Here is a 56650-nt window from a genome sequence, read left to right on the forward strand (position 1 = left end):
TCATAGATAAATGGAGCTGGTTGATTCTGTATTTCATTGTGAATAATCGCATTAAACTGAGTGATCGACAATATATTTTGCTCCTCTTGAATCTTATCCATCTCCTGCCCTATAGTACTTAACAGTGATAGAGGGGTAAGGTTTTTCAAGAAAGCAGTATAAAAAGCTCTACGAGAATACAAATCATATACCTGCGCTAACACCTTTAGAAAATCTGGTATAAAAGCTTCGATTAACTCCACATCTTTAGCAGTCTTCTTTATTTTAATATCATCAAATTCGTGATAACGCTTGGTTGTACCTACAGTATCTTGAATCACATTCTCTATATGCTTGACAAAATACTGTCCTGAGAACGAAGTTTTATCCATTCCTTTAGACTCTATTAAGTCCATTATACTCTGTCCCAGAACAATGCTCTCTGCTGTAATCTTTTTAATCTCTTCGCGAAGAAAATCTCTCACTTTTACAAAGTCTTGTAAAGTATGCTCAGAGAACAACGCTATTTCTTCTCTATTATTTTCATTTAATAGCAAAGCTCCTACTTCTTTCAGCTCTCTCGTGATATCCCAGCTCTTATCATTATCTGCTTTATCAATAGAAAAATCAATCAACAAATCTGTCAATTCACTATCCACACCAGCTTTTGCGATTACTGCGTCCACCGCCTCTTGTAGTAATTCATCTGAATCTAAAGACACCTCAAAAGTCATCGGCAATTCTAAATCAAAAGCAAAAGAGCGAATAACCTTATGCGTAAACTTATCTATCGTAGAGATATCAAAAGAAGCATAGTTGTGAATAATACTTCTGATAATACGTCCTGACTTAGCTCTTATAAATCCTTCCTCTAATTCTGTTTCTTCCTGTACTTGATTAAAGATACTTGCATACTTAGGATCTAGCTCTTCTTTAGAAAAAGCATTTAGACAAGATACAACACGAGTCTTCATTTCTGCTACAGCTTTATTCGTAAAAGTAATAGCAAGTATCTTTTTATAGGCGTCATCTTGCTTATCAAGGAGTAAAATCTTAAGATATTCCTTAACTAAAGTATGGGTTTTTCCAGACCCAGCAGACGCGTTATATATTGAGAATGAAGGCTTATCAAGCATGAAGTAGGTTCTATTTATTAACTTATATTAAACATTACAAACCTTCCATATTAGGCTTTATTTGTTTAAATTTGAAATAAAATTAATATTAATCTTTAAATAATACGAATTATGGCTTTCGAATTACCAAAATTACCATATGCATACGATGCATTGGAACCACATATTGATGCACGTACGATGGAAATCCACCATACAAAACATCATAATGCTTATACTACTAACTTAAACGCAGCTATCGCTGGAACAGCTTTAGAAGGAAAAACTATCGAAGATATCCTTGCTAACTTAGACATGTCTAATGGAGCTGTTCGTAACAACGGTGGTGGTTTCTATAACCACAACTTATTCTGGACAGTAATGACTCCTAATGGAGGTGGTCAGCCAACAGGTGAGTTAGCTGATGCAATCAATACTGCTTTCGGATCTTTCGAAAACTTTAAAGATGCTTTCGCTAAAGCTGGTGCTACACAATTCGGGTCTGGATGGGCTTGGTTATGTGTTAAAGATGGTAAATTAGAAGTATGTGGTACTCCTAACCAAGACAACCCATTAATGCCTGGTGTTGCTTGTGGAGGAACTCCAATCTTAGGAATGGATGTTTGGGAACACGCTTATTACTTAAACTACCAAAACCGTCGTCCTGATTACATTAATGCTTTCTTTAATGTTATCAACTGGGCGGAAGTAGCAAGAAGATACGCAGAGGCAAAATAATTAATTTTTGCACCTCATTACAAACTATTAAAAGCTCCAGCAATGGAGCTTTTTTTATACCCTTACCTCAGATTTCTCATTAATTATATGCTATGCCATACTGGATTAAACAAAAAAAGCTCAGAACCATGTCCTGAGCTTTCTATATTGTGGAAGTACGATAATTATTGTACCTCTGATATTCTTAGTGTATTCACCATACCTTTTTCGATAATTGGCATTGCTGCTAAATTGATAACCATATCACCTGGCTCAGCTAATCCTTTATCTTTTACCATAGCATTAATATCCTCAATAGTCTCATCAGTACTCACATATTTATCGTAATAGAAAGCCTGAACTCCCCATAACAAGTTTAATTGAGTAATAATACGACGATTAGAAGAGAATACTAATATATTACTATTTGGTCTCCAAGCCGAAATTTGGAACGCTGTATAACCACTATTTGTCAATGTACAGATAGCCTTAGCTTCGATATCATTCGCCATTAAAGCAGCGTGGTAACAAATATTTTTAGTGATATAACGGTTTGTCTTGATTGTAGGTGGACTTTGTGGTACTTTAATTAATGGAGAAGTCTCAACACTTTGAATAATCTGTGTCATCTTCTCGATTACTTGTACTGGGTATGCTCCTACAGAAGTTTCTCCTGATAACATTACAGCATCAGCACCGTCCATTACAGAGTTTGCAACGTCATTTACCTCAGCTCTAGTAGGAGTAAGGCTAGAGATCATCGTCTCCATCATCTGTGTAGCGATTATTACAGGGATTCTAGCATTCTTAGCTACGTGAACTAATTCTTTTTGGATCAATGGCACCTCTTGAGCAGGAATCTCAACACCTAGATCTCCACGAGCTACCATCAGACCATCACAGTAAGCTACTAACTTCTTAATATTCTTTACTGCCTCTGGTTTTTCGATTTTAGCAATGATTGGAATCTTGTGATCAGAATGTTCTTTAATCAAGTTCTGTAAGTCCATTAAATCTTCAGGTGTACGAACGAAAGATAATGCGATCCAGTCTACTTGTAACTCACAAGCAAAAATAGCATCTCTAATATCTTTTTCCGTTAACGCTGGTAATGATACTTTCGTCATTGGTAAGTTAACCCCTTTTTTAGATTTAAGTGGTCCACCTTGTACAACTACAGTTTTTACCTCATCTTCTCCATTAGTTTCTAATACATCAAAGATAAGTTTACCATCGTCTAATAAAATTCTCTCTCCTGCGTTAACGTCAGTTGGGAATTTTTTATAATTCATGTATACGCGTTCTGCGTCACCTTTAAACTCTTCTTTCGTAGAGAATGTAATCACATCACCAGGATTCACGATAACGTCTTCAGACATCACACCTACTCTTAATTTAGGACCTTGTAAGTCACCCAAAATAGAAGTAGTATATCCAAATTCTTTATTTAGATCACGGATTATATTTACTTTCTCTTGAACATCTTTATAATCAGCATGTGAAAAGTTGATTCTAAAAACATTTACACCAGCTTTAATCATATCATGTAATACCTCTCTCGTACTAGATGCTGGTCCTAACGTTGCTACGATTTTCGTCTTTTTTTGTGCTAACATATTTTTAAAAAATTAAGTTCGTTTTATTTTTTAATATCTCTTGCTTTATCTCATAAGCTGCAGATATAATTTTTACTGAATTCAACCGATCAATGATTGTACCAATTTCGAACTGACTATCAGTTTCTTCTATCTTAATCAAATAATCGACTGACTTTAATTCGGGCAATAAATACCCTTGCTTAGTTACTGGATGATTGGCTGAGACAAATAAGGGAGAGTCTAACCCTGACTCAGGTATTAGAAAAGCTTTATTCGCTACCACCTTCCAATACACATGATGATCAAAGTCATCATACTCATAGAATGAAAAAAAAGCGTGTCCCACATCTGTAAAGATGTCTACATCCCTCTTACTTCGTTCTAGATTAATTTCAAGTATTGAATTAATAAAATACACTACTTTATAATCTTCTTTTCTGGAAGTATGTATAGCGATCAAGCGATAATCCTCACTATCAAAGTCTTCAAGCTTATATTTTATTATACCCATATAAGAAATTAGTTACACAAATATACAACTTTTATCGAGCTATATTTGTATAACCTCACCATATTAGATTATATAAACGTTAAGGAATTAACAAAAATTATTGCTTTATCTGTTCTTGAAATGCGAAGTAAGCACGTTGTGATGCCTTTTCTTCTGCTTTCTTTTTAGATGTAGCTCTCGCTTTAGCTACGAGTTTATCGTCTATAAACAGACGTACACCGAAGTACTTTAATTCTTCTGCTGTATCCTCTTCGAAAGTATCGTATTTAAACGTATGCTTTCTCTTCTGACACCATTCGATTAGCAAGCTCTTATAACTAGTTATCTTCGTTTCTAACTCTTGGATATCAGATACCTTGCTCAACAGTTGTTCGTGGATAAACTTCTCACACGCAGGGTAACCTCTATCTAGATAAATAGCACCTATAATAGCTTCTAATAAATTACCATGTATATTCTCTCCGAACTGTTGATTACCCATCTTGCTTTCTACATGTGAGATTAATTTTAAATCCTTTCCTAATTGGTTCAAATTCTCACGACTCACAATTTTAGAACGCATCTTCGTCAAATAACCCTCATCACCACTCGGAACTTCTATAAATAAATAAGAAGCAATAACAGATCCTAACATTGCATCACCTAAGAACTCTAAGCGTTCATAATTAACGGGATGACCTTCTTCATCACATCTATTCATCGATCGATGCGTGAATGCAATTTTATAATAAGATAGTTCTACTGGTTTTACACCGACTATCTCAGTCACCTTTCGACAAAAATTCCCGTCTTCATTATTGAAGGAACGGGAATTATTGAATATTCTATTTAGTAACTTTTTCATCTTTATAGGATGATTTTACTTCTCTAATTTCTTAACCAACACACAAGCATTGTGTCCTCCAAAGCCGAATGTATTACTCATTCCAACTTTAACATCTCTCTTCTGTGCTTTATTGAATGTGAAGTTTAGCTTAGAATCTATCGCTTCATCATCTGTAAAATGGTTGATTGTTGGTGGAACAATACCGTGCTCTAATGATAAAATCACAGAGATAGCCTCGATAACACCAGCAGCTCCTAATAAGTGACCTGTCATCGACTTAGTCGAGTTCAAGTTCATCTCATAAGCATGCTCTCCGAATACGTTAAGAATAGCCTTAGACTCTGCGATATCTCCTAGTGGTGTAGAAGTACCGTGCATATTTAACACATCTACATCTTTAGCCTCTAATCCAGCATCTTTAAGACAGTTGATCATCACATTAGTAGCTCCTAATCCTTCTGGATGTGGCGCTGTTAAGTGGTGAGCATCAGCTGACATACCTCCTCCACCGATCTCACAGTAGATTCTAGCACCACGTGCTACAGCATGTTCATATTCTTCTAAGATAATTGCTCCAGCTCCTTCTCCTAATACGAATCCCTCTCTGTCTTTGTCCATTGGTCTAGACGCAGTCTTAGGATCATCATTTCTAGTAGATAGTGCATGCATTGCATTAAATCCACCGATACCTGCTATCGTTACAGCAGCCTCAGAACCTCCAGTTACGAAGATATCAGCCATACCTAAACGAATATAGTTAAATGCATCGATAATAGCATTAGTAGATGATGCACATGCAGATACTGTAGTGAAGTTAGGCCCTCTCAGACCGTATTTCATAGAAATATGTCCACCAGCAAGATCCGCTATCATTTTAGGGATAAAGAAAGGATTGAACTTTGGTATTCCATTTCCTTCTACGAAGTTTGTCACCTCGTTTTGGAATGTTTCTAATCCTCCAATACCTGAACCCCAAATAACTCCTGCTCTATCTAAATCAATAGTCTCTAAATTTAATCCTGAATCTTTGATCGCTTCGTCTGCACTAACCATAGCATACTGTGCATAACGGTCCATCTTACGTGCTTCTTTTCTCTCGATAAAATCCTCTACGTTAAAATTCTTTACTTCGCACGCAAACTGAGTTTTGAAATTGGTAGCGTCAAAATATGTAATGGGTGCAGCTCCGCTTACTCCATTAATTAGGTTGTTCCAATACTCTTGAATATTATTTCCAATTGGCGTAAGGGCACCTAAACCGGTTACAACAACTCGCTTTAATTTCATAAAATAACTTATATGGTTTGTACTATAAAAAAAAATCCCAATCTTCACTTTTGTAAAAAAAGGAAACATTGGGGTGTTTGTTTGATTGTATATGTTAGATTGTTGCCAATCTGTCCTTTTTTGTTTCTTCTAAAAATCAGTCATTTTCAAAAAAATAATAACACCCGCATGTTTATGGAATAAACACGCGGGATATAGTTATTACTTTTTAGCTTCTTCTATGTAAGAGATAGCTTGTCCAACTGTAGCAATGTTTTCAGCTTGGTCATCTGGAATTTGAATATCGAATTCTTTTTCGAACTCCATGATAAGCTCAACAGTGTCTAGTGAATCAGCTCCTAAATCATTAGTGAAGCTTGCTTCTGCTACAACTTCGTTCTCGTCAACACCTAATTTGTCAACGATAATCGCTTTTACTCTTGATGCAATGTCTGACATAATCTTTAATTTTAAATTTAATTTCGTAGGCAAAAATAAAAAACTTTATTTTAAATCCTGATTTTCCATGTTAATTGTCGGTGCGAAATTATAAAAATTATTAATACTTATCGCTATTTTTCTATTTATTGTCAGTTATTATTCTTTTTTTTGTACTTATTTATTGTACTTTCAACTTCATAACACAACTAACTACATGAAAAACATAGCTCTATTCGCCTCTGGTTCAGGGACTAATGTAGAAAACATCATCAACTACTTTGAAAGCAAGTCTATTTCTAATCAATACCTTATATTGGTTAACAACCAAAATGCTAAGGTAATAGAAAAAGCTGAAAAAAGAAATCTTCCAGTTCTGATTTTTGACAGAAATATGCTAAATGATGGCGCTGTATCTCAAAAATTAGAACAATTTCAACCTGATTTAATTGTATTAGCGGGTTTCTTATGGAAATTTCCCGATGACCTTGTTAAAAAATATCCGAATAAAGTAATTAATATACATCCAGCATTATTGCCTAAATATGGCGGTAAAGGAATGTATGGTCATCACGTACACACTGCAGTCGTAGAAAATAAAGAAAAAGAGTCTGGAATCACTATTCACTATGTAAACGAAAACTACGATGAAGGAGCTGTTATATTCCAAGCTTCTACTCCGATAGAGCCTTCCTATACGCCAGAAGAAGTAGGAGCAGCTGTACTTAAACTAGAACACCTACACTTCCCACAAGTAATCGAGAAACTACTATTTTAATATTATAAATGAATTTGCCACAAGTAATACTATATACCGATGGCTCCTCTAGAGGTAACCCTGGTCCTGGTGGATACGGACTGATACTAGAGTGGGCAGGTCATAATGTCTATAAAGAAGCATCCCAAGGATATCGCAAAACTACCAATAACCGCATGGAACTACTAGCGGTGATCGTAGGCTTAGAAATGCTAAAGAACGAAGGTACTAATGTCCTAGTCGTATCGGACTCTAAGTATGTGGTAGACGCTGTAGAAAAGAGATGGGTATTCGGATGGGAGAAAAAAGCCTTTAAAGACAAAAAGAATCCTGACTTATGGCAACGCTTCTTAAAAGTATACCGCAAACACAACGTCCAGTTTAAATGGGTAAAAGGACATAACAACCACCCCATGAACGAACGATGTGACGTCCTTGCAGTAAAAGCAGCAACAGGAACTAAATTATTAATAGACGAATATTACGAGTCTGAAGAAAATTAATAAAACGACAAAGAGCATCTTTTTAAGGGATGCTCTTTGTCGTTATACTACATAAGAGAAGGTCTCTCTATATCCGAAAAATCTAAGTCACTACTAAATAACCTATCGCATAACTCACTAGCTCCATATTCTGTGAAGTATGCTAATTCATTATCTGATATTGGCATTGTTTAATGTCATTCACCTCATTTTCTTCTTACCTCGTATATAATCACTGATTATACTTTCCTTGTAACACCATCTCTCTACTATAGCACATACACTGTACTTACAGCCTCTCTCTACGAATCTCTGTTACTACTAGAGTCTCCGCTAGATTATCGTGTAAAGTCTGCTTCTGATCTGACCAGAAAAACATAAAATAACCAATACAGAATATAAAACCAGATAATAATCTAGCAAAAAATCGCCCTGTAGCTTGACCAAAAGTTACTCGCTGCCCCTTACAGTCTAGCAACATGATCTTCATCGTTTTTTGCCCTATAGTCGCTTGTCCATCATTACTCTGCATTAATGAATAATAGAGCCACCCAGCTATAAATGGAAAAAAGAGGCTTGGTATTAAAAGAATCAAACCATCTAATAACCCTGCTACAAAACGCTCTCCAAAGTCAGCGTATCGATAGTGAATTCGTTCTGTAGGCGTAGTTACAATCACATATCGATTATCCCTAGTATAAGCCAAACTAACATTTTGATTATACCCATAATTTGGCGTACTATACATCGGTCTCTGAAGATACACTTCAAACTCTCGTAGAAATCTTGCCTCTGTCCAATCATGCAATTCACTATGCCAGATTAGCGTAGTCGGAGAAATTATAAACTGTCCTAACTCAGAGAACTGATATGGCCCCTGACTTTCGCCATTAATAGAGATAAAGTATTCTTTTTTCATTAATTGTATTTTTTTAACAAAAATAAACATATTAATGATTACAAAATAAACTACATACTCTTTTTATTCTTCATCATATACTCATAAAGAGTTACAGGCGTACACAGTTCCTTATTAAGATCAGGCTTATACTGCTCTGGAACATTAAATACCCATCTTAAAATAGCGATTACAATATTAAAAGGTAACAAAACCCCATTAACCATCATCATCACACACCCCTTTAAACTATATTCAAAACCTTCGGGATAAAAATAACGGTCAAATTCAAAATATTCAAAACTCACCTCAAACTCATCTTCTAGCGAAATAAGTAAATCATCTATATCAAGACCGTATCCAAAATTATAAGCAATATCACTGTTCTCAGTAATCACCTTTTCTTGTCGACTCGTATCAGTATTCAAAAAAGATATCACATTCTCTAAAGTCAATTCCCTCATAGTATTTATCTCTCTCCTGCAGCAGCATTCATTAATAATACGATAGGCTCTTTTATAATATGTGATCCCTGTGCTAACACTAAAGAAGGCACAAGAAAACAAAATATGAACCACACTATACTTATTCCTCTCATAACTCTTCTATAGTTTTATAAATTCATCCTTATAATGCTTACTCGGCTTTATCCACGCCCTAGTTCTATCTGCATTAATAATCCAATTAAAGCGTTTCATCATATCTGCTCCAAACAGACTAAAAGGTTGATTCTTTAATTCTCCTGAGAAGTACGCCACTCTCACCTGCTGTAGTTCAGCACTACCCAAACTTACTTTAGTCACCTCAGCAGTATTCGTAATCACACTTTTGCCTGCTGAGTTCTTTAATTCTTTATGATCTATAGTAACAAGTTTATCTTTTAACCTATTCTCCTCCGCAAACTTGTCATCGTATAGTATCCCTCCCGAATAACCAGACTGAAGATAAAAAGGATGTACATACTCCTGCCCAGCTATCTCACTCAGTATATCGATAAACATCGCACCGTTTCGATAATGAATAGAAACAGGCTGATACCCTTCTACACTAGGCATACTCGTATAAGAGACTAACTCTCCCTTATCATAATTTATCTCTAATATGCTATCTTTAAACAACGCCATACCGATCTTACCATCTGACTCTAATCCGCTATACTGATTATCTACAAAAGAAATACCATCCCACACATGCCCACTAATCTCTACTGTATTAGAAGCACTATAATCTTCTTTGTCAAAAATGATATGCTCTACCTTATTCATACGCACAGGCGAGATAGCGCCATCATCCATCGCTACCTGAAACATCAGGTCTAGACTATCCTTCTGATTCACAACTGTCTTTAGTATTAGATTATTATACTTAGTCAGTCTAAAAGGAATACGTACCTGAGCACTAGCGAGAGTTCCCATAGCACACACCATTAAAAGCATTAAGCTCTTTTTCATAATTAATAAGGTTATTAGTTAGTTCGTTATCGTAAATCTAAAAAACATTTCCCTTTTTTCTATTCTATCCCCTTAAAAAACACTTTTTAGACCTATAAAAGGCTAACTACAACTCCTTATTTCTGTTTTTTGACGAGATTAGGGGGTATTTACCCTCTTTTAGCAGAAAAAACAGCACACTTTTTATACCTAATTTATTGAGAAAATAAACACAAATCACTAATTACCAACATATTAATACAAAAAAAGGCAAATCACACAATAAACCTTAACCCCCTCTAACCTTAGTATTTATAAGCAGTAGAAGCGTTTCCTTCAACACTTCTTCAACATTTCTCCAAGATTGCTCTAGCTAACAAGGCTTTTGTTGAAGGAATCTTGAAGAGGTGTTGTGGCACTCTTGAAGAAGGCGCTTTTTAGAAGCTTCTGCATAGCTATCATTATGATTATTTCACTATCTTTAAGCTAATGTATAGACTCCTGTGCATGCTGTATTATGCATCGGGTAGTTTCTAAAAAAGAAGCCAGATAAGCTTCAGAGAAAAGACTTTATAATTATTTAATTCTGTGTTAAATAACAGCATGTGATAAAGATGACGACATCATCTTTTTATAGAATAATACTGACTAAGTACTAGATAATTGCATTAAAAACAACAATCTATACTAAAACACTCAGTGTTAGCAAAATAGTTAATTATAGCTTTTAAATTTGGTAGTAAAAAGAGTATTGCCATATATTTGTAGCTTATTTCTTTGCAAAAAATATGAATAAATTACTGATAGTGGGGACGGTGGCCTTTGATGAAATAGAAACTCCATTCGGAAAAACAGACAAAATATTAGGTGGTGCAGCGACATACATCGGATTGTCTGCCTCACACTTTAATATTAAATCTGCTATAGTGTCTGTGGTTGGAAATGATTTCCCACAAGAGCACTTGGATCTTTTAAATAGTAGAAACATCGATACTACTGGAATAGAAGTAGTAAAAGAAGGAAAAACCTTCTTCTGGAGTGGTAGATACCATAATGATCTAAACTCTAGAGATACTTTAGATACACAACTTAATGTATTGGCTGATTTTAATCCTATCGTACCAGAAGATTTTAAAGAATCTGATGTAGTAATGCTAGGTAATCTACACCCAAACATTCAGATCAAAGTATTAGATCAATTAACCGCTAAGCCTAAACTTATCGTTCTAGACACCATGAATTTTTGGATGAATTGTGCGCTAGATGAATTAAAGGAAGTGCTAAAAAGAATCGATGTTATCACTATCAATGATGAAGAAGCACGTCAGCTATCTGGAGAGTATTCTCTAGTAAAGGCTGCTGAAGTTATTCATACCATGGGACCAAAATACGTTGTTATTAAAAAAGGTGAGCATGGTGCTTTATTATTTGCAGATAAAGACGTATTTTTCGCACCTGCATTACCGTTAAAAGAAGTGTTCGATCCGACAGGAGCTGGAGATACTTTTGCAGGTGGTTTTACAGGTTATTTGACACAGAGCAGCAATGTTTCGTTCAGAAATATGAAGAACGCTATTATATATGGTTCTAATCTTGCATCATTCTGTGTAGAAGAATTTGGAACATCAAGGATGGAAAAATTAAATGACAAAGAAGTGGTGGGAAGACTACAACAATTTAAAATGTTAACTCAATTCGATATCGAATTAAAACAATAATGTAAAATTATAAGCCTCGTTATGGGGCTTTTTTTATTCAACAACAACACACAACTAACATGAGCGACGCTTTAAAACACGAATGCGGTATAGCGGTTCTAAGACTAAAAAAACCGTTATCCTACTACAAAGAAAAGTATGGAAGTGCTTTCTACCCGATACAAAAGATGTATCTATTACTAGAAAAACAGCACAACCGAGGACAAGATGGAGCTGGACTAGCAAGTATTAAACTTGATATGGAACCTGGGGAGCGATACATTAGTCGTGTTCGTTCAAACAAAGCACAACCTATTCAGGATATCTTCATGCAGATCAATGAGCGTATCAATGAAGAGATGGAAGCACACCCTGAATACCAAAACAACGTAGATCTTCAGAAAAAACATATTCCTTATCTAGGAGAGGTTTTCTTAGGTCACGTAAGATATGGAACATTCGGAAAGAACAATATCGAGAGTGTTCACCCATTCTTGCGCCAGAATAACTGGATGCACAGAAACCTAATCGTAGCGGGTAACTTCAACCTGACTAACGTACGTGATTTATTCCAAGACTTAGTAGAACTAGGTCAGCATCCTAAAGAAATGTCTGATACCATTACAGTAATGGAGAAGATAGGACACTTCTTAGATGATGAAGTAAATGACTTATACTATAAAATAAAACAAGAAGGATATACTAAAAAGAAAGCTTCTCCACTAATCGGAGAACGTCTAGATGTAGCGCGTATCTTACGCCGTGCTTCTAAGAACTGGGATGGAGGTTTTGCGATGGCTGGTATGATCGGACATGGTGATACATTCGTATTACGTGACCCTGCTGGTATACGTCCTGCATTCTACTTCGAGAATGATGAGATCGTGGTAGTAGCTAGTGAAAGACCTGTGATACAGACTGCATTCAATGTACCTTTTGAAGAGATTAAAGAATTAGATCCTGGTAAGGCTATCATTATTCGCAAAGATGCTTCAGTAAAATTTGAACAAATCTTAGAGCCACTTCCTCTTAAAGCGTGTTCTTTTGAGAGAGTATATTTCTCTAGAGGAAATGATGCAGATATATACCAAGAGCGAAAAGATTTAGGTAAGCTAATCTTCCCTGAGGTATTAAAAGCGATAGGAGATGATACGGATAACTCTGTGTTCTCTTATATCCCGAATACTTCTGAGACGTCATTCTTCGGAATGGTAGAAGGAGCACAAGACTTCCTTAATCAACGTAAAATAAGTGATATTCTAAAGAATAAAGAAAACTTATCTGAAGCGAAGTTACAAGAGATCTTATCTGTAAAACTAAGAACAGAGAAAATCGCGGTAAAAGATGCTAAACTGAGAACATTCATCACAGATGACAGTAGTCGTGATGACTTAGTAGCTCACGTATACGATGTGACTTATGGTGTGATCAAACCTACTGATAACTTAGTGATCATCGATGATAGTATCGTACGTGGTACTACACTTAAAAAAAGCATTATCCGTATGCTGGATAGACTTAATCCTAAGCGTATCGTGGTGGTATCTGCTGCTCCACAGGTGAGATACCCTGACTGCTATGGTATCGATATGGCTAAGTTAGAGGGATTAATCGCTTTCCAAGCGGCTATAGAGTTACTAAAAGACCGCAACTTATATCATATCGTGGATGAAGTATATAAAAAGTCTAAAGCACAAGAGCACTTACAAGACAATGAAGTCATTAACTATGTAAAAGATATCTATGCGCCATTTACAGATGAAGAGATTTCTAATAAGATCGCTGTAATGGTGAAGGATGTGAACATAAAGCCTGAAGTTAAGATTGTATTCCAATCTGTAGAGAACTTACATATCGCTTGTCCTAAGAATTTAGGAGACTGGTACTTCACTGGTGAGTATCCTACTAAAGGAGGAAATAGAGTGGTAAATAGAGCTTTCATCAACTTCTACGAAGGAAGAGACGAAAAACCATACTAGGATATAAAATAAGGTATATCTCATCACGAGAGACTAAATAATAAATGGGCTGTTATCAAAAGATAACAGCCCATTTACTTTATATAGTATAACTTGTATTTAGTTATTGTAACCAAAAGAAATACGCGATAATAGCAATTAATACCGCACAGATAATATTCAATACAAAACCTGCTTTCATCATATCCTTCTGACGAATATCACCTGTACCAAATACAATGGCATTAGGTGGAGTAGCAACAGGCAACATAAAGGCACACGAAGCTCCTAGACCTATAATCATAGACAATCCTAATGGTGGTAAGCCTAACTGGTCTGATATCGTTATAAACAAAGGAACTAACAAAGCGGCACTAGCTGTATTAGAAGTAAACTCTGTCAAGAATACAATAAAGAACGATACTACTAGCCCAATAGTGAAATAACTACTATCCTTAATCACTGATACTAATAAGTCTGCTAAAACTTCACTTGCGCCAGAATCTCTAAGTACCATACTCAAAGTCAAACCTCCTCCAAATAAAAGAAGAACTCCCCAATCCACATTGTGCTGTAACTCTTTCCATCTAGAAACCTGACTCACACAGATCAGCATAAAAGCTCCTAAGGCAATAAAGGTATCAAAATTACTAAACTTACTTTCAAAGCCTACTAGGGAAGCTACTAGTGGATTTAACTGGTCACTAAAGATCCAGCATAGCGCTGTAGTAATAAATATAGCTAATGTCAACCATCTATCAGAAGTCATTGGGATTTTCTTTGTATTAGCTTTAAACTCAAAGTCTAGCTTAGGCTTGAACACAAAGTAAATCACCCCTATCATCAATGGTAATAATATCAAGACCATAGGAATCCCCATCTTCATCCACTCTGCAAAAGAAACATTTAACTGAGAAGCAACGATGGCATTAGGTGGACTACCTACTACTGTTCCCATCCCTCCGATACTAGCACTATATGCAATACCTAAGAGTACAAACACATAGGTACTTCTATACTTCTCTTTATCTAACTGACCTAATACTCCTATCACTAAAGGTAACATCATCGCTACTGTAGCAGTATTACTAATCCACATTGATAATACAGCTGTAGCTAAAAAGAGATAAAATACAGCATAAGACAACCTTCCTTTAGCGAGGTACATAATCTTATTGGCTATGATCATATCTAGTTTCTGTACATGCAGCGCTCCTGCTAATACAAAACCTCCTAAAAATAGAAATATAGTAGGGTCTGCAAAAGAGGCTAAAGCGGGCTTAGTATCCGTCAATCCAAGTCCTATGGCAAGCACAGGTACAAATACGGCTGTGGTGGTCACATGTATTGCTTCTGTCAACCATAACACAGCTACAAAGACTAAAAGAGCGAGTCCTTTATTCACTTGAGGTTCATAAGGTAAATAGTTGATAAGAAGTAATAAGGTAATAATATTAAAAAGAATAATAAGATAATTTCTCTTTGATTTTAGTGGTCGATTTTCATGCTCATAGTCTAAACGCATATTCAGTCGTGTTTAATAATTTTAACTAAAGTTAACAAAAAAATAAATTTACAATACCTATTGTTTCGAAAAATGCTTTATTATTTGATTTCTATCAGAAATAACCACTTTAGAAGGCATAAAAAAAGCCATTCATACGAATGGCTTATTCTTATTCTTATAAAACGTATTAAGCATTACCTTCCCACTCATCGTAGAACTGGCTAAGAAAAGACTCCATAAAGCGATGTCTTCCTTCTGCTAATTGTTTTCCTGTTTCGGTATTCATTAAATCCTTTAAACGAAGTAGTTTCTCATAGAAGTGATTAATCGTAGTTCCTACGTTCTTCTTATACTCTTCTTTAGACATTCCAATCTTAGGATCAATACTCGGGTCGTGAATCAAATTATTCTTATACCCTCCGTAATTAAATGTTCTAGCGATACCAATAGCACCGATAGCATCTAATCGATCTGCATCTTGTACAATGTCTAATTCTTTAGAACGAAAAGCTTGATTAAAGTTACCTCCTTTAAAAGATATATTTTCAATTCCTTTTACAACATGGTCAATAGCATCCTCATCATACCCTAAGTTTTCTAGTAATACTCTGGCTTTATTTGGGCCTACTGTTTCATCTCCATTGTGAAATTTACTATCTGCTATATCGTGCAGTAGGGCTATTAGTTTCACTATGTCTAGATTCACTTCTCCCTCTCCTTGTACGATGTTCATAGCATTCTTATAAACTCGTTCAATGTGGAACCAGTCGTGACCGCTCTCCGCTTGCTGTAACTCTTTCTTTACATAAAGGATGACTTGATCTATACGCTTGTCCATAACTATTGTATTGTGTATTTATTATTTAATAAGGGCTGGTTTAACCCACTTAAATATGTGTTCTTCTTTACCGATAGTCATACGGTCAGCTACTCTAGCCATACGCGCTGGCAACTTCATTAGATAATCTCTTGCTTTCTCTGCGTCATCAGTAAGATTATTCAACTCTGCTACTTGCCAACGGTCAATTAATTTCTGCATAATATCGATATAATCATGTGCTGTATAAACACCTATTCGCTGTGCAGAATCAGAGAACAGCTCAAAAGCATCCCCCATCTTACCTCCTGATTCACGAATTAGGTTAGCAGGCATCGTGATCTTTCTCTTCATCATATCTACAAATGCTAATAACATTTCGCTAGGATCTACTTTAAAGATACGGTCAACAAACTCACTATATGCATGGTGATGTCTCATCTCATCCCCTGCAATCAATCTACAGATCTTAGACAACTTATGGTCTCCATACTGCTTCGCTAATTTAGCTACACGATTATGAGAAATATAAGTCGCTAACTCTTGGAAACTCGTAAATACAAAGTTCTTATAAGGGTCTCTATCAGTACCTGGATCAAAACCATCATTAATCAAGTGATGAGTAGTAATCTCTATCTCTTTCATATCTACTCTACCAGATAAATATAGATACTTATTAAGAAGATCTCCGTGACGGTTCTCTTCACCAGTCCAGTGACGTAACCATTTAGCCCATCCATTACCACCTTCACCATCTTTTTGGTTCACTCCTTCTACATCCATCAACCATGATTCATACGTTGGCAATGCCTCTTCAGTGATTGTATCACCTACTAAAACAACCCAAAAATCATAAGGTAATTCTTTAGCGTATTCTCTTAATTCTTTTACCTCTTCCAAAAAGTTTTCACCTTCTGAGTCTGGTAATAAGTCTGATGGTTGCCATATTTTCTCTACGGGGATCAGATAACTTTCTACGAAGCTATCAATATTCTTTTCTAAGAATTGCATTACTTCTAGGCGAACATTCTTTATAGACATATTATTATGTTTATGTCTTTATACTACTCCTTGGTTTAGTTTGCTTGATAGTAGTAAAAGACTAGTTTATATTTAGAAACTTATTCTAGTTTTGATTTGATTTGTTCTTCACATCTCTTCATAATTTCCTCGAAAGAATACTCTTTCACAGCAAAAGGTTGATGAGCATATAAGCTTATTTTCGCTCCTAACCCATAAGGGAAGTTTCCGAAACGGAATATCTTCCAAGAATTATTAATGGTCAAAGGCACAACTAATGCATCAGGAGCAAACTTACAAAGCATTTTAACTCCATTCTCAGAGAACCTCTTCAACTTACCGTCTCTACTACGTGTCCCTTCTGGGAAGATTACTGCAGATCGGTTATGCTTAGTAATATACTGTCCTAATCCTTTAATAGCACTTAGCGCCTGCTTAGCATCCTTACGGTCTATTAATACAGAGCCTCCATGGTTAAGATTATAGGACACACTAGGGAACCCTTTTCCTAGTTCTTTTTTGCTGACAAACTTTGGGTGATTCTTTCTAAAAAACCAAATAATCATCGGAATATCAAACATACTCTGGTGATTAGATACAAATATGATCGGACGATCTGTAGGAAGCTCCTCTTCTTGACGGAACTTATAACTCGTACCAAGGATTCCTGTACAGGCCATTAGCCACCATACAAGTCCATTAACAGTAATGTTATGAGCTTTATATCCAAACAAGTTAAATGCAATCCACTGTAAGGCGTGAAATACACATAATACTATTAGCATAATAATCACAAATAGTATGGATATAGGGTAGGATATTATTTTTTGCATTAATCGATTAGTTTATCGCAAATATACACTTAAACATATATACAACAATAAACATACTTCGCAAATTAACGCTTATCTAAGTCACTATGTTTGTGAAATTACATAAAAAGTATCTGCTTAAAAAATATTTATAAACAAATTAACTAGAATCGATTAACGTACTAATAACGAAGATAGAATAAAAAAAGACCACCGTTTAGTGGTCTTCTTTCTTAACAAAATTCTTTATAAGCATCCATTAAGTTCTCTGCTATAGCATCAGCAGTATTTCCTTCAATGTGATGTCTTTCTAACATGTGAACTAATTCACCATTTTTAAACAAAGCCATAGAAGGAGATGACGGAGGGAATGGGAACATGTGCTGACGAGCAACATCTACTGCCTCTTTATCTACTCCTGCGAATACAGTGATTACATTAGTAGGTTTTTTCTCTCCTCCTAAACTCATTACTGCTGCTGGACGTGCATTACGCGCAGCACATCCACATACTGAGTTTACAACTACTAGTGTAGTTCCTTCTTTTTGTAAAGCTGCTTCTACATCAGCTCCTGTATGTAATGATTCAAATCCTGCATCAACTAATTCTTGACGCATCGGTTTTACTATTTCTTCTGGATACATAATATAAATCTAAAATTAGGTTATTAAGCAAAGTTACATTTTTTATTAAACATAAAAACATCTGAATTATAAAGAAATGTTATACTTTATTAGAAGTCCCCTTCTTCATCTTATTTATCCAGATAAAAATACCTGTTATCGGCAAACTTGTAGCTATCAAACAGACAATGAAGTAAATAACTTTAGAAAACATTCCATAGATATCTCCAAAGTGTAAAGCGCGAATAGAACTAGCTACCTTCTCTCCTACACTCTTATCACTAAACATATCTTGTCTAATAATATCACCAGAATATTGATCTATAAACACTCTGTCAGTCACAGTTTCGTTAAAACGTGCTGCTTCATTTTTACTGACTTCAAAAGATCCTGTATCTCCTTTTGGGAATGATACTGTCATCGTTCTATATTCATATGAAATGGTTTGATTAGCTCGTTGGATAACGTCTGACAAATCTAAGGTCTTAGCTCCTTCTATCAAAGTAGATTCTGGTTTGGCCTCATTGCGTCCACCGAATACCTTTGCTCCTAAAACAGAACTTAAACCATCCTTATACCATTCAAAAGACCAACACAATCCTGTCAAAGACATAATCAAAACAATAATAAGAGTATAAAAACCTAATGTATTGTGTAAGTCGTGATTAATACGTTTCCAATTTGCATTAAACTTAATTTTAAAACCTGGCTTTATACTCTTCCAACCTTTTATCTTTTTAGGGAACCATAGTATCAGACCTGATATAGAAAGAAAAACAAAAATAATAGTCGCTATCCCTACAATAGGTCTTCCTATTTTCATATCTAATAATAACCATCTATGTAGCTTAAATACAGTCATAAAAAACTCATCTGCAGGACCTCTACCTGCTCCTACTATTTCATTAGTATAAGGGTTGAGATAAACGGTTTCGTTCTTCTTATCCTTGTCTTTAAATCCTACAGAAAAAACATAAGGAGCATCCTTCTTATGGTTTATACTTACACGTTGTACTTTTCCTTGGTAAGTAGATTCAACAAAAGCCTTCATGGCATCTATAGGTATTACCTCACTCTTAACAACTGTCAGCTTATACATATCTGGTGCTAGCATTTGCTGAATCTCACTTTTAAAAGTATAGATTGTTCCTGTTAGACACACAACAAATAATATTAATGAACTGGCTATACCTAACCATAAATGTAAATCGTTCATTAATTTTCGAAAGGCATTCTTCTTTTTTGTCTTCATAAAAAGGTCTATAATCACAAAACACGACTCTACTCTGCGAGTAAAGTCGTGTTTTTATTTACTAATTCAATTGTTTTAATTAGAATCTATAAGTTAACTGAGCTGCAAAATTTCTAGGTGCAATCTCATTGATGTATCCTCCTCTATAATATGAAGTATAACCTCTATTATCAAAAATATTATTTGCGAATACTCTTAAAGTAGCATTTTTAAATGAGTAAGAAACTTGTGCATTGATTGTAGTATAATCAGGCATATCAAACGGTTCTACTCCTGCCATCGTTCCATGAGCCGCGTTAGGTGTTAAACTGTACTCATTAACTGGTCTCTTTCCTACAAAATAAGCTCCTGCTCCAACTGTTAATCCTTTCCACGATCCATCAAATTGGTAATTCACCCATCCATTAGCTGTATGTTTTGGTGCGTTCATCGGTGCTGAACCTTCATAATAAACAGGGCTATCTTTATATTGTGCATCTAGATAAGCATATCCCATCATTACTTGCAAGTTATTTGTAATCTTACCTGTCAAATCAATTTCAACTCCTTGACGATTTAAATTACCTGCTTTTTCGTAAATACCAGTAACAGCATTACCACTAGCATCATAAACTTGAGCTAATAAATTGCTGTTTTTAGCATTAAAGTATGTTACATTGAACAATAATTGTTCATTAAACCAACTTGTTTTAACTCCTGTTTCAAACTGTTTAGTATCTTGTGGACCACCAACACCACCACTAGCTAATTGATTGTTAGATTGTCTTAAACTTGTTGTAGTTGTATAAGATCCAAATACATTAATATTTTTAGTTGGCGAAACAATCAATCCAAAGATTGGATTCCATCTATCTACAGTAGCATTCTCAGTATTATTTCCATTTAGTCTACTATAGCGAACTCCTAATAAAGCACGTACATATTCTCCTACTTGGATATAATCTTGTGCCATAAAACCAATAGTAGGTGTAGTTATAACAGTTTCTTCTTTATGACCGAAAGTCACTCCATCAGGGCGATCATTAGACCAATCTCCTAAAACGTAAATTGTGTCAATGAAATCTCCTCTACCTAGTTTCTTATTATTAAAATAAGTATCATAACTATTTGAAGTAACTGTAGTTTGTCTAAAGTCAAAACCTACTTGGAAAGTGTGTTTTAATCCTCCTGTATTAAAGTCTTTACCTACTAAGTCAATTTGAACAACACTATTTTCGTCTTTTGTATTAGACTTAGACATTGATCTATTTAAATAATCATATCCAAGTTTTTTATTTTTACTAACACCAATATTTTCTTGATCATTTCTATTTACAGCAGTCACTGCAGAAACTCTTAAGCTTAACTTATCCGTTAACTCTCTTTCTACTCTTAAAGCATAAGAAAGAATATTTGTTTTTAGGTAATTATCCTTATAACCTAAGAACTTATTATGTGGCATATCATAAAGCTTATTCACATTATCAGGCCCTAAGTTAGTAGTACCTAAATCTGGTACTGCATTAGATTCCAAATAATCTAACTCAGCTGTAACTGTTGTTTTTTCATCTGGTTTATAAGTAATCGAAGGATTTAAATAATATTTATCATTTCCAGTATATGCTCTAAAGCCATCATTTCTTTCATAAGCACCATTAAAACGGAATGATACCGTTTCTTTCTTATCTAGTACCTGTTCGAAATCAACTGTAGGACGTACCTGCCCGTAACTACCAGCTCTAAAACCTATTTCTCTTTTATTTTTAAAGTTAGGAGTTTTAGTAACTACATTTATTACCCCTCCAGCTGCACCTAATCCATTACCAATACCTTGGTTGATAGCTGCAGATCCTTTGATAACTTGTACACTTTCTATTCCCTGCATATCCACAATTCCTGCAGCTGTTCTAAAATCAGAATCTAAAGCAACCCCATTCTTTAATATTGGTGTTCCTCTAAATCCACGAATAGACATACTTTCTTTCACACCTCCATAGCTAGAAAACTGAGTAACACCAGCTACGTTACGTGCCGCTTCTGTCACAGTCAAAGCTCCTTGTTCTTCAATAATAGCGTCAGAAACAATAGAAATATTTTGCACTTGATCTTGTATACCTAAAGGTAATCTTGTTAAGTTTTGAAGTTTCTTTACGTTTTTATTACTCTTCCCATAAACTGTAATATTAGAAAGAGAATTATCCACTTGTTTTAATACAAAGTTTGTTACCTCAGCATCTTTATCAACATTTAATGTTTTAGATACATTGCCAAATCCAATAAAACTAGCTCTTAGCGTTTGTTTTCCTCTCTTAAGATTATTGAAAACAAACTCTCCGTTATTATCCGTTTGAGTAGCAACATTTAATTCAACGATTTCAACTGTTGCAAAAGGAATAGGTTTGTTAGATTCATCAACTATACGTCCTTTTACCGTAGAGTTTTGAGCGATACCTACTACTACCCCAAAAATAGTAAGTACCAAAGTATTGAATAATTTCATACTATGATATATTATTTAGACTCATTTAATGAGTGCAAAAATAAATTGATTCTAAATAAGAAACAAACCTTATTAAGACTTTTTTTAAATAACTATATACCAAAAGAGTATACTCCTTACAAAATCTACATTTCAGCCTTCTAGAATCAGGCATTTTTTAGAGAATTATAATCATCCTCTATTTAGAAGAAATAAAAAGCATCCTCTATATGTTCGATATCAAAAGTTTCTCCTTTCTTATAAATACCAATAATATCAAAACGAACTTCTTCTTCTCTTTCAAATTCGGTAATAAACAGATTAGCAGCTTTAATCAGTAATTTTATCTTCCGACTATTTACAAAATCTTGAGGCAAACCAAAATCAAGAGAGCTTCTTGTCTTGACTTCAACAAAAACAAGGATATTATCTTTTAAAGCAACAATATCTAACTCTGTTTTCTCAGCAAAATAATTTCTAGTGAGAATCTCATACCCTCTTTTAATCAAATAATCAGTGGCTGCATTCTCTCCTTCTTTACCTACCTCATGATGTTTAGCCATTTTATATAAACTTTAATTGTACTTTATCTGAATCGACTTTTAAGTGAACTTGACTACCTAGATTCAATGCTAAATTACTAACCCCATGCCCTGCAGGAAAATTAAAAACAATAGGATAATCATACTCTGCTGTTATAGACAGTATAATTTGCTTTGCATCATAACCAAAAGGTATTGCGTTATCATGCATATCTGTCATGCCTCCAACAACTAAACCAACCAAACCTTCTAACATGCCATTTCGCTTTAGATTATGCATCATACGGTCAATATGATATAAATATTCATCTAAATCTTCTATGAAAAGTACTTTCCCTTTTGTATCAACTGAAGACTTAGAGCCTAAAAGACTATATAATATAGATAAGTTGCCTCCAACTAACTGCCCCTTTGCAGTACCAAGTCTATTGCTATTATCACTTTCTATTTCGTAAGCAAGCCCTTCACCAAATAAGCTTTTATATAACGAATCTCTTGACTCTACTAAAGACTTCTCTACACTAAAAGCCATAAGTCCATGTATAGTCTCTACTCCTAGATTATGAATATGGCTATGTAATACTGTAACATCACTAAAGCCTATTACCCATTTCGGATTGTCAACAAAACCACTAAAGTCAATATCATCAATAATACGCACTGTACCGTATCCACCTCTAGCACACCATATCGCTTTTATATTAGGATCTTTTAGTTGTTTTGTAAAATCACTCGCTCTTTGTTGATCTGTTCCTCCTAGTTGATAATTATCTAAACCAATAGTATCTCCTAATACTACTTCGAGTCCCCATGATTCTAACAGAGCGATTGCTTGCTTCGCTTCTTCATGACTAAACTTTCTAGCAGTACACACAATAGCTACTTTATCTCCTTTCTTTAAATATGCTGGTTTTATCATTCTTTAAACACATTAAAATTACAATCTTCAAAATACTAAAGTACCTCTCAGATTTATACAAAATTAAAAATCAAAACTTAATTGTACTGCTATAGGCTTCTTCTTTTCATCTGTATTAAGATTAGAAAGCGACACACCTATTAATCGGACAGAATCCTTTAGTTTTTCTTGATATAATAACACCTTTGCTAAATCAAGAATAATCTCTTTATCTGATACAAAATAAGGAACAGTAGTACTACGTGTTTGTTGTACAAAATCAGAGTACTTAATCTTCAATGTAATAGTCTTTCCTCCTAAGCTTTGTTTCTTTAAACGCAAACTTAGTTCTTCTACTAACATGTCAAGCTTTGTCTCAATAAAGACCTCTGAAGAAAGATTCTCATCGAACGTCCGTTCTGTACCTACTGATTTTATAGTTCGATTAGGTCTTACAGGAGAATTGCTAAGACCTCTTACAATATCATAATATATTTGTCCTGCCTTTCCGAAATGCTCTGTTAAAAACTCTACTGATTTTGCTTTTAAATCTTTACCTGTGAATATTCCCAAATGATACATTCTATCCGCAGTCTTTTTTCCAATCCCAAAGAACTTCTTTATTTCTAGTTCTTCTAAGAAATTAATCACCTCATCAGGTTCTATCGTTTTCTGTCCATTAGGCTTATTGTAATCACTTGCTATTTTTGCCAAAAACTTATTAATCGAAATACCAGCTGAAGCTGTTAAGCCTGTTCGCTCTAATATCTTCATCCTAATCTCATGGGCTATCAACGTAGCACTGGGACATCCTATCTTATTCTCTGTTACATCTAAGAATGCTTCATCTAATGCTAATGGTTCTACTAGGTCAGTATATTCATAAAAAACAGATCGAATAATACGAGACACCTCTTTATATCTTTCAAATCGAGGTTTAACAAAAATAAGGTGAGGACAATTCTTCTTTGCCATCATCGCACTCATTGCACTACGTACTCCATACTTCCTAGCTTCATAACTAGCTGCCGCGATAACACCTCTCTCTTCACTACCTCCCACAGCTAGCGCCTTCCCCCTTAGTTCAGGAAAGTCTAATTGCTCTACAGAAGCGTAGAAAGCATCCATATCGACATGTATAATCTTACGATTCATCTAATCAACTAATTATCTATTCAGACCTAAAAAACATCTTGTACAAAAATAATCTTCTTTTTTTTAAATATATTCTTAATAATCCTATTCTCTTTTTTTAATTTTGTAAGAACTATGAAAACATATAATGATAATTACATCATTATTGATTAACTAAAAAAATAGCTATACGTAATGAATGATTTTTTGGCACAAGCATTTGTCTTTCTATTTGCAGCTGTTGTATGCGTTCTAATTTCTAAGAAATTAGGAATGGGGTCTGTATTAGGATACCTTTTTGCAGGTGTACTTATTGGTCCTTTTGTACTAAAGTTTGTTGGAAATGACAGTGCTGACATCATGCATGCTACCGAATTCGGTGTTGTGATGATGCTGTTCCTTGTGGGGTTAGAACTAGACCCCAAAGAGTTTTGGAAAATTAAGAATGAGATTATTGGACTTGGTACCGCCCAGGCAGTAGGAACTACTGCTATCGTGGCAGCCATTGCCCATTGGGGGGTTGGTTTAAGTATCGGAACCTCTTTGACTATGGGGTTTGTAATCACCATGTCTTCTACGGCGATTATCTTACAGACTATATCTGAGCGGGGATTAAACCAATCCAATGCAGGTAAATCAAGTTTTGCCGTACTTCTCTTCCAAGATATTATGGTTATCCCGATGATGGCTATTATCCCACTATTAGCCGTTTCGACTAAGACACCAATTTCTACAGAGGCAAATAGCTGGTTAGATGGAGCCCCTGTTTTTATGAAAACACTAGCTATTCTTGGAGCTATATCTATTATCTTCTTAGTAGGTAATTATATTGTAAACCCTCTATTTAAATCAGTAGGTCGTTTACAGATTAGAGAAATTTATACTGCTTCAGCTTTGTTACTAGTGATTGGAGTATCACTATTAATGCAGATGGTAGGTTTATCACCAGCTCTAGGAGCCTTTATCGCAGGGGTAGTATTAGCGAATAATCCATATAAGCATCAGCTAGAAAGTGATATAGAACCCTTTAAAGCACTCCTCTTAGGAATTTTCTTTATTGCAGTAGGTTCTACTATCAACTTCCAGATTATTATCAATGAACCACTTATTATAGCTAGCTTACTAGTAGGTACTATGGCAATTAAAACTATTGTTTTACTAGCTATTGGAAAGTGGAAGAAGTTCCCAAAAGATCAGAACTTCTTATTTGCTATCTTACTATCACAAGTTGGAGAGTTCGCTTTCGTTATCTTAGCATTAGGTAAAACGATTAATCTAATCAACCAACAGTGGTATGATTACTTACTAGCTACGACAGCACTGTCTATGGTAGTGACGCCTATCTTGTTACTTCTTAATGAGAAATGGATTGCTCCTTACTTAGGATTAAGCCCTTCTACTACAGACAAACAAGAATATGACGATCTATCACATATTACTGCTGAAAAGAAAATTGTAATTGCAGGGTTCGGAGACTTTGGTAATACTATTGGGCGGCTATTGCAAGCCAATGATGTACCTACACTAGTTCTTGATAATGACGCAGAACGTGTAGACCATTTGCGCAAATTAGGCTTTAATGTTTATTATGGAGATGCTACTTCTATTAATATACTTAAATCTATTGGTGTGGATCAAGCCGATTACGTTATTGCAGCAATGGATCCTCCTGAACTAAATCAACAACTAGTAGCTGTACTTCGTAAGAACTTCCCTAATGTAGAAGTTATTGTAAGAGCGAAGAACCGTAAGAATGCTTATGAATACTTACAGGATGGTCTTACAGAAGTATATAGGGAGACTTTCTTCTCTGCTGTCTATGTAGGAGGTGTTATGTTAGAGAAACTTGGTTTCAGTCATGAAGAGGCAAATATGCAAAGTGAGCTCTTTATCAAAAGCGATAGAGCATCACTTAGAAAGCTAGCCAAAAACATACATAATTTAGAAGATTACATCAATGTCTCTCGATTAGAATTTGCAGAACAATCAGAAATGTTGAAAACTAGTTTAAAGAATACTCGAAGTCATCAAAGTCAATCTAAAACAGGAACTGATTCTAACGACATCAATTAATCAAAGAGGGGGCTATTACACGTGTAATAGCCCCTCTTATTTTATATACAAATAATTACTTTGTTTTATCTTCTTTCTTATCCCCTGTTTGCTGTGCAGATTTATCTACGATTACACTTGATGTAGGTAAAAAGAACTCCATCGGAAAACTCTTAAAATGTCTCCAAGTTGCTTTGATCAAGTCCTTAGTTTCCTTAAGAGGTATGTTACGAGATCTGAATGCTAAGAATAGAGATAAAGAGAAACTCACTAAGAAGTTCATTAATCCGATCAACCACATTCCTACAAAAGCCCAGATAAGCATATTTACAGGAGCATTAAAGCCTGATCCATACCATCCTAAAGCAATGTTACCACTTACGAATGTTATGTGGCGTATATCAATACCTAAACCTATAAACGCTCCTATCGTACCACAAGTACCCATAAAAATACCAAACCAAACATTCGAAATAATACCAGGCCATTTTGTATCTACCCAGTTTGCCAATTTCGTTGTACTAGCTACACCGATATTTCTTTTTAGCCATGGGTGCTCTTGAATTCTATAAAACACTTTATTGTGCTTATTTCTATTCGATACATTACCAGAGATAATCCCTGACATAAATAAGAACACTCCTGCTATTCCAGCATGAAATAAAGCACGTGACTCAATAGGGTCTGCATCTATTAACATTTTGTCCCAGCCATGAGAAGTGATATTTACACCAAACAACTGGTCTATTCCCCAGATCAACAAAAGTGCCACTGGGAAAGCTAGAATCACGTTACCAATGAAAGCAATAAACTGTGATCTAAACAATCTCGCGAATAGCTTAGCAAAACCAATATGCTTATCTACACTGTCTATATGTTGTTTTCTTCCATTCTCAATAGCTGTAATAATCGTAGCTGCAGTCATCGCAGGCTGTTTGGTAGCTAAAGTAAAACCTAATAAATAAATCAAACAGAAACCTAACGCATAGTTTAAACTATACAACATTGCTTCTCCGAAATTACTTACATCTGCTTCATGCGCAAAAACTTTTAAAATACACATAAAACCAACCACAATACCTGCTCCCATAGAACCGCGGAACATATGCCAGTATTCTTTACCTGTATTCGTGATATAATGTTCTCCTGTTTTAGCAGTATGTTGTGTAATCTCATAAGAGATCAACTGTGTACTCTCTTTGACTAGTCCTGTCACATTATACTTATAACAGTTATATTCTATCAGCTTACGAGCTAGTGTTATGGAATTTTGTTGTCTTTCTAATATTGTACCTTCTTTTACTACCAAGATAGAGATAAGAATATACACCCTAGCCAGCTGTTGTCTCAGTCTAAGTAAACTTTGGTTTACTTTCATAGAGATACCATACTTCGAACTATTCTTGAAGGCTTGATTTACAAATTCCTGACATTGCTTATGCAATACTACGATTTGCTTATAGTTAATATCATGCTCCAATAAGAACTTCATTTCTCCTTTATGGAAACTCTGTAATACGATAGAAAACTCTTGTTCCAAAGCTCTAAAAGGGCTTTCTAAATGAGAATACTCTGGTACCATATTGATAATCGAGCTCTCCATCGCTCTACCACTCATACGTTGAGTAATGATATCTATAGATGTCAACAGTTCATTAAGGACACCACCATCTTTCTCTTCAGTGAAGATAGTATTGAAGTTTAATAAGGTAAACAATTCTATTAACTGTTCTTCAGGGATCATATCTACCCATTCAGCATCAGTATGTTTATAGAACACCTGATTTAAAACGTATTCATACGTTTGTTTCTCTGGCTGATAAGGCAACACCTTGGCCCATAATCTCTTTTTAACCTCATCGAAGAAATCAGCATCTTGTAGTATACCAGCGTCTGATACCATACGACTAAAGTGTCGATTAGATAACAAGTCTTTTAAGTATTCCATTAAAGCAACTCTTTCTATCTCATGTGTTTTTAGATAAGCTAAGAGCGCATCAATAGATACTCTATTTATTTTTTTAGTATTCTTAGGTCTAAAAATATGCACTAAATCAACAATAAAAAGTAAATCCTCTGTAGCATAAACCTTCCCGTCAATAACATATTTATTAAATAATTCCTCTACCCCATGAGGTGAGCGCAACATATGTCGTAATTTCATTTGAAAAAAAATCTACTTTTAAATCGTTAGTAAAATAAAAACGTTTATTTTGGCATAAAATTACATTTTATTCTTAACAATCATGATCGAAATAGAAAGAAAATTTCTAGTCAACTCTCTAGAATTCATAGAGCAATCCTTTAAGTCGAATAAAATAACTCAAGGTTATCTAAACTCTCATCCAGAAAGAACTGTTCGAATCAGATTAAAAGACACTAATGCCTATATCACCATTAAAGGAAAGAGTAATGACGCAGGTACTTCTCGTCTAGAATGGGAAAAAGAAATAAACTATGATGAAGCAAATCAACTGATAGCATTATGTGAAGACTTTGTAATATCTAAAACGAGATATCTTATCCAAGTTGGTAAACACACTTACGAAGTGGATATCTTTCACGGAGATAATGAAGGTTTAATTCTTGCAGAAATAGAATTAACTGCTGAAAATGAACAATTCGATAAACCTATATGGTTAGGAGAGGAAGTGACAGGAGATCTAAAGTATTATAACTCTTATATCGCTAATCATCCTTATAAGAAATGGTAGTATTATTTAATGATTTTAATATCTACTTGTAATAATCCCTCGCCTTTGTGATCCGCTAGTTTCATGAAGGCTTTTTTAGATAGATCTATTTCGCGTCCTTTAACAAAAGGCCCTCTATCATTAATACGAACTTTTACAGATTTTTTATTACTTACGTTCGTAACTTTTACCTTCGTATTAAAAGGCAAGCTTTTATGTGCGGCTGTCATCCCCGAGTTGTGGAATTTTTCCCCACTTGCTGTACGCTTTCCATTAAACTTTTTGTGGTAATAAGAGGCCCTTACATTCGATTTATAATTACCTTTAGAAGTGTATTGTCCATTTTTTACAGAAGAACAACTTCCTAAAAACAGGGTTAATATGATTACAATAAAATAATATTTTATACTATAATTGCTCTTCATTTTCTCCTATAAACTTTTCTATTTTTACATCTAGAACACCTCGACCAACATTATCAGTTAATTCACCAAACGCTTTTTTAGAGATATCTATACTTCTACCTTTAACGAATGGTCCACGATCCGTAATAGTCAATATCACAAAGCGTTTATTCTTTAAGTTAGTCACTTTCACTTTTGTCCCAAACGGTAGTGTTTTATGGGCTGCAGTGTATTTCTGGTTGTCAAACACCTCTCCACTAGCAGTCTTTCTTCCAGTGAATTTATCGTGATAATAAGATGCTTGTGTATCATCATCTACTACGATAAAATCTTCTGTTTCTTCTTCTCCCATTACGATAGAATCGTTGTCTAACTCTAGAGAATCTGGAGTTACTTTTGTCAATGATGTTTTTACATTATTTTCTTTTACGATTCTTGTAGTCCCACCGAAACTCGATAAGAAAATTACAAAAGATATGGCTAGTAAATATTGATATGTTTTCATGTTTTATAAAATAGAACAGACGAATATTTGCAATAAGCATACCAATAAAAAAAGGACCTTCTTTCGAAGATCCTTTTTTACTCTATATTTTTATAAGCTTAAGCGAATAAACTTGGCATCCATACTTTCCATGGAAGTCTTGATAAAATCAACACTAATCCTAATGTATAGAAAATCGCAAATTTCTTAAACTTAGATTTACTATCTGTCGCTTTCTTGTGTTTAGACCATCCAATAGTAATTAATACTATCGCGATAATATTAATCAATGGGTGCTCTAAAGCATAAAGTCTTAGTGTAGAATCTTTCATTGCTACTCCAAATCCTTGAACCATTGGAGATACAAAATAAAGTACAAGACCTAATAATAACTGAATATGAGTGAATATCAATCCAAACAATCCTAATTTTCTGTCTTTGTCTTTAAACTCTTTGTTCCCTGATAATCCCATAAAAGCATTCACTGCTACTATAGCTAAGAAAATCAAGGCTAAATAAGCTACACCTGAGTGTGCCTCTTTAATAATAGTACCGAAATTCATATTGATGTTATTAGTTTAGAGGCAAATATACTTAAAACTATCGAATGCCAACGGACACAATGAAGTTTTACAATTAATTTACACTCTAACGAAAACATCATCTTTATTTATAAACATAACCTACTTGTTCTTCTAATCTAATAAATCAGTCTCTTCCTAAATTAAAATTATCTTAATTCCCTTCTAATAAATAAAAAGAGGTACATTACACCTTATTAATCTAACTACTATACATTTATGCATCCCAATATGATTATCCCTTGGAGAAACATACTATCTATACTCACCTTAAATATTATCCTAAGTATAGCGATGCGCAATGTTCTGTTTTTCTTTATCCCTATAATCACGTTAGGTCTATACAGTATCTACTTTCTGACCTTCAAGAAGAACGAACTATTCTATCACCGCAACAATCAAACACCGATTATAAAAACCTTACTCCTAACCGCTTTATGCTGTTTAGTCATCACATGTCTCATTCAATATTTATTACATGTCCTATAACCATACCCTACATATTGACAGCCTTAGCTACACGACTGATAGTAACCCAGTACTCAGGGGCATATACTTCTCTGCTTCCACAGGAGATATACTCAATATTCGTGGACGCAATGGCGCTGGTAAAAGTACATTAATGAAAATCTTATTCGGTAATACAAAACCTGATCACATCCATATCAAAGTGGATAATGAAATAATAACTAATCGCCATAAGCTTAATCAGTACTTCAGCTATAAACCACAATTCAATATCTTTCCTAAGCATCTTACAGTAAAAGATGTTGTGAAAGAAGACATGATTCGAAGCACATCCCTTCATCAATATTTAAATACTAAGATTAGTGACTTATCAACAGGTGAACAACAACTCATCCAGACGCTTTACATTCTAAACTTACCTCAGCCTATCTGTCTATTAGACGAACCCTTCGCTGGTATTTCTCCTCTGCTACAAGAGTTTATAGCAGACGCTATTAGAACTACTGCTAGACATAAAATCATCATCATCACAGACCATAATACAGATCTAGTCGACACTATCGCCACTAAATCACTACTTCTAGAGAACGGGGTATTAAAACCAATGCCCTAAGCGAACTTAGGGCATTGGTAAATCAGTTCTATTGAATCTTCTGTACTCCTAAGAAGCCTTCGTTAGAAACCATTAGTTTAAACTTCGTACCATCAGCACTAGTTAATACATTCAGTTCTAATGGTAACTCTCCAGACTCATCTGCTAAAACACCATTAATAGATCTTACTACATTTTTATCATCTAATGTAAGTCTCGCTCCTTGTAATGCAGAAACTTCTAAATTTAAGCTTCCTACACCATCTGAGGCAGTTGATATAATATTTAAAAAAGTATAATTACTTCCCATTAAGCCATAAGACACACTCCCTGTCTCTATTACATTTTCTTCAAACTTAAGAGCTTGTACAATATTACCGACTACCCTATCTGAAGTTATTGCAGTGCTAAAACTAATCGAATTATCTCCATCCTTCAACTCCTCTTCATGACTTATAACTCCAGGGGCACTAATCTGCCTATGTTTTGCATACTCACCTACCTGTTCATCTATCCCAAAGGTAGATACTATTTTTGTTTTATAATCTGATTCATTAAAAGACTCTTTTTTTAATATTTTAAAGTTCTCTCCTCCATATTCAACAATAGTTGATGTATCTCCTTTAATTTTTACTGGTTGTTCATTTGTTGACATAATTTTACTTTTTTTATTGGTTAATTAATTGATTTATACACATAGCCTCATATAACGCTCTATTCAACTATGTGCTATTTATTGATTGGTTAATATTTTATATTCTCGACTTAATGATAAAGCCTGTCATACCTAGAGCCACCAACAACATAAACCCTCTTCCCAGCCATATCTGTGTCTGTTGCCACCATGATAGACTCAGGGGTACAGCTACGGGTATTCTTGTCTCCACTACCTTTTGTTCTTTGATAAACTTATCCTTCCATTCGAAGAATAAGCGTTGAGCTTCTGACTCACAGTCCACGATTAGCTTATTATTTTGAAGCTGTACTTTTGGCGGTTGTAACACCTTGTTTTTACTGCGCTTTATATTCGCATCTTTCACAACTATTTTATTTCCTTGTACAGCTAATTCAGCCACATACTGACTCTTATCAGCAGGGATTATCAGTACTGTATCCCTCTTTACTTCTTCTACCGTTTGGGTTATCTGCTCAGTGGTGGTCGGTTGCATATTAATCGCTGTCTTGCGACTACCACAGCTCATCAATAGAAGTGCTAACAACAACACTACAAACACGAGCATATATCGATCATGCTTTTTCATATTCATATCATTTTTTGATTATGTGATTGGGTAGACTGTATAACGTCACGAGTTACTAAACACTCTAATAAATCCTTTATTGATTGTTTGGATATGACGCTTCTTCTCAGCCACGATATACCCTTCTCTACTTGCTTGGTCATTCGTATTCCCTTCTATAGTTGTGATGACATCACCATTCACAGCTATCACGATACCTGTATGACCTAATCCTTTCCCAAAGTCCATGATGAAGATATCTCCTACCTCAGGTTTCATAACACGAAGCTCTTTACTCGCATTCCATTGAGCTAAAACTCCTCCAGTTTTCTTTAAAGGATTTGACAGTTTATAATCAGTACACACCTCTTGTACACACCAGTACACAAAAGCCATACACCACGCATATCCCTCACCTAGTCCTACGCTGTTCAGATACTTTTTTACTCCAGGTCCTTTATTATTCTTGATAGGCCATTCCTGTACATGGAGTTGACTCTGAGCTTGTCTAACTAACTGTGTTCTCATTCTCTCTTGCCATTTAGCTGTTTATATTTCCTTAGTTCATCAATCAACTCCTTATTCTGTAGAGCCAATTTCTCTAATTTCTGTTCTAGATTGATGATTACCTTCTTAGCAGCAGTTAGCTCATCGATAGCCTCGCGATGCAGATTAGACGTTTTATAAAGCTCGTTGGTAGCTTCTTTTAATTTAATTCCTAAGTCATCTACTATATCTCTATAGTATTTTAGAGATTTCTCTACATTATCGAGCTCTGAGCTTTGTACCTCAGCTTTACTCTTACGTCTAGCCGCCCACCATGTCGCTAATGATGAAACGAAGCCCACTACCGTCGCTATTATTGTTTCATTCATTAGCACACTGGTTTTGGATTGGTTATACTTTACACAGTAAAATTAATTGACACACTATTTTATTCAACTCCCTTTTCATACTTTAAACGATTCACCAAAGAAATATTCTTCCCAACATATTTCTCAATATTAGGTATTCGCTCAAGTTCATTATTTATATCAAATGGATACTCTTGTGATAATCCATTTTCATAGACTACAATATAAAGTTCAGAGATAGTCTCTGGTATAGGCCCAGATGAACCAAGTACTCTTTCATCAATAATTTGAGTACCCATTTCTGAAATAGTCACCCCATTCTTTAATTGATAATTATAATAAATACCTTTACCTCCATGAAGTCTAACAAACTCCTGATACTTTTCTAATTTATCATCATAACTACCTGTATCACAACACAAGTCTTTATTGATATCTACTTTTACACTTACTAATGAATCTGCATTAGTACAATTTGTTTTTTGTTCTGTTGACATAGTTTTATTTTTTGATTGGTTAATAATTATTCTGTGATTTAAGCCACTGTTCAAAAACTGATTTATCTAGAATCATCAGTTACAATTCTTTTCATAAAGTGCAGATATACTTATCCTTGTCCACTGATTCACAGTAGATACACTTTACTAGTATTTATATTGGATTTTTAACATCTAGATGCTAGTACACATCTATTTAAAGATTTCTTTACACTGTCAACACTCTAAGCTTTATAACTAAATTTAGCTCTAACTCTTAGCATGTTCACTAATGGTAATATTAGATTTTTTCTCTATAACTTTCTTCCCATACAAAGATAGATTTCCCTATAAAATCTTCAATACTAGGAATTCTCTCTGTCTCATTATTTACACTAAAATCATAGATTTTATATTCTTGACTGTTTTCTTCATATACTTTTATATATCGTTTAGTTATTGTAATTAAACCTTCTTCATCTGGTCCATATGGGTCTGATCCTATACTTTCAATCACACCTAACTCTTTAAAAGTCACCCCATCACTCAACTGATAATTATAATAGATACCCTTTCCTCCGTGAAGTCGAATAAACTTCTGATATTTTCTAAACTCTTCTTGTGTAACGAAATCACCTGTTTGATTCCCTCCTCCACAGCATTGGTCTTTATTTACCTCTACTTTTGTAGTTACAACTACTATAGCATCATCTGATGTGCATACAGTCTCTTTTGTTTTCTGTTCTGTTGACATAATTTTATTTTTTTGATTGGTTAATATTTTTCTAAACAATAAAGACATAATTATCCTTGCTCGCTTTTTGACAGCAAGTACACTTTACTCTATTTTTATTGGATTATGAATACTGTGATGAGATTGCTCTCATCTGTAATTGAAAGAATATACTGATGGAAAGACATTGCACGTAGGCGCCAATTGTGCAAGTACTACTCCTATATTCCTAATTTTTACTTCTGCATTTCTACTCTACAAAGATCGCTCTTTTACTACCTTAACTCAACTTTCTGTTAAGTAACTGAACACTTCTGTTCAGTCTTTCGAAACACTCCTTATTGCTGTATTTCTACTCTATAAAGGTCGTTCTTTTACTACCTCAGCTCAACTTTCTGTTAAGTTACTGAACAACTCTGTTCAATCTTTCGAAACACTCTTTATTACTGCATTTCTACTCTACAAAGATCGCTCTTTTACTAACTCAGCTCAACTTTCTGTTAAGTAACTGAACAACTCTGTTCACTTCCTATAATCACTGTTGATAACCTGATTATTACGCTACAAAGATCTCACTTATCAACACCATAACCCATTTGTTGTCAAGAGACTGAACAACTCTATTCACATCTTATAAACACTGTTAATAACTCTAATCTAGGTCTTTCATGGTTGCCTCTATTTTTGCGAGTTCTTTATACACTGGCGTATTCAGCACTTCATATAGAGTCGTACGAGAGATAGGATACACAGGACAGATATATTTCTTCCACACCACTGTCACCGGGATGTCTTCTGTCTTGTATTGGTTATATAAATCCAAGATCAGTTTATATCTTCTCAACTTATTTAATTGACTACCTGCTACTCTTTTTGTCATAACTTTTATTTTTAATGATAAAACAACTTAATAATCGAAACTTTATTTATAATCACTTATTCCTTATCCACTACCTTCTATCTCTTAACCTAGCTATTTTTTCTTCCAACTCACTAGATATTTGATAAGGTTTTAGTTCTTCTTCTCCACCTACGCTTAGGTGATACCCTCTCTCTTGGTTTATACAGATACGCTCCCCTGAGGTAAAGTATCCAGTACCATTAGTTCTGTATAAGGCGCTGTATAGATACAGTTCACGCTCTATGCTTTGTTTCTCTTTTAAAGTCAGAATAGCTGGTTCTCCTGCTTCAAATACGGTTGATGTACTCATCACTGCTTTCATAACAATTTATTTTTGGTATTGATATATCGAACAAGACATACCCAAAATATAAACATCGTTCGTATTATAAAGGAGATTTTTACTGCTTATCTAGAATATCTTACTTGTATCTGTCGAAGTATTCTACCGCTATTATTTCAGTTTATCCCTTTAAAATTAGCTACCTATGCTTTTTTTGACTAATTTTGTTCCTATTACTTTTACAAATATACAAACAAAGTTTCGATTATAAAAACAATTAGAAACAAAGTTTTTTAAATATCATTACTATTATGGATAGAATTCAACGCGTAAACGATGCCATCAAGTGGATTTTCTTTGAGGGATTAGCGAAGAACCAAACAGATCTAGCACAAAAACTAGGGTATACTAAGTCTTCTTTCTCTCAGATAGTAAATGGACGTGTAAACATCAGCGATAACTTTATAGAGAATCTAACCAAATTTGCCCTAAGCTTGAGCAAACATTGGTTACTAACAGGAGAAGGAAGTATGTTATTAACATCACATACATCTCCAGCGATACAAGAACTAACTGGAGATACTCCTACTCAGGAGCTATATAACTTCGAAGCGACTAATATCACGAAGGATACTGTACCAGAGATTATGTATAATAACCACGGAAACAAGTTTACCTTCTACCCTGATGGGCGTATCTATATAGAGGTACTGAAGATCCCTTCATCAGCTCATGCTTCTTATATTACCTGCTATCAGGATGACGCACAGCTTATACAAGAGTTTGACACAGTACAGTTCAGAGTAGATAAGTTTGGGCTTGGTCATTACAAGGCCTTTGATGTAGTAGGAGACTCTATGAATGGAGGGAACATAGAAGATACCCCTGATGGAGCAGAAGTACTAGGACGTGAAGTAGGACGTCACCTATGGGAAGGCGGTTTTAGAAACACGACTTATGGGTTTATCGTCATCACTAAGGATGCTACCTTCTTAAAAGACATTACGAACTATGACGAGAAAAAAGGTGTCATCACCTTATCTAGCCGTAATAAAATATACGAACCATTTGAATACCCTATTAATAGCGTATACCAAATATTCCACGTGATTAAACGTATTTTCTAGATAGATACATTACATAAAATAATAAAGCCCAAGCTTAAAATTAGACTTGGGCTTTTTTTATTCTTAATTTATAATAGCTAGTTACATTGAGTATCGTACTTATCTACTAATTGTTTTAATCCTTCTAGGCTAAACAAATCAATTCCTTCTAAATTAATTGATTCACATCCTAGATAAGCTTTAATAGCTGCTATAAGTTTATCTTGATCACTTCTAGTTGTCGCAAAACCATTCTTAACATCTTTTAATTTTATAGTATAAAACTTCTCTGTAGGGCTGTAGAATAATTCGAGTTTATTATTTCCATATATATGTTTAAAGAAAGTAGCCCCACTAGCTAATTTATTTAAAAATCCCATAGTCTTATTTGCAATGTCATAATTAAATCCTTCATAGCGCTCTACTTTACCATCTTTAGCTAAAGTAACTTCAAACTTAACATTATCACTAGCCTTATAACTAGTTGACTTAAACTTACCTTTTGCATTTTCAGCATAAACGAAAACTTTATTACCATAGCTTGAAATATCAGCTATATTACCAGATCCACCAAAAATATCATTCTCCAGCATATCAGTATTATCAAAAGCGATAGAAATCTCACCCTCTACTCTCTCACCTTTTCCATCGATTAAGAATCCTTTCTCTCTTCTAATATTTACATCATTTTCTTTAGCTATTCTCTTTTCTTCTGCTAACTTATCACTTAAAACTTTAATAGTTTCATCACTTACATTTTCAAAGTCAATACCATTAGCATACATAATAGCTAATAATTCTTGAGAAAAAGGTGTTTTTACACCATTATTAGACATCTGATATACTCTGAAACGTTGATTATCATAAGTAAATAACATATATGCAGGACTCTCAGCTCTATACAAATCCCCCATATTAATTTTTTCTTTAAAGCTTGACCAATATCCAATAGTTGTTTTTGTCTTTTTATTAAAGAATGCATAGATAGTCCCATTATCTTTGGTTGTCTTAAAAACCACATTCCCTATTTCCGTATTATCACTAAAAATCTTATTGTCAGCAGCTATTCTAATTTTCTTTTCTGCCATGATAGCAATCCCCTTATCAATAACAGCTTGTACTGAGTCATTAATCATATTAACTCTACTCATCACATCTTGTTTAGGTTCATCCATTAAAGCGTCTAAAACAGTATAGTCTATTCCTTTGTCATTAATCAACTTATATTGTCCTTTAGAAATTAATGCAAATAATACAGTCTCATTACCAAAAGCAAAAGATAAACTCTCAAAAGGTATATTATTACTCTTATTATTACGTAAGTCTGTCACATTCACTACATGAAATGAAGTAGCTACTCTAGTATTTACATTAATATCCTCCAACTTAAATACATTTTCTCCTTGAGGGTTCTTATATATATAGGTATTACTATCTACCTTCTCAATACTCGCTAAAGGATCAGTAGTTTTATCTACATAAACAACACTTTTCTTAATCACTAATTTCTGAGCAAAGGCTCCTGCCATTGTCGCAAGTGATAGACACATTACAAGTAAATTTCTTTTCATATTAAAATATTTTAATGCAAATATAATAAAGAAAAATAAGTTTAATTAACATAACATTAATACTATTTATATTAAAAAAATTAACCTCATCATATTGATGAGGTTAATTACTCGCTAACATAATCTTATATAAGAATCTCACTTAAGGTTTTACACGTATTAGGATAACACCTTCTCTTCCTTCTTCACCATATTTTTCGACTGCTGCATCACCTTTAAATACATCCATTGACACCATTTTATCTGTGCGTATATTTTTTAGATCTTCAGCAGACTTTTTCACACCATTAACATATACTAGTCCTTTATAGTCGCTATTCTGTACTTGAGTCATATCCTTGATGACTTTTTCTTTATATTTTTTAGTTAAGGCTTCTACTCTAGCTTCATTCGCACGATCCTCATCTGTCATTAATGTAAAGCCATACACAGAACCATTACCCGTATAGCCCAGTTCGTCAGCTGCAGCTGCTCTACTATAAACACGTATACCTTTAGTACCATACTTCTCTATTAATGCTTCTGCTTCATGTTTATTACTCTCATCATACAGCTTTCCGTTTACATAATACACAAACTCCCCTTTACTGCGCTTACCTGATTTAATGATAACTACATTCTTACCATCTATTACCGCGTCTTCAGACAACTTCTTTCTGCGTTCTTCCAAACGAAAATCTAGATCACCTTTTGCTGCTTCCCTTTCCTTTCTCTCTTCTAGCATTCTAGAGCGAGCAGCTTCCACTTTAGCTAGGCTTTCTTCTCGTGTTTTTAAAGCTACTTTTCGTGCTTCTTTTGCTTTAGCTAACTCTTCTTCTCGTACTTCTAAAACTACTTTTCGTGCTTTAGCTAACTCTTCTTTTCGTATTTCTTCCGCCTTAGCTAGAATTACTTTTCTCTCTTCTAGTATCACTTTGCTTACGCGCTCAGCCTCTTCTCTTATACGCTCACTTTCATCCACTAGTCTAGACGCTTCCTCTCCTATTCTTATAGCTTCTTCCGCTATTGCTGCCATATCATCATGACTAGGAGCCTTCTTTTTACCAGATTGATCTAGTTGATCCTCTTCTGCGTCAGTAGTCATACTTGTATACTCATCTAATAAAATGTCTTCTACATGATCTTCTTCAAAAGCTGGACTCTCTATATATTTTGCTTTTACCTCTATCTGAAAAAGGAAAAAGAACCCTGCTAATACAGGAGTGATTAATAATAATTTTAAACGTTTCATATTAGTTGATTTTGGGTTGTTAAGCATTAATATACGCTTCTTCAGATCTGAAGAGCCAAAAGTATTCACCACAGGTACACACGCTATCTTATTAGACTCGTATAGTACGAGAGCGCGTTGATACGTATAGCTATCCTCTCGTTTCGCAATCTCTTGATCTACGATATACTCCAGATTTAGGTTTACCTCTTTCTGTAGTAGTCGTATCATCGGATTAAACCAGAATGCGTGTTTTAACCCCTCTAAGAGGATAAGATCTAAACTGTGCTTCTGATGGACGTGTACTTCCTCATGGAGTAGTACTACCTCTAGCTGGCTCAGCTCTTCATAATCCTTTGGCAACACGATATAGTGTAGAAAAGAATAAGCATCACTACTCGATCTATCTACTCGTATATTCTGATGAATAGCTGTCTTAGGCATATTACTAATACGTCTAGTTAACTTAATCAGTTTATACCCAAACCACAAAAGACTCAACAGCGTGATCGTTAAATAAAGATAAGATGTGTATTGGTACACCTCATTCATCGTCCATAGACTCTTCTCTTGTACTAGCTCCACATCCTCCATTACATCCATAATCGGGAGGGACATTGGCGCTAAGTTTATCGTTTCTACCTTCGTATAAGTTAGCAAAGGCAATATTAAACTCAAAAAGATCCCGCTTATAAAGTACAATCGATTCGTCTTGACATAGGTCTCTTTCTGTAAAAACAGTTTATAGCATAAATACACTACCAGCAGTAGTCCATTTACCTTCAATATATATATAAGAATAGGTGTCATAATTCAGTTGATTGGTTGGTTGATAATCAAACTATTTTTTATTCTTTTCTATAATATCCATTAGCTCTTCTAGCTCTGTCTTAGATAATTTCTTATCCTTCACGAAGAAACTCACTAGATTACTAAACGAATTATCAAAGTACTTCTCCATAGTCTCTTCCATAAACATCTTTCGATAATCCTCTTTCTTTACCAGAGGATAATACTGATGTGACTTGCCATAAGCTTTATAAGACACTACCCCTTTTTCTTCTAATATACGAACTAGCGTAGAGAGTGTATTATAATGTGGCTTAGGCTCTGGCATGTGCTCTAGAATATCATTCACAAATCCCTTTTCTAACTTCCAAAGGATGCACATAATCTCTTCTTCTTTATTGGTCAATTTTTCCATAATCCTGATTTGATATACACAAACATATAACTATTTTATTAGTTATCAAACTAAATGTTTAGTTTTTAATTAAAATAATAAAGGTATATAAGCTAATCTGAATACCTAAACAGTCTTTATCCCTTATCAACAAAGCGATGCACTCAATCTCTTCTTAATTTAGATTAAGTGTACTTGACTAAGTATCAATGTATTTTTGATACAGAAAATTAATTAAAATATAAATTACCATGAACAAGTTAACACGTATCAACGCAGACGACGTAGCATTTTTATTAATCGATCACCAGAGTGGATTATTCCAAACGGTAAAAGATATCGAGGTAGCTACACTTAGAGAAAATGTAAAAGTATTAGCAGAAATCGCAGCTGTAGAGAGCATCCCAGTAATCACAACAGCATCTGAGCCAAAAGGACCTAATGGGCCACTAATGCCAGAGATTCACCAACTAGCTCCTCATGCACAATACATAGGGAGAAATGGAGAAGTAAACGCATGGGATACGAAGGAGTTTGCAGATGCAGTAAGAGCTACAGGAAAGAAAAAACTAGTGATCGCAGGAGTATTGACAAGTGTATGTGTAGCATTCCCAGCTATCTCAGCTGCTGCAGAAGGGTTTGAAGTATTCGCTGTTATTGATGCTTCTGGCGATATGAGTCCAATGTCTACACAAGTAACGATGAATAGACTGATGATGGCTGGAGTAATTCCTATCACAACTACTGCTGTACTAAGCGAAATCCTAAAAACATGGAGACATAAAGATGCGGCTGTATATGCTAAGGGAATGTCTTCTGTAATGCCTAACTACCAAGCATTAATAGAAAGCTATGTAAAAGCACAAGAAGTAGCTTTAGAAAAATAATAATAAACCGAGTTCTATATAAAGGAGTGATGCTTGTCACTCCTTTTTTTGTTTTCTAAAGCCCTTGTCGATATGATCAATGCCTTATCTACTCTATATTATATACACTAGTAAACTCCTACCTCATACAATATTCATTAATCTCAATAAAAAAACAACATTTCCAATCCTATTAAACCCTACAAAACGATCAAAAAATAGTCTTTTTTATGTTTTTAAATAGGGTGGTCGGCTTTTGGTCGGCTTGTGATGGGCATTTGGTCGGCTTAAAAACACCATAAATAAGCCGACCACTAGCCTAGCACATCGAAATCAAATCGAAATCAACTATACCATAATCGCTTTATGTAAGCAAGAAAGCAAAAAGAGAATTAGGAGTAATACCTATTATACAGTGTACAGCATATCTAACATTACTAAACAAAAAAAGGCCTTACACAGTGGTATACTGTGTAAGGCCTGCAACATAATTCTAACTAACTATGTATCTAATACAAATGTATACGCACAGATGTACTAGTACTGCAACTATTAAATCGCCAATACATATACGCTTAACGTTCTGTACTGCATCTAGTCTTATTATTCTAAATACTAAGAAGGTTTTATAGCATTCAGTAGTTTATACATATCATTAGATCGTACATACGCAAAATGTCTATACATGATCTCTAGTTTCTCATTGAGAAATATAACAGCTGGATAAGCATTAGACTGAGCTAATTCTTTTGCTAACTCGTGCTGCTTCGCATGGACACCAGTCTTTCTCAGCTCATAGCGCTTTCCTTTATACTCTATAGCTTCTTCTTGTTCTGCGTTAAAAGAGATGAAATAAAAGTCTTCATCTAACTTCTGCATCACTTTATCATTGTTCAACGTCTTCTTTTCCATCAGAGCACAATAGCTACACCAGTCTGTATGCATAAATACGACAACGGGTTTAGGGTCAGTAGCCATCACTTGCTCTAACTCCGAAAACATTATCTCTTTGGGTTGAGCATGGAGTGCTAACCCAAAGAAATAACTAAACATGAAAAAAAAATAAAATCTCGTCATTCTGCTTATGTGCTAACTAAAAAATGTTATATCTCACTCCTAAGAATCCTCTTATCCCTTGCAATGGAGTATAACTATAATCGTTTGGTTCGAAGATTACATCATTTCTACCTGGAGGTGGTACTACACCATTACCTGGCTCTCCGAATGGATCCCACCATCTAGAGATAGGATCTTCTTTTGGTAGCGTGTTGAATAAGTTCTTCACTCCGCCATATACTTCGAATCCGTTGTTAAACTTCTTAGTCACTTGGATATTCGCTAATACTGTCCATGGTGAGTACTCTGGTCGATAGTCATTCTCTACACGTGGCAATCTCATCGGTCCCTTCCAGTCTGATGTCAAATCTGCTGTAAATCCACTACCGAAGTTATAACTTGCGATAAAGTTACCTGACCATTTAGGAGAATGATAGATTTGCTCACGTACTCCATCTTCTTTTCTGAATACATCCATATAAGTAGCTCCTGCCATCAACTTCAGTGGGAAGTCAAATGTCACATCTACGTTAAGAGAGACCCCTTTAGAGATAGCATGCCCATCTAGGTTAGCATAGATAATCTTAGTCTGGTCTGTATCTGTATCTGCATCAATCTTATTCGTGAAATAAGTATAGAACCCGTTCAAATCGAAATTAAACACTCCGAAATTAGAAGGTACTTTCACTGTATAGTTGATATTAGCATTGTATGATTTCTCTGGGTCTAGTTTCTCAGCGAATACTACTTCTCTAGCTCCTGATAACGCTCTGTGATCTTCTGTGAAGACATTCACTACACGGAATCCTGTACCAAAACTCCCTCTTAAGGTATGGTGCGGATGAGGTGTGTACTTATATCCTACTCGTGGAGAGTGAATCCCTTTATGGGTCTTATCATAGTCAAAACGGTATCCTAATAATAATTTATTCTTTTTATTAAGCGTCCATTCATCTTGGATGAAGATACCTGGTATCGGAGTTTCTTCTGGTTGATTCTTTACTAATCCATTCTCATCATAGATACCCGTAGCACGAGTATTGTCATCATAATAAGTGTACTTAAATGACGAACCTAGTAAAAAACTGTGATTTCCTAAGGTCTTATCCCAATAAGCTTGAGCGAAAGCTACTTGTTGTTTCGCATCATAAGACTCTGGTCCATACATAGAGTTCTGCTTGTGATAGATATAAGAGAACTGTGTATAGATATTCTCTGTAGTCGGTAGCTGGTACATCCCTATCGCTTCAAAGCGGTTAGTGAAGATGCTCTCTGCATATACGTCTTCTCCTCCGCGGTGTTGTTTGCGCTTCCAATTAGTCTCTCCTCCCCATCTGTCTTCATATACATAGCGCAGTGCAAGACTAGCTACTTTATCATCCTTTCTCTTTAGAGATACTTTATTGAATAGAGATACTCTGTCTTGCTGAGTTACGTCTGTAAAACCATCCCCGTTTTTATCTTTTCGTTCTCCGAACTTAAAGTAGTTCCCTCCAAAAAGTCCTTTTACTTTATTCCCTAGTTTATAACTAGCTCCTAAATCTATATTGTTTTCTAACCAAGTCGTGCTAAAAGCATCTACGCTTAACTTCGCTGCGTGCTCTGGATCTTTAGTAATCACGTTGATAATACCACCCATCGCTTCTGTTCCGTATAGTGAAGAGGCTGGTCCCTTAACTACTTCTACTCTCTCGATCATATTCGTCGGGATACCGAATAGCCCGTATACAGTCGATAGAGAAGATACGATAGGCATACCATCGATCAGGATCATAGTATACGGCCCTTCCATACCATTGATATGGATGTCTCCTGTATTACATACATTACAGTTTAGCTGAGGTTGTACTCCGTTAATCATCTGTACAGCGTCAAATAAACTAGCAGTAGGATTCTTCTCAAAGAATGCTGGCGTATATATCTCTACAGGTACTACTGCTTCTGACTTTAGCACAGGCTTCAGTGTACCCGAGATAACGATCTCATCTAGATTAGCATCTTCTTTTAGGTCGAAAGATACTGTACTGGTCTGAGTTCCTTTTACAGTTACCTTTTTAGTCTGAGCTGCAAAACCTACGAAGTCTGCCTTCACAGTATAGGTTCCTTCTTTTACTGACTCGAAAGTAAAACCACCTTGCTCATCAGTGACTACTCCCTTATCTGTCCCTACTAAGGTAACTGTAGCATAAGAAAGCACAGTACCATTAGAAAGAACTTTTCCTTTGATATTTTGAGCATAGGAATTCAATGCAAAAAAGAGACAAAGAAAAATATTTATTGTTACAAGTTTAAAAATACTTTTACACATGGCTTTTAATTAAATTTAGGCAAAGCTAAAAATTAATTTGTAATTAAAAAAACACTAACTTTGTATTTAAACAAAAAAACAATCCATGCTTACCTATTCAGAAGAGAATTATTTAAAAACTATATTCCATTTATCACTAGGGCAAACTCAAGGAATTTCGACTAATGCTATTGCTGCAAAAATCGAAACTAAAGCCTCATCTGTGACAGATATGATAAAGAAGCTAAATGATAAGGAGCTGATTAAATATCAAAAGTATCAAGGAGTTACACTTACTCCTAAGGGAGTTATGGCTGCTAAGATGATCGTGAGAAAGCACAGACTATGGGAGGTATTCTTAGTGGATAAACTTGGATTTAATTGGGATGAAGTTCACGATGTCGCAGAAGAACTAGAACATATAAAGTCAGAAAAGTTAATTAATAAACTAGATGCATTTCTAGGATTCCCAACAGAAGATCCTCATGGAGACCCTATTCCTAATGAAAAAGGAGAAATAAAACAGATAGATAAGAAGTTATTATCTGAAGTAGAGGCTAATAAAGAAGTGGTATGTGTAGGGGTGAAAGATTCTTCTACAGAGTTCTTACAATACTTGGATAAACAGAAAATATCGTTAGGATCAAAACTAGAGATATTAGATATAGAGCCTTTTGATCAGTCTTATACTATCAAAGTTGATAATCACACCATCACAATCACAAAAAAAATAGCAAGTAATCTGTTCGTTAAAAAACAATAGACATAAAAAAAGCTTCTCTTTCGAGAAGCTTTTTACTTTATTATTTGTACGCTTTCATTACTTCATCTAACATAATGTTTAGAGAGATATACCCTCCTCCTGCTAGATACCATGCATTTGGATCTAGATAAACAATCTTGCCATTCTTATACGCATTAGTCTTTTGGATCAATGGGTTCTCTACTTCTTTCTTATCCGCATTTACATTTTCCATTACAGCACCTCTATCGATGATAAAGATAATATCAGGGTTGTGCTCTAGTACGAACTCACTAGATACTACATTACCGTGATCGCTTCCCCCCATTAGACCAGCAGCTGCAGACTTCACTCCTAGATCATTAAAGATATATCCATAGCGAGAGTCCTCTCCGAAGGCACTATAACTCTTATTGTTATACAGGATTAATAACGCTTTAGCATCGCTCTTATTAATCACTTCTTTCATCTCAGCTACTTTTGTATCAATATTTTCGATCAATTTATCTGCCTTATCTTCTACTTGAAAAACAGAACCAATTGTTTTAAGATTGTCTTTTGTACTTGCTAAATAATTACTTCCTGAGATACCTAAAGAGATTGTAGGTGCTATTTTAGCGAACTCTGGGTAATCTTTATCAAACCAGTTACTCATAATGATCAGGTCTGGATCTACAGAACTTACTAACTCATAGTTAGGCTGCATAAAAGATCCTACGTTCACAATACTCTCATCATCTGCATATTTAGAAAGGAAGTTAGGACTGTATACCTTAGCCATTCCCTTAAATGGAATACCTAACTCTGCCATATTCTCCATCGCTCCCACGTCGAACACAACTACATTCTCTAGTTTTTTATTAAAACTAACTGATCTACCCATGTTCTCTATCGTAATCGTCTCTTCAGAAGAAGCTTTAGTGTTTTCTTTCTTACAACCTACAAAAAGCAAGGCTGCTAGTACTGTGCTAGTAATAACCTTAGAAGTCATTCTCATTATATCTTTATTTAAATTAATTATAAATAACAAATATAGGGTTACTTGAGAAGAACTCCTCAAATTATTGTAACTTTTATTGCTGAAAATATCTTTTAGGACAAAAGACCTTCTATTCTATTTTGGATTTAATAATTTTGCACCACCAAACAACACACAAATTATGAAAACTCTATTTTCTCCTTTAAAACTAAGGGACAACACTTTACACAACAAAATCATTGTTTCACCTATGTGTCAGTATTCTGCAAAAGATGGTTTTGCGAGTGATTGGCACCTTGTACACTATGGTCAATTTGCGATAGGAAAAGCTGCTGCCATTGTACAAGAAGCGACTGCTGTGACTCCTGAAGGTAGAATAACCTATGCTGATTTAGGAATATGGTCTGATGAACATATAGTGAAACTAAAGCAGATAACGGAGTTTATAAAAAGTCAAGCTACTGTACCTGGTATACAGTTAGCCCATGCAGGAAGAAAGGCAAGCTGTGACAAGCCTTGGATAAATAGAGCACAGATAGCTCCCAATAATGAGAACGGGTGGCAAACTATAGCTCCATCAGCTATTGCCTTCAACGAAGCAGAAAACCTTCCGATAGCAATGGATACTGCAGAGATAAAGAGAATAATAGATGCTTTTAGACAAGGGGCTGAACGCGCTGTAAAAGCAGGCTATGAAATCATAGAGCTACACGGTGCTCATGGTTACTTACTACATCAGTTCTTATCTCCCTTAACCAATCTGCGTACAGATGAGTATGGAGGAACTTTTGAGAATAGAATCAGATTAGTCTTAGAAGTCATAGAGGCTGTTAAATCTGTCTTGACTACACAAAGTCTGTGGTTAAGAATATCAGCCACTGACTGGGCTGATGGAGGTTGGACTCTAGAAGAAAGTATAGAACTCGCTAAAATAGTATATGATAAAGGGGTAGAACTTATAGATGTGAGTACAGGAGGGCTAGTAAGACATCAACAAATAAAAGTTGAGGTTAATTATCAGGTTCCTTTTGCTGAAGCTATAAAACAACAGTCCAATATATTAGTAGGAACAGTAGGTCTAATCAAAACAGGACAACAGGCAGAAGATATCCTGAAGGCCAATCAAGCTGACTGTATCTTACTCGGTAGAGAATTTCTAAGAGATCCTCACTTCGTCATGAGAGCGGCTAATGAACTAGGTGTAAGTCTAGCATGGGCAAATCAATACGAAAGAGGAAAAGAAACATTATAATAGTACATAAAATCAAACTCAGTAAAACAACAATGAACAAAAGTTTAATAGCATTAGCTGTAGGTGGGCTAGCCATCGGAATGACAGAATTCTCAATGATGGGACTACTACCTGACATCGCTAAAGACTTACAAATAAGCATACCTAAAGCGGGTAACTTCATCTCTACTTATGCATTAGGGGTAGTAGTAGGGGCTCCATTATTGGTCATGTCTTCTAATAAATATGCTCCTCATAAAGTATTGATAGCATTAATGGTGATGTTCTCATTCTTTCACTTACTATTCGTATTGTCTCCAAGTTATACAACATTAATTATTTCTCGTTTTATGTCAGGACTTCCTCATGGAGCATTCTTTGGGGTAGGGTCTGTGGTAGCAACACGATTAGCTCAAAAAGGAAAAGAGGCTCAAGCAGTAGCCATCATGTTCGCAGGGCTTACTACCGCTAATCTAGTAGGAGTGCCATTGAGTACCTACATCGGACAAGAGTATTCATGGAGAACAGCCTATATGTTAATCGCTTCTTTAGGAATCGTATCTGCTATCACTATCGCATTTTGGATACCTAAGTTAGAAGCAGACAAAGAGACAAATCTAAAGAAACAAACCGCTTTCTTTAAAACACCTATTGCATGGGTATTGGTAGCCTTAATCTCTATAGGTACAGGAGGACTATTTGCTTGGATCAGTTATATCGCACCGATGATGACTAATATCGCTTTAATATCAGAAGCAAAAATACCTTTAGTCATGACCCTAGTAGGGTTAGGTATGTTCTTAGGAAACTTCGTAGGAGGAAAATTAGCCGATACCTTCCCGCCTGCTAAAGCCGTTATTTTCTCTTTCTGTGCAATGGCAACTTGTTTAATTATTGTATATTACACAGTACATATTCAATGGATGGCTTATGCGATGTCTCTTATCACTGGATTAGTTGCTTTCACAATCGGTTCTCCTTTACAGATGTTATTAATCAACAATGCGAAAGGTTCTGAAATGTTAGCTGCTTCAGCTGGACAAGCATCCTTCAATATTGGTAATGCATTAGGAGCCTCATTAGGAGGACTACCTATCACCATGGGGTTAGGATACAACTCTCCTGAATGGGTAGGGGCAGGATTAGCACTATGTGGGGCGATATTGGCTTATGTATTTATCAAAATAAAAAAAGGGAAATAGCTTAAAAATAGATATTTATAAAATCTAAGACATATTGTTTTGGCTTTTATTCTATCATTCATAATAAGTTTATAAATTTGTAGGAAATAATTTTTAGCAATGTACAGAACGCATAATTGCGGAGCCTTAAGAGCTTCGGATATAAATACAGAAGTTACCCTATCAGGATGGGTAAGCAAGCATCGCGATAAAGGTTTTATGATTTGGGTTGATTTACGTGACCGTTACGGGATTACACAATTAATCTTTGATGCAGAGAGAACTGATAAAGCAGTATTCGAAGCAGCTAAAAACCTAGGACGAGAGTTTGTAATTCAAGTAAAAGGACAAGTAATCGAACGCGCTTCTAAAAACCCAAATATCCTTACTGGAGATATTGAGATTTTAGTAGATACGCTAACAGTATTAAACGAATCTGCTGTTCCTCCATTTACTATCGAAGATGATACTGATGGTGGAGAAGATATCCGTATGAAATACCGTTACTTAGATATCCGTAGAAATCCAGTGAAGAACAATTTATTGTTTAGACACAAGGTAGCTCAAGAGGTAAGAAATTATCTTTCTGCTCAAGATTTCTGTGAGGTAGAAACTCCTTACTTAATTAGCTCTACTCCTGAAGGAGCACGTGACTTCGTAGTGCCTTCTCGTATGAATGCTGGAGAATTCTACGCTTTACCACAATCACCACAAACATTCAAACAGCTGTTAATGGTAGGTGGTATGGATAGATACTTCCAAATAGTAAAGTGTTTCCGTGACGAGGATTTACGTGCTGATAGACAGCCTGAGTTTACTCAGATAGACTGTGAAATGGCATTCGTAAACCAAGAAGATGTTATGGATACATTCGAAGGAATGACTAGACATTTATTAAAATCAGTTCATGGAATTGAAGTTGATAAGTTCCCTCGTATGACTTTCGAAGAAGCAATGCGCAAATATGGTAATGACAAACCAGATATCCGTTTTGGGATGGAGTTCGGTGAGTTAAATGCTGTAGCTCAACATAAAGAATTCGGTGTATTTAATAGTGCAGAGTTAGTAGTAGGTATCGCTGTACCTGGTGCTGCTTCATACACTCGTAAAGAGATAGATGCTCTTATTGATTGGGTAAAACGCCCACAAGTAGGTGCTTCTGGTATGGTGTACTGTAAATGTGAAGCTGATGGATCATATAAATCTTCTGTAGATAAATTCTATGATCAAGAAGATCTTAAGCAATGGGCTGAGGTGACAGGTGCTAAAGCTGGTGACTTAATCTTAGTACTTTCAGGTCCTGCGAATAAAACAAGAGCTCAATTAAGTGCTCTACGTATGGAATTAGGTAATCGTATGGGATTAAGAAAGTCTGATGAGTTCGCACCATTATGGGTTATCGACTTCCCTCTATTCGAATATGATGAAGAAGCTGGACGTTACTTCGCTATGCACCACCCATTTACTTCACCTAAAGTAGAAGATATTCCATTATTAGATACTGACCCAGGTAAAGTACGTGCTAATGCTTATGATATGGTATTAAACGGTAACGAAATCGGAGGAGGTTCTATTCGTATTCACGATAAGGCTACTCAAGAGTTAATGTTTAAACACCTTGGATTTAGCAAAGAAGAAGCTGAAAAACAATTTGGTTTCTTAATGAATGCATTCCAATATGGAGCACCACCTCATGGAGGTTTAGCTTTTGGTTTAGATAGATTAGTAGCTATCTTAGGGGGTCAAGAGACGATTAGAGACTTCATCGCATTCCCTAAAAACAACTCTGGTAGAGATGTAATGATTGACGCTCCGTCAACTATCACTCCAGAACAATTAGAAGAATTACATATCAACGTGGTAAAACCACAGGTATAATGATAAAAAAAGGAGTTACTCAATGAGTAACTCCTTTTTTACTTTATAAGCTCTACTTAATCTACTTTCCGTTATAAGTATTCATAGCATTATTCAATCCTCCCAAAGCAAACTCTTGTACGGCTTTAGAAGCCATTTTAAGACGCTCTGGCAACTGTTCTTTCTCTTTCTCATCCCATACCCCTAAAACATAATCAACTTGCTGTCCTTTCTTAAATTCATCGCTGATACCAAATCTAAAACGAGGATATGCAGCAGAGTTTAAAGTACCTTGAATACTTTTTAATCCATTGTGTCCGCCATCAGATCCTTTTGGTTTGATTCTTATTGTTCCAAAAGCAAGATTTAAATCATCTGTAATCACTAAAATATTCTCTACTGGTATCTTTTCTTTCTCCATCCAATACTGAACTGCCTTACCACTTAAATTCATATATGTATTAGGCTTTAATAATAAAAGTGTTCTTCCTTTTATCTTTACTTCAGCTAAGCTTCCTAATTTCACAGTTTGCCAATCACCTCCAAGCTCATTAGCTATTTCGTCTACAACTTTAAAACCGATATTATGACGTGTGTTGATATACTCAGCACCAATATTCCCAAGTCCTATAATTAAAAATTTCTTCATCCTTCTATTAATGACATAATTAATTGCGTTACAAAAGTACATTAAAGCAAAGAAGTAACCTTATTTTAAGGCACAAAAAAAGCACCTGTGTAAACACAGGTGCTTCTAATAAATATCTTCTCAAAAGAATTATTTTTTCTTTGGAGTAGCTTTTGCTGCTTTTGCTGCTTCTTGAGCTGCTTTCATAGCTGCACGAGAAATTCTTACTTGACAGATTACAGTGTTATCAGTGTGTAACAATTTGTAATTGTTAACAGGTACATCAGTAACATATAATTTGTTCCCCATTTCTAAGTTAGAAATGTTTACTTCTACGAAGTCAGGTAAGTTAGCTGGTAAAGCCTTAACTTTTAATTTACGTAAGTTTAGGTTTAATACCCCTCCAGCCATTACTCCTTTAGAGTTTCCAGTGATTTTAACTGGTACGTCTAATGTAATTTCTTTATCGTCATGTAATTGATAGAAATCGATGTGTAAGATTTTATCGCTTACTGGGTGGAATTGGATATCTTGTAAGATAGCGTTGAATTTTTTTCCACCTTCCAACTCAATTACCACTGTGTGTACGTTTGGAGTGTAAACTAAATTTTTGAATGCTTTTTCTTCAGCAGAAAAATGCACAGCTGCTTCAGTTCCTCCGTATAACACGCAAGGTACCATTCCAGCATTACGTAAGGCTTTAGTTGATACTTTACCTACGCTTTCTCTTTCAGATCCTTTAATCGTAATTGATTTCATTTAAATATATTTAAAAAATTAATAAATTCTAAACTACAAAAGTCTTACTAATAGACTCGTTAGCATGTACATTGTGCATTACTTCTGCAAATAATGGAGCACAACTTAATACTCTTATTTTATCACAAGGCTTCTTCAGTGGAATTGAATCTGTAACGATTAATTCTTGAATAGCTGATTGTTCTATTTTCTCATAAGCACTTCCTGATAAAATAGCATGTGTGCATATAGCTCTAACACTTAATGCTCCACGCTCCATCATCATATCAGCTGCTTTAGCTAAAGTACCTCCTGTATCAATCATATCGTCAACTAAGATTACGTTACGTCCTGTAACATCTCCTATTAACTCCATTTTATCTATAACATTAGCTTGCTTACGTTGTTTATAACAAATTACTACATCTGATTCTAAGAACTTAGAATAAGCATATGCTCTCTTAGATCCTCCCATATCAGGAGACGCAATTGTTAAATTATCAAGTTTCAAACTTTTTACATACGGTAAAAAGATTGTAGATGCATATAAATGATCCACTGGTTTTTCAAAGAATCCTTGGATTTGATCAGCATGTAAATCCATTGTCATGATACGTGTTGCCCCTGCTGATTCAAGCAATTTAGCAACTAATTTCGCTCCAATCGGAACCCTTGGTTTGTCCTTTCTATCCTGTCTAGCCCATCCAAAATAAGGAATTACAGCTGTAATATGTCTTGCTGATGCACGTTTAGCAGCATCACACATTAGTAACAATTCCATCAGGTTATCTGATGACGGGAATGTAGAACATACTAAGAAAACTCTTCGTCCTCTAATTGATTCTTCAAAAGAAGGTTGAAACTCCCCATCACTGTAATGTGATAGAGTTACTTTTCCTAATTCTACTCCGTATGCTTTTGCAATTTTCTCAGCAAGCTCAACGCTCTGAGCACATGCAAAAATCTTAGCGTCTGGTTCGAAATATGACATTATATAATTAGTTGTTATGTTGCGAGTTAGAGCTTAACTGTTTTTATTAAGCGGTGCAAATTTATAAAATATAAATTGAGAAAACGATTTTTTTTATATTTTTTCTTTGTACCTAATTTTTTTTATCTACATTTGCACTCACAAACAATAAGTCATCAGCCCGGATGGCGGAATTGGTAGACGCGCACGACTCAAACTCGTGTTCTTCGGAGTGTGGGTTCGATTCCCACTCCGGGCACAAAAAAAGCCTAACTCATTGAGTTAGGCTTTTTTAATTTATATAATTTATTTAACATCATCAGCTGAAGGTCCATACATTCCTGGAATAGCTACATCTAATAAACGCAAATAAACTGATAATTGTCCTCTATGGTGATAAATATGGTTATTTACAATAAATCGATTAGCTCCAACCTTTGGCATAGCAACGATTATATGATCTCCTGACTTTAACTTCCATTCAGACATCCACTTTTCCTCATCAAACATATTTAAAGCTGATATAACAGCCTTTTCATACTTGTCTAAAAGAACCAACAACTCTTCTGTAGTTTGTGCTTCTAAAGGCTTGTAATCTATTTGAAAATCCAAACTATCCTTTGTTAGGATATTCTCAGTCCAAATTGTTAATTCTACAATATGCTTTGCCAAATCACCTAAGTTCATAGACTTTTCATGAGGCTTCCAGCCCCATTTATCATTAGGTACACAAGCTACTATCTTCTTTGTACTATTTAACTCATGTCCTAACTCTAACAAATAACTCTTAGTTATACTCATAATTTTTATTTTAAATATACGACTATTACAAATAGATTTTACTGTACCAACTGTTAAATATGCAATCACTTACTATTAGTCGATAATAAATCAATTTGCTATCTCGAAGCTTATTTTACAAGCTACTAGCATTAAAAACCAATAATGATTTATTAAATTTGAGGTTACATAAATTTAATATGATAGTACTTAAAGAAAGACTAATGTAAAATAGCATGAAAAAATTACAACTTCAAGAAATAGAAAGGGTAAAATCTATCTCTGAAAAAGATTTTATTGAAAAATATTTTAAAAAACAGATTCCTGTTGTAATAGAAAACTTAACTGAAGATTGGCCTGCTTACAAAAAATGGCGTTTAAACTATATAAAGGAAATAGCAGGTGAAAAATTAGTACCACTTTATGATGATAGACCTGTTTCTCATAAAGATGGTTTTAATGAAGCACATGCAACAATGAAGATGGCTGATTATATAGATTTACTTAACAAAGAACCAACAAACTACAGAATCTTTCTTTATAATATAATGAAAGAAGTTCCTAGTCTTAAGAGTGATTTCAAATGGCCAAAACTAGGACTCCGTCTAGTAAAACAACTTCCAATGTTATTTTTTGGAGGAACAAATTCAAAAGTCTTCATGCATTTTGATATTGATTATTCTAATATATTACATTTCAATTTTAATGGAGAAAAGCAATGTATGCTATTTTCACCAGACCAAACAAAATATATGTATAAAATACCGCATGCATTAATATCCAGAGAAGACATTGATTTTGACAATCCTGATTTTGATAAATGGCCTGCTTTAAAATATGCAAAAGGATATATCTGTAATCTAAAACATGGAGAAATGCTTTATATGCCTGAAGGTTATTGGCACTATATGAAATACCTTACGCCAAGTATATCTATGAGTCTAAGAGCATTCCCTTCTAAATATAGTAACCTTGGAAAAGCAATCTATAATATTACTGTAATGAGATATTTTGATAACTTCATGAGAAGATTAAAAGGACAGGATTGGATTGATTATAAAAATAAAAAAGCTATAATCAATACTCATAAAAGCCTAGGAATAAAGTAAATTGAAAAAGAACAAAAATATGTCCTTAACACTAGAACAAGCAAAAAGTAAATTAGAACATTTTTGTGCTTATCAAGACAGATGTCATACTGAAGTTATATCCAAATTATACAATTTAAAAGTTTCCTCTGATCTACACGATGAAATACTAGTTTATTTAATTAACAATAAATTTCTAAACGAAGAACGCTTTGCTCGTAGTTTTGCAAGAGGTAAACATAGAATCAGTGGATGGGGAAAAAATAGAATACTTGGAGAACTTAAAATCAGAAAAATATCAGCTAACCTAATAAAAATAGCACTAACTGAAATAGATGATAATATGTACTTCGAAACCCTAAATAAACTAGCTGAACAACGTTGGCAATCATTAACAGATCAAGACATAAATAAAAAAACACAAAAACTAATTGGGTTCCTACATAGAAAAGGATATGAAATGGAATACATACTCGATAAAGTAAATGATCTTCAAAAAGAATAAAAGCCTATTAGGGCTCTTTTTTATAGTCTTAGAACAAGTTTTAAAAGTTGTTATAAACAACGATACTTTTTCCAGTAAAACGTTTATAAGTACAAAATACACCTACCTATATAAACAAAAAAATCCCCAACCTCATACGAGATTGGGGATTCTATAAAGAAAGGCGGCGACATAC

58 protein-coding genes and 1 tRNA gene (1 of these 59 running past the window's edge) are annotated in these 56650 nt (G+C 34.8%); 17 read left to right on the top strand and 42 right to left on the bottom strand.

The features are described 5' to 3' along the window. Positions 1–1115, bottom strand: the 5' end (the start) of a protein-coding gene (locus tag MODO_RS10410; RefSeq protein WP_006259878.1) for a UvrD-helicase domain-containing protein. Its footprint begins 2032 nt before the window's first position; the window shows 1115 of its 3147 coding nt (coding positions 1–1115); the start codon lies at positions 1113–1115; the stop codon falls past the left edge of the window. 111 nt (positions 1116–1226) lie between these two features. Here MODO_RS10410 and MODO_RS10415 point away from each other — a divergent pair, with 111 nt between their 5' ends. Further along, positions 1227–1832, top strand: coding sequence for a superoxide dismutase (locus MODO_RS10415; RefSeq protein WP_006259879.1), 606 nt, complete (start codon positions 1227–1229; stop codon positions 1830–1832). A 164-nt stretch (positions 1833–1996) separates the two neighbouring features. On the opposite strand, the gene pyk is transcribed toward MODO_RS10415, so the two are convergent. The 5 genes from pyk to MODO_RS10440 form a co-directional block, all read right to left on the bottom strand. Beyond that, entirely contained in the window at positions 1997–3427 is a 1431-nt protein-coding gene (gene pyk, locus MODO_RS10420; protein ID WP_006259880.1) for a pyruvate kinase, read from the bottom strand. 4 nt (positions 3428–3431) lie between these two features. Next, positions 3432–3920: an IPExxxVDY family protein gene (locus MODO_RS10425; RefSeq protein WP_006259881.1), complete on the bottom strand. Its 489-nt coding sequence runs from the start codon at positions 3918–3920 to the stop codon at positions 3432–3434. A gap of 97 nt (positions 3921–4017) precedes the next feature. Beyond that, on the bottom strand, positions 4018–4764 hold the full coding sequence (gene rnc / locus MODO_RS10430; protein ID WP_006259882.1) for a ribonuclease III: 747 nt from the start codon (positions 4762–4764) through the stop codon (positions 4018–4020). Between the two features lie 15 nt (positions 4765–4779). Further along, the gene (gene fabF, locus MODO_RS10435) at positions 4780–6033 is read right to left on the bottom strand and encodes a beta-ketoacyl-ACP synthase II (protein WP_025125226.1); all 1254 of its coding nucleotides are present in this window, start codon (positions 6031–6033) and stop codon (positions 4780–4782) included. Positions 6034–6234: 201 nt separating this feature from the next. Continuing rightward, positions 6235–6471: an acyl carrier protein gene (locus MODO_RS10440; RefSeq protein ID WP_002988156.1), complete on the bottom strand. Its 237-nt coding sequence runs from the start codon at positions 6469–6471 to the stop codon at positions 6235–6237. A gap of 196 nt (positions 6472–6667) precedes the next feature. Between MODO_RS10440 and purN the strand changes: the two genes are divergently transcribed. Together purN and rnhA are read left to right on the top strand one after the other, a co-directional pair. Further along, complete coding sequence (purN, locus tag MODO_RS10445) at positions 6668–7228, top strand: phosphoribosylglycinamide formyltransferase (RefSeq protein ID WP_006259885.1); 561 nt, start codon at positions 6668–6670, stop codon at positions 7226–7228. A gap of 8 nt (positions 7229–7236) precedes the next feature. Continuing rightward, the gene (gene rnhA, locus MODO_RS10450; RefSeq protein ID WP_006259886.1) at positions 7237–7710 is read left to right on the top strand and encodes a ribonuclease HI; all 474 of its coding nucleotides are present in this window, start codon (positions 7237–7239) and stop codon (positions 7708–7710) included. Positions 7711–7978: 268 nt separating this feature from the next. Here the strand turns inward: rnhA and MODO_RS10455 are convergent, their stop codons facing one another. The 4 genes from MODO_RS10455 to MODO_RS10465 are packed head-to-tail and all read right to left on the bottom strand — an operon-like array spanning position 7979 to position 10038. Beyond that, positions 7979–8608: an RDD family protein gene (locus MODO_RS10455; RefSeq protein WP_006259887.1), complete on the bottom strand. Its 630-nt coding sequence runs from the start codon at positions 8606–8608 to the stop codon at positions 7979–7981. Between the two features lie 50 nt (positions 8609–8658). Beyond that, positions 8659–9051, bottom strand: coding sequence for a DUF1493 family protein (locus tag MODO_RS10460; protein ID WP_006259888.1), 393 nt, complete (start codon positions 9049–9051; stop codon positions 8659–8661). Positions 9052–9056: 5 nt separating this feature from the next. Further along, the gene (locus tag MODO_RS19690) at positions 9057–9185 is read right to left on the bottom strand and encodes a hypothetical protein (protein ID WP_006259889.1); all 129 of its coding nucleotides are present in this window, start codon (positions 9183–9185) and stop codon (positions 9057–9059) included. A gap of 7 nt (positions 9186–9192) precedes the next feature. Continuing rightward, positions 9193–10038 carry a hypothetical protein gene (locus MODO_RS10465; RefSeq protein ID WP_006259890.1) on the bottom strand — a complete coding sequence of 282 codons (846 nt, stop codon included), beginning with the start codon at positions 10036–10038 and terminating at the stop codon, positions 9193–9195. Between the two features lie 767 nt (positions 10039–10805). On the opposite strand from MODO_RS10465, the gene MODO_RS10470 reads away from it, so the two are divergent. Further along, positions 10806–11735, top strand: coding sequence for a PfkB family carbohydrate kinase (locus tag MODO_RS10470; protein ID WP_006259891.1), 930 nt, complete (start codon positions 10806–10808; stop codon positions 11733–11735). A 59-nt stretch (positions 11736–11794) separates the two neighbouring features. Continuing rightward, on the top strand, positions 11795–13693 hold the full coding sequence (locus MODO_RS10475; protein WP_006259892.1) for an amidophosphoribosyltransferase: 1899 nt from the start codon (positions 11795–11797) through the stop codon (positions 13691–13693). A 103-nt stretch (positions 13694–13796) separates the two neighbouring features. Here the strand turns inward: MODO_RS10475 and MODO_RS10480 are convergent, their stop codons facing one another. The 10 genes from MODO_RS10480 to dinB all read right to left on the bottom strand — a co-directional run bounded on the left by MODO_RS10480 (position 13797) and on the right by dinB (position 24756). Continuing rightward, complete coding sequence (locus tag MODO_RS10480) at positions 13797–15197, bottom strand: SLC13 family permease (protein WP_006259893.1); 1401 nt, start codon at positions 15195–15197, stop codon at positions 13797–13799. Positions 15198–15366: 169 nt separating this feature from the next. Further along, entirely contained in the window at positions 15367–16017 is a 651-nt protein-coding gene (locus MODO_RS10485; protein WP_006259894.1) for an HD domain-containing protein, read from the bottom strand. Between the two features lie 21 nt (positions 16018–16038). Continuing rightward, entirely contained in the window at positions 16039–17037 is a 999-nt protein-coding gene (locus MODO_RS10490) for an acyl-ACP desaturase (protein ID WP_006259895.1), read from the bottom strand. Between the two features lie 80 nt (positions 17038–17117). Continuing rightward, positions 17118–17849, bottom strand: a complete 732-nt coding sequence (locus MODO_RS10495) for a lysophospholipid acyltransferase family protein (RefSeq protein ID WP_006259896.1) — start codon at positions 17847–17849, stop codon at positions 17118–17120. Positions 17850–18061: 212 nt separating this feature from the next. Then, positions 18062–18472 carry a BrxA/BrxB family bacilliredoxin gene (locus MODO_RS10500; RefSeq protein ID WP_006259897.1) on the bottom strand — a complete coding sequence of 137 codons (411 nt, stop codon included), beginning with the start codon at positions 18470–18472 and terminating at the stop codon, positions 18062–18064. 79 nt (positions 18473–18551) lie between these two features. Next, positions 18552–19703, bottom strand: a complete 1152-nt coding sequence (locus tag MODO_RS10505) for a PepSY-associated TM helix domain-containing protein (protein WP_172461570.1) — start codon at positions 19701–19703, stop codon at positions 18552–18554. Positions 19704–19782: 79 nt separating this feature from the next. Next, positions 19783–22182 carry a TonB-dependent receptor gene (locus tag MODO_RS10510; RefSeq protein WP_006259899.1) on the bottom strand — a complete coding sequence of 800 codons (2400 nt, stop codon included), beginning with the start codon at positions 22180–22182 and terminating at the stop codon, positions 19783–19785. Positions 22183–22364: 182 nt separating this feature from the next. Further along, positions 22365–22724, bottom strand: coding sequence for a YraN family protein (locus MODO_RS10515; RefSeq protein ID WP_006259900.1), 360 nt, complete (start codon positions 22722–22724; stop codon positions 22365–22367). A 1-nt stretch (position 22725) separates the two neighbouring features. Next, positions 22726–23622 (bottom strand): S66 peptidase family protein, encoded by an 897-nt coding sequence (locus MODO_RS10520; RefSeq protein WP_006259901.1) that lies wholly within the window; start codon positions 23620–23622, stop codon positions 22726–22728. Between the two features lie 63 nt (positions 23623–23685). Beyond that, the gene (gene dinB, locus MODO_RS10525) at positions 23686–24756 is read right to left on the bottom strand and encodes a DNA polymerase IV (RefSeq protein ID WP_006259902.1); all 1071 of its coding nucleotides are present in this window, start codon (positions 24754–24756) and stop codon (positions 23686–23688) included. A gap of 174 nt (positions 24757–24930) precedes the next feature. On the opposite strand from dinB, the gene MODO_RS10530 reads away from it, so the two are divergent. Continuing rightward, positions 24931–26808 (top strand): monovalent cation:proton antiporter-2 (CPA2) family protein, encoded by a 1878-nt coding sequence (locus MODO_RS10530; protein WP_006259903.1) that lies wholly within the window; start codon positions 24931–24933, stop codon positions 26806–26808. 55 nt (positions 26809–26863) lie between these two features. Here MODO_RS10530 and MODO_RS10535 read toward each other — a convergent pair whose 3' ends face one another. After that, positions 26864–28936: a site-specific recombinase gene (locus MODO_RS10535; RefSeq protein ID WP_006259904.1), complete on the bottom strand. Its 2073-nt coding sequence runs from the start codon at positions 28934–28936 to the stop codon at positions 26864–26866. Between the two features lie 97 nt (positions 28937–29033). Between MODO_RS10535 and MODO_RS10540 the strand changes: the two genes are divergently transcribed. Further along, positions 29034–29501 carry a CYTH domain-containing protein gene (locus tag MODO_RS10540; protein ID WP_006259905.1) on the top strand — a complete coding sequence of 156 codons (468 nt, stop codon included), beginning with the start codon at positions 29034–29036 and terminating at the stop codon, positions 29499–29501. A 2-nt stretch (positions 29502–29503) separates the two neighbouring features. On the opposite strand, the gene MODO_RS10545 is transcribed toward MODO_RS10540, so the two are convergent. From MODO_RS10545 to MODO_RS10555, 3 genes are all read right to left on the bottom strand, one after another. Beyond that, entirely contained in the window at positions 29504–29905 is a 402-nt protein-coding gene (locus tag MODO_RS10545) for a septal ring lytic transglycosylase RlpA family protein (RefSeq protein WP_006259906.1), read from the bottom strand. Then, positions 29889–30389, bottom strand: coding sequence for a septal ring lytic transglycosylase RlpA family protein (locus MODO_RS10550; RefSeq protein WP_006259907.1), 501 nt, complete (start codon positions 30387–30389; stop codon positions 29889–29891). Before MODO_RS10550 ends, MODO_RS10545 begins: the two co-directional genes overlap by 17 nt. Before the next feature lie 98 nt (positions 30390–30487). Continuing rightward, positions 30488–30931 (bottom strand): hypothetical protein, encoded by a 444-nt coding sequence (locus MODO_RS10555; protein ID WP_006259908.1) that lies wholly within the window; start codon positions 30929–30931, stop codon positions 30488–30490. A gap of 496 nt (positions 30932–31427) precedes the next feature. On the opposite strand from MODO_RS10555, the gene MODO_RS10560 reads away from it, so the two are divergent. Then, on the top strand, positions 31428–32030 hold the full coding sequence (locus MODO_RS10560; protein WP_080650513.1) for an ATP-binding cassette domain-containing protein: 603 nt from the start codon (positions 31428–31430) through the stop codon (positions 32028–32030). A gap of 28 nt (positions 32031–32058) precedes the next feature. On the opposite strand, the gene MODO_RS10565 is transcribed toward MODO_RS10560, so the two are convergent. The 8 genes from MODO_RS10565 to MODO_RS10600 all read right to left on the bottom strand — a co-directional run bounded on the left by MODO_RS10565 (position 32059) and on the right by MODO_RS10600 (position 36536). Further along, positions 32059–32664 carry a hypothetical protein gene (locus MODO_RS10565; protein WP_006259910.1) on the bottom strand — a complete coding sequence of 202 codons (606 nt, stop codon included), beginning with the start codon at positions 32662–32664 and terminating at the stop codon, positions 32059–32061. 97 nt (positions 32665–32761) lie between these two features. Then, positions 32762–33271, bottom strand: coding sequence for a hypothetical protein (locus MODO_RS10570; RefSeq protein ID WP_016650236.1), 510 nt, complete (start codon positions 33269–33271; stop codon positions 32762–32764). A gap of 45 nt (positions 33272–33316) precedes the next feature. After that, a complete protein-coding gene (locus MODO_RS10575; protein WP_006259912.1) occupies positions 33317–33778 on the bottom strand; it encodes a CHAP domain-containing protein in 462 nt (153 codons plus the stop codon). Then, entirely contained in the window at positions 33775–34125 is a 351-nt protein-coding gene (locus MODO_RS10580; RefSeq protein WP_006259913.1) for a hypothetical protein, read from the bottom strand. Before MODO_RS10580 ends, MODO_RS10575 begins: the two co-directional genes overlap by 4 nt. A 59-nt stretch (positions 34126–34184) precedes the next feature. After that, entirely contained in the window at positions 34185–34601 is a 417-nt protein-coding gene (locus MODO_RS10585) for a hypothetical protein (RefSeq protein WP_006259914.1), read from the bottom strand. A 280-nt stretch (positions 34602–34881) separates the two neighbouring features. Continuing rightward, positions 34882–35334: a hypothetical protein gene (locus MODO_RS10590; RefSeq protein ID WP_006259915.1), complete on the bottom strand. Its 453-nt coding sequence runs from the start codon at positions 35332–35334 to the stop codon at positions 34882–34884. Positions 35335–35965: 631 nt separating this feature from the next. Beyond that, positions 35966–36193, bottom strand: coding sequence for a hypothetical protein (locus tag MODO_RS10595; protein ID WP_006259916.1), 228 nt, complete (start codon positions 36191–36193; stop codon positions 35966–35968). 70 nt (positions 36194–36263) lie between these two features. Next, the gene (locus MODO_RS10600; protein WP_006259917.1) at positions 36264–36536 is read right to left on the bottom strand and encodes a hypothetical protein; all 273 of its coding nucleotides are present in this window, start codon (positions 36534–36536) and stop codon (positions 36264–36266) included. A 272-nt stretch (positions 36537–36808) separates the two neighbouring features. On the opposite strand from MODO_RS10600, the gene MODO_RS10605 reads away from it, so the two are divergent. Continuing rightward, positions 36809–37624, top strand: coding sequence for an XRE family transcriptional regulator (locus MODO_RS10605; protein WP_006259918.1), 816 nt, complete (start codon positions 36809–36811; stop codon positions 37622–37624). Between the two features lie 77 nt (positions 37625–37701). On the opposite strand, the gene MODO_RS10610 is transcribed toward MODO_RS10605, so the two are convergent. The 3 genes from MODO_RS10610 to MODO_RS10620 all read right to left on the bottom strand — a co-directional run bounded on the left by MODO_RS10610 (position 37702) and on the right by MODO_RS10620 (position 41588). After that, on the bottom strand, positions 37702–39174 hold the full coding sequence (locus MODO_RS10610) for a hypothetical protein (RefSeq protein ID WP_006259919.1): 1473 nt from the start codon (positions 39172–39174) through the stop codon (positions 37702–37704). Positions 39175–39316: 142 nt separating this feature from the next. After that, positions 39317–41062: a M56 family metallopeptidase gene (locus MODO_RS10615; RefSeq protein ID WP_230486177.1), complete on the bottom strand. Its 1746-nt coding sequence runs from the start codon at positions 41060–41062 to the stop codon at positions 39317–39319. Positions 41063–41225: 163 nt separating this feature from the next. Next, positions 41226–41588 carry a BlaI/MecI/CopY family transcriptional regulator gene (locus MODO_RS10620; protein ID WP_006259921.1) on the bottom strand — a complete coding sequence of 121 codons (363 nt, stop codon included), beginning with the start codon at positions 41586–41588 and terminating at the stop codon, positions 41226–41228. Between the two features lie 230 nt (positions 41589–41818). On the opposite strand from MODO_RS10620, the gene MODO_RS10625 reads away from it, so the two are divergent. After that, the gene (locus tag MODO_RS10625) at positions 41819–42454 is read left to right on the top strand and encodes an isochorismatase family protein (protein ID WP_006259922.1); all 636 of its coding nucleotides are present in this window, start codon (positions 41819–41821) and stop codon (positions 42452–42454) included. A gap of 594 nt (positions 42455–43048) precedes the next feature. Here MODO_RS10625 and MODO_RS10630 read toward each other — a convergent pair. Continuing rightward, positions 43049–43486 (bottom strand): thioredoxin family protein, encoded by a 438-nt coding sequence (locus MODO_RS10630; RefSeq protein WP_233446013.1) that lies wholly within the window; start codon positions 43484–43486, stop codon positions 43049–43051. A gap of 40 nt (positions 43487–43526) precedes the next feature. After that, the gene (locus tag MODO_RS10635) at positions 43527–45797 is read right to left on the bottom strand and encodes a TonB-dependent receptor (RefSeq protein WP_006259924.1); all 2271 of its coding nucleotides are present in this window, start codon (positions 45795–45797) and stop codon (positions 43527–43529) included. An 85-nt stretch (positions 45798–45882) separates the two neighbouring features. On the opposite strand from MODO_RS10635, the gene MODO_RS10640 reads away from it, so the two are divergent. Then, the gene (locus tag MODO_RS10640; protein ID WP_006259925.1) at positions 45883–46539 is read left to right on the top strand and encodes a metal-dependent transcriptional regulator; all 657 of its coding nucleotides are present in this window, start codon (positions 45883–45885) and stop codon (positions 46537–46539) included. A 40-nt stretch (positions 46540–46579) separates the two neighbouring features. Here the strand turns inward: MODO_RS10640 and MODO_RS10645 are convergent, their stop codons facing one another. Then, entirely contained in the window at positions 46580–47509 is a 930-nt protein-coding gene (locus MODO_RS10645; RefSeq protein ID WP_006259926.1) for a siderophore ABC transporter substrate-binding protein, read from the bottom strand. 169 nt (positions 47510–47678) lie between these two features. On the opposite strand from MODO_RS10645, the gene MODO_RS10650 reads away from it, so the two are divergent. From MODO_RS10650 to aspS, 3 genes are all read left to right on the top strand, one after another. After that, the gene (locus MODO_RS10650; protein ID WP_006259927.1) at positions 47679–48749 is read left to right on the top strand and encodes an NADH:flavin oxidoreductase/NADH oxidase; all 1071 of its coding nucleotides are present in this window, start codon (positions 47679–47681) and stop codon (positions 48747–48749) included. 32 nt (positions 48750–48781) lie between these two features. Next, positions 48782–49930 carry an MFS transporter gene (locus MODO_RS10655; RefSeq protein ID WP_006259928.1) on the top strand — a complete coding sequence of 383 codons (1149 nt, stop codon included), beginning with the start codon at positions 48782–48784 and terminating at the stop codon, positions 49928–49930. A gap of 99 nt (positions 49931–50029) precedes the next feature. Further along, positions 50030–51787: an aspartate--tRNA ligase gene (aspS, locus tag MODO_RS10660; RefSeq protein WP_006259929.1), complete on the top strand. Its 1758-nt coding sequence runs from the start codon at positions 50030–50032 to the stop codon at positions 51785–51787. Positions 51788–51848: 61 nt separating this feature from the next. On the opposite strand, the gene pth is transcribed toward aspS, so the two are convergent. The 3 genes from pth to MODO_RS10675 all read right to left on the bottom strand — a co-directional run bounded on the left by pth (position 51849) and on the right by MODO_RS10675 (position 54123). Then, positions 51849–52415 (bottom strand): aminoacyl-tRNA hydrolase, encoded by a 567-nt coding sequence (gene pth, locus MODO_RS10665; RefSeq protein ID WP_006259930.1) that lies wholly within the window; start codon positions 52413–52415, stop codon positions 51849–51851. Positions 52416–52544: 129 nt separating this feature from the next. Beyond that, complete coding sequence (locus MODO_RS10670; RefSeq protein WP_006259931.1) at positions 52545–53153, bottom strand: 50S ribosomal protein L25/general stress protein Ctc; 609 nt, start codon at positions 53151–53153, stop codon at positions 52545–52547. Positions 53154–53181: 28 nt separating this feature from the next. After that, positions 53182–54123: a ribose-phosphate pyrophosphokinase gene (locus MODO_RS10675; protein ID WP_006259932.1), complete on the bottom strand. Its 942-nt coding sequence runs from the start codon at positions 54121–54123 to the stop codon at positions 53182–53184. A gap of 158 nt (positions 54124–54281) precedes the next feature. Here MODO_RS10675 and MODO_RS10680 point away from each other — a divergent pair. Continuing rightward, positions 54282–54361: transfer RNA gene (locus MODO_RS10680), tRNA-Leu, on the top strand. 47 nt (positions 54362–54408) lie between these two features. On the opposite strand, the gene MODO_RS10685 is transcribed toward MODO_RS10680, so the two are convergent. Continuing rightward, positions 54409–54903, bottom strand: a complete 495-nt coding sequence (locus MODO_RS10685) for a DinB family protein (RefSeq protein WP_006259933.1) — start codon at positions 54901–54903, stop codon at positions 54409–54411. A 215-nt stretch (positions 54904–55118) separates the two neighbouring features. Here MODO_RS10685 and MODO_RS10690 point away from each other — a divergent pair, with 215 nt between their 5' ends. Next, on the top strand, positions 55119–55991 hold the full coding sequence (locus MODO_RS10690) for a cupin-like domain-containing protein (protein ID WP_006259934.1): 873 nt from the start codon (positions 55119–55121) through the stop codon (positions 55989–55991). A 19-nt stretch (positions 55992–56010) separates the two neighbouring features. Continuing rightward, complete coding sequence (locus MODO_RS10695) at positions 56011–56475, top strand: regulatory protein RecX (protein ID WP_006259935.1); 465 nt, start codon at positions 56011–56013, stop codon at positions 56473–56475. Positions 56476–56650 lie beyond the last annotated feature (175 nt).

The sequence above is a fragment of the Myroides odoratimimus genome (assembly GCF_001485415.1).
GTDB lineage: Bacteria > Bacteroidota > Bacteroidia > Flavobacteriales > Flavobacteriaceae > Flavobacterium > Flavobacterium odoratimimum.

What these genes read in the sequence shown, in the direction of transcription:
- MODO_RS10415 (WP_006259879.1), top strand. Translation starts at nt 1,227, where the DNA reads ATGGCTTTCGAATTACCAAAATTACCATATGCATACGATGCATTGGAA.
- pyk (WP_006259880.1), bottom strand. Translation starts at nt 3,427, where the DNA reads ATGTTAGCACAAAAAAAGACGAAAATCGTAGCAACGTTAGGACCAGCA.
- MODO_RS10425 (WP_006259881.1), bottom strand. Translation starts at nt 3,920, where the DNA reads ATGGGTATAATAAAATATAAGCTTGAAGACTTTGATAGTGAGGATTAT.
- rnc (WP_006259882.1), bottom strand. Translation starts at nt 4,764, where the DNA reads ATGAAAAAGTTACTAAATAGAATATTCAATAATTCCCGTTCCTTCAAT.
- fabF (WP_025125226.1), bottom strand. Translation starts at nt 6,033, where the DNA reads ATGAAATTAAAGCGAGTTGTTGTAACCGGTTTAGGTGCCCTTACGCCA.
- MODO_RS10440 (WP_002988156.1), bottom strand. Translation starts at nt 6,471, where the DNA reads ATGTCAGACATTGCATCAAGAGTAAAAGCGATTATCGTTGACAAATTA.
- purN (WP_006259885.1), top strand. Translation starts at nt 6,668, where the DNA reads ATGAAAAACATAGCTCTATTCGCCTCTGGTTCAGGGACTAATGTAGAA.
- rnhA (WP_006259886.1), top strand. Translation starts at nt 7,237, where the DNA reads ATGAATTTGCCACAAGTAATACTATATACCGATGGCTCCTCTAGAGGT.
- MODO_RS10455 (WP_006259887.1), bottom strand. Translation starts at nt 8,608, where the DNA reads ATGAAAAAAGAATACTTTATCTCTATTAATGGCGAAAGTCAGGGGCCA.
- MODO_RS10460 (WP_006259888.1), bottom strand. Translation starts at nt 9,051, where the DNA reads ATGAGGGAATTGACTTTAGAGAATGTGATATCTTTTTTGAATACTGAT.
- MODO_RS19690 (WP_006259889.1), bottom strand. Translation starts at nt 9,185, where the DNA reads ATGAGAGGAATAAGTATAGTGTGGTTCATATTTTGTTTTCTTGTGCCT.
- MODO_RS10465 (WP_006259890.1), bottom strand. Translation starts at nt 10,038, where the DNA reads ATGAAAAAGAGCTTAATGCTTTTAATGGTGTGTGCTATGGGAACTCTC.
- MODO_RS10470 (WP_006259891.1), top strand. Translation starts at nt 10,806, where the DNA reads ATGAATAAATTACTGATAGTGGGGACGGTGGCCTTTGATGAAATAGAA.
- MODO_RS10475 (WP_006259892.1), top strand. Translation starts at nt 11,795, where the DNA reads ATGAGCGACGCTTTAAAACACGAATGCGGTATAGCGGTTCTAAGACTA.
- MODO_RS10480 (WP_006259893.1), bottom strand. Translation starts at nt 15,197, where the DNA reads ATGCGTTTAGACTATGAGCATGAAAATCGACCACTAAAATCAAAGAGA.
- MODO_RS10485 (WP_006259894.1), bottom strand. Translation starts at nt 16,017, where the DNA reads ATGGACAAGCGTATAGATCAAGTCATCCTTTATGTAAAGAAAGAGTTA.
- MODO_RS10490 (WP_006259895.1), bottom strand. Translation starts at nt 17,037, where the DNA reads ATGTCTATAAAGAATGTTCGCCTAGAAGTAATGCAATTCTTAGAAAAG.
- MODO_RS10495 (WP_006259896.1), bottom strand. Translation starts at nt 17,849, where the DNA reads ATGCAAAAAATAATATCCTACCCTATATCCATACTATTTGTGATTATT.
- MODO_RS10500 (WP_006259897.1), bottom strand. Translation starts at nt 18,472, where the DNA reads ATGTATCCAGAAGAAATAGTAAAACCGATGCGTCAAGAATTAGTTGAT.
- MODO_RS10505 (WP_172461570.1), bottom strand. Translation starts at nt 19,703, where the DNA reads ATGAAGACAAAAAAGAAGAATGCCTTTCGAAAATTAATGAACGATTTA.
- MODO_RS10510 (WP_006259899.1), bottom strand. Translation starts at nt 22,182, where the DNA reads ATGAAATTATTCAATACTTTGGTACTTACTATTTTTGGGGTAGTAGTA.
- MODO_RS10515 (WP_006259900.1), bottom strand. Translation starts at nt 22,724, where the DNA reads ATGGCTAAACATCATGAGGTAGGTAAAGAAGGAGAGAATGCAGCCACT.
- MODO_RS10520 (WP_006259901.1), bottom strand. Translation starts at nt 23,622, where the DNA reads ATGATAAAACCAGCATATTTAAAGAAAGGAGATAAAGTAGCTATTGTG.
- dinB (WP_006259902.1), bottom strand. Translation starts at nt 24,756, where the DNA reads ATGAATCGTAAGATTATACATGTCGATATGGATGCTTTCTACGCTTCT.
- MODO_RS10530 (WP_006259903.1), top strand. Translation starts at nt 24,931, where the DNA reads ATGAATGATTTTTTGGCACAAGCATTTGTCTTTCTATTTGCAGCTGTT.
- MODO_RS10535 (WP_006259904.1), bottom strand. Translation starts at nt 28,936, where the DNA reads ATGTTGCGCTCACCTCATGGGGTAGAGGAATTATTTAATAAATATGTT.
- MODO_RS10540 (WP_006259905.1), top strand. Translation starts at nt 29,034, where the DNA reads ATGATCGAAATAGAAAGAAAATTTCTAGTCAACTCTCTAGAATTCATA.
- MODO_RS10545 (WP_006259906.1), bottom strand. Translation starts at nt 29,905, where the DNA reads ATGAAGAGCAATTATAGTATAAAATATTATTTTATTGTAATCATATTA.
- MODO_RS10550 (WP_006259907.1), bottom strand. Translation starts at nt 30,389, where the DNA reads ATGAAAACATATCAATATTTACTAGCCATATCTTTTGTAATTTTCTTA.
- MODO_RS10555 (WP_006259908.1), bottom strand. Translation starts at nt 30,931, where the DNA reads ATGAATTTCGGTACTATTATTAAAGAGGCACACTCAGGTGTAGCTTAT.
- MODO_RS10560 (WP_080650513.1), top strand. Translation starts at nt 31,428, where the DNA reads ATGTCCTATAACCATACCCTACATATTGACAGCCTTAGCTACACGACT.
- MODO_RS10565 (WP_006259910.1), bottom strand. Translation starts at nt 32,664, where the DNA reads ATGTCAACAAATGAACAACCAGTAAAAATTAAAGGAGATACATCAACT.
- MODO_RS10570 (WP_016650236.1), bottom strand. Translation starts at nt 33,271, where the DNA reads ATGAAAAAGCATGATCGATATATGCTCGTGTTTGTAGTGTTGTTGTTA.
- MODO_RS10575 (WP_006259912.1), bottom strand. Translation starts at nt 33,778, where the DNA reads ATGAGAACACAGTTAGTTAGACAAGCTCAGAGTCAACTCCATGTACAG.
- MODO_RS10580 (WP_006259913.1), bottom strand. Translation starts at nt 34,125, where the DNA reads ATGAATGAAACAATAATAGCGACGGTAGTGGGCTTCGTTTCATCATTA.
- MODO_RS10585 (WP_006259914.1), bottom strand. Translation starts at nt 34,601, where the DNA reads ATGTCAACAGAACAAAAAACAAATTGTACTAATGCAGATTCATTAGTA.
- MODO_RS10590 (WP_006259915.1), bottom strand. Translation starts at nt 35,334, where the DNA reads ATGTCAACAGAACAGAAAACAAAAGAGACTGTATGCACATCAGATGAT.
- MODO_RS10595 (WP_006259916.1), bottom strand. Translation starts at nt 36,193, where the DNA reads ATGACAAAAAGAGTAGCAGGTAGTCAATTAAATAAGTTGAGAAGATAT.
- MODO_RS10600 (WP_006259917.1), bottom strand. Translation starts at nt 36,536, where the DNA reads ATGAAAGCAGTGATGAGTACATCAACCGTATTTGAAGCAGGAGAACCA.
- MODO_RS10605 (WP_006259918.1), top strand. Translation starts at nt 36,809, where the DNA reads ATGGATAGAATTCAACGCGTAAACGATGCCATCAAGTGGATTTTCTTT.
- MODO_RS10610 (WP_006259919.1), bottom strand. Translation starts at nt 39,174, where the DNA reads ATGAAAAGAAATTTACTTGTAATGTGTCTATCACTTGCGACAATGGCA.
- MODO_RS10620 (WP_006259921.1), bottom strand. Translation starts at nt 41,588, where the DNA reads ATGGAAAAATTGACCAATAAAGAAGAAGAGATTATGTGCATCCTTTGG.
- MODO_RS10625 (WP_006259922.1), top strand. Translation starts at nt 41,819, where the DNA reads ATGAACAAGTTAACACGTATCAACGCAGACGACGTAGCATTTTTATTA.
- MODO_RS10630 (WP_233446013.1), bottom strand. Translation starts at nt 43,486, where the DNA reads ATGTTTAGTTATTTCTTTGGGTTAGCACTCCATGCTCAACCCAAAGAG.
- MODO_RS10635 (WP_006259924.1), bottom strand. Translation starts at nt 45,797, where the DNA reads ATGTGTAAAAGTATTTTTAAACTTGTAACAATAAATATTTTTCTTTGT.
- MODO_RS10640 (WP_006259925.1), top strand. Translation starts at nt 45,883, where the DNA reads ATGCTTACCTATTCAGAAGAGAATTATTTAAAAACTATATTCCATTTA.
- MODO_RS10645 (WP_006259926.1), bottom strand. Translation starts at nt 47,509, where the DNA reads ATGACTTCTAAGGTTATTACTAGCACAGTACTAGCAGCCTTGCTTTTT.
- MODO_RS10650 (WP_006259927.1), top strand. Translation starts at nt 47,679, where the DNA reads ATGAAAACTCTATTTTCTCCTTTAAAACTAAGGGACAACACTTTACAC.
- MODO_RS10655 (WP_006259928.1), top strand. Translation starts at nt 48,782, where the DNA reads ATGAACAAAAGTTTAATAGCATTAGCTGTAGGTGGGCTAGCCATCGGA.
- aspS (WP_006259929.1), top strand. Translation starts at nt 50,030, where the DNA reads ATGTACAGAACGCATAATTGCGGAGCCTTAAGAGCTTCGGATATAAAT.
- pth (WP_006259930.1), bottom strand. Translation starts at nt 52,415, where the DNA reads ATGAAGAAATTTTTAATTATAGGACTTGGGAATATTGGTGCTGAGTAT.
- MODO_RS10670 (WP_006259931.1), bottom strand. Translation starts at nt 53,153, where the DNA reads ATGAAATCAATTACGATTAAAGGATCTGAAAGAGAAAGCGTAGGTAAA.
- MODO_RS10675 (WP_006259932.1), bottom strand. Translation starts at nt 54,123, where the DNA reads ATGTCATATTTCGAACCAGACGCTAAGATTTTTGCATGTGCTCAGAGC.
- MODO_RS10685 (WP_006259933.1), bottom strand. Translation starts at nt 54,903, where the DNA reads ATGAGTATAACTAAGAGTTATTTGTTAGAGTTAGGACATGAGTTAAAT.
- MODO_RS10690 (WP_006259934.1), top strand. Translation starts at nt 55,119, where the DNA reads ATGAAAAAATTACAACTTCAAGAAATAGAAAGGGTAAAATCTATCTCT.
- MODO_RS10695 (WP_006259935.1), top strand. Translation starts at nt 56,011, where the DNA reads ATGTCCTTAACACTAGAACAAGCAAAAAGTAAATTAGAACATTTTTGT.